Here is a 55,901-nt window from a genome sequence, read left to right on the forward strand (position 1 = left end):
CATGCAGTGGTTCTGGGACCAGTACACCACCGACGAGGCCGAGCGCGCCCAGATCACCGCCTCGCCGCTGCGCGCCACCACCGAGCAGCTCACCGGACTGCCCCCCGCCCTCGTCATCACCGGCGAGGCCGACGTGCTGCGCGACGAGGGCGAAGCGTACGCCAACAAGCTGCGCGAGGCCGGCGTGCCCGTCACCGCCGTCCGCTACCAGGGCATCATCCACGACTTCGTGATGCTCAACGCGCTGCGCGAGACCCACGCCGCCGACGCCGCCATCAACCAGGCCGTCGCCGTTCTCCACGCCGCGCTGCACACCCGCTGACGTGCCGGCCCGACCGGCGCGGACGAGGCGATCAACCCGGAAGCGGAGCGCTTCGGCGCGGAGCGGGCCGGAGCGACGGTCGTCGGGATCGACGGCGCCTCGCACGCCGTGGCTGTCTCGCGGCCCGAGGAAGCAGCCGATCTGATCCGCGGCGCGGTGCGCGCCACCACCTGATACCGCTGTCATCGGCAGCCGGCCCGAAGGCCGCGCGGATGTCCCCTCAAGGGGCCGCGCGGCCTTCGCGTGTGGTCGTCTCATGCCCGCTGCCGCAGGGTGACCACCGCGACCAGACCGCTCAGGAACACCCCGGCGGCCGACGTGCCGCCGACGTACGGTGCGAGAGGACCACCACATCCGTTCGCTCGTTCATGCTCACTGCCGTTCCTCTTCAGCCCGTCTGCCGGGCGTGGTTGCCTGCCGACGCCAGAAGGGCCTGAAGACGGCGGGAGCCCGCCGGTGCACGGAAGCCTGCCCGACAGTGAACGCCCGCCTCGGGCGCTGTCCGCCGTGCGCTGACAGGCATCGGCGCATGCGCTGCCGGGCAAGTCGGCGCCGTGGCGCCGTCTAGCGTCGTCGGGGTACACACAGCACGGCACCGCAGGAGGCGGATCATGACCACCAGCTCCCATCACGTGAGCGGCAGCCAGCCGTGGCTGCACCAGAAGGGCGAGGTGATCCAGGACTTCGGGACCGTCAAGCAGTTCCCGCTCGGCCTCTCGTACGAGGCCCGGATGTACTCCTGCCAGCGCCTCAACCGGGTCCTGGCGGACACACAGATCCTGTACGGCCTCTACAAGAAGCACCACTGGCTGATGCGCGGTGCGACCTTCTACCAACTCCACTTGGTGCTGGACAAGCACGCGGGTGAGCAGCTGGAACTCGTCGACACCCTCGCCGAGCGCGTGCAGTCACTCGGTGGCGTCGCCGTGGGCGACCCCCGGCACGTCGCGGAGATCACCTCGATCCCGAGGCCCCCGGACGGCGTGGAGGAGGTCCCCGCGATGCTGTCGCGGCTGCTGGAGGCCCACGAGACGATTCTCGTCGAGGCCCACGACGCCGCCGCGCGCACCGCCGAACTGGGTGACGACGGCACCAACGACCTCTTCGTCTCGCAAGTGATCAGGACCGGCGAGCTGCAGTCCTGGTTCCTGGCCGAACACCTGGTGGACACGCCCCTCGTCCGCTCCTGAACCCGCTGCGACGACGCCCGACCCGCTGTTCGTGCCCGCATACGATGCAGCGGTGACGGTCGTCTTCGCATCCGGCGAAGCGCTGGGTGAGCGGGAGCTGATGATGGATCTGCGACAGATGGAAGTCATCGTCGCGGTAGCCGACACCGGCGGTTTCACGGCGGCGGCGCGGCGCCTGCACGTGGTCCAGTCCGCGGTGTCCGGCACAGTCCGGTCCCTGGAACGCGAATTGGGCACCCCTCTCTTCGACCGCACCACGCACCGCGTCGCCCTGACCCCGGCGGGCGAAGCCTTCGTCCCCGCTGCCAGGGCCACCCTGCGCGCCGCCGAGCTGACCCGGGAAGCGGTCGACGCCGTCAAGGGCCAGCTACGCGGACGGATCACGGTCGGCACCATGCAAGGCGTATGGGCGGGGCTGCACCATGCCCTGGCCGCGCTGCGTGCGGAGCATCCGGGCGTGGTGGTGCAGCTGCGGCAGGCCGCGGTCGCCGACATCCGCCAAGCGTTGCGCGACGGCACCGTGGACCTGGCGGTCGTGGCACTGGACCGGCAACAGCAACGCGGACTGACCACCCGCCTGTTGTCCCGCGAGGACATGGTGCTCGTGGCCTCGCCCCGCAGGGTTCTGCTCGCGGTGAAGCCGGAGGACGAAGTCGACCTCGCCGACCTCACCCGACTGCCCATGGTCGACTTCTCACCGGGATGGGCCATCCGCTACGCGGTCGACCGGGCTTTCCGCGCCGCCGGCGTCGAACGCAGTACGACGTTCGAGGTGAACGACATCGTCGCGGCGGCCGAACTGGTCCGCAACGACCTGGGCGTGTGCATCATGCCCAGGTCGATCGCGGACCGGTTCGACGACCTGCGCCAGTACCCGTTCCGGCGGCACGCCCCGAACTGGAAGATCATGGTGGTACGGCCTCCCGGCGAGGCGCCCCCCGCAGTCGCCGCGCTGTTGAAGCACATCACCTGACGGGGTCCGGACGTGCAGCACCCGGGAGCGTGCGAGAGATACCGCCCGCCTCCGGCCGTAGGTGCCCCTCGACCCCGGCGCGCCGGGCATGGGCCGGGTTCACTCGGTTCCGGTCCTACGGCGGGCTACCGGGGTCGGCCCGGGCGGTGTTCACCGGACGTCGAGGTCGGCGAGACGCTTCCGGGCCTCGATGAGGCGGTTGGGGTCGGCTGCCGTGCCGAGGGACACGCACCGGGCGAAGGCATCACGAGCCTCGTCGCGGTGCCCGGCAGCCAGCAGAGCCTCACCAAGGTGGAACAGGGCGCGGCTCTCCAAGCCGATGTTGCCGCTGTCGCGCCCGAGGTCCACTGCGGCTCGCAGGTGGTCGGCGGCCTCAGCCCAGTTCTCGAGGCAGGTGTGAGACCGGCCGATGTTCATCTCCAGGTTCACGCGGGCGAAATCCCCGATATGCGGTTCGATGCGGTCGCCGGCCTGGTCGAGGAAGGCAAGCGCGCGCAGGTCCTCCGCGAGCGATTCCTCGTGCTGGCCGGCGAGGAGGAGGTTGTAGGCGGTACTGGTCATGGCTTGGAGGGTGCCGTGAAGGTCGCTGGAGGCTTCGAAGAACCTGGCTGACTCGCGGTTGTGATGTGCCGCCGCAGCGTGGTCGCCGAGCATGCTCAGGGCCCAGGCACTGTAGAAGTGGGCCCAGCCCTGCTGGGGGAGGTGATCGGCGCGCTGGGCGGCGGCGAGGGCCTGGGCGGAGCGGGCGAGGCTGTCGTGGTGGCGGCCTTCGCACAGCAGCAGGGCCCAGGCGTGGTAGTTGAGGTGGGTGGCTTCCAGGAGCGGGTCGCCGAGGGCCTGTGCGGAGTGGGCGGCGGTTCGGAAGACTTCGGGCCAGTGTCCCCAGAAGGTCCATTGGTCGGAGAACCAGTGCAGGGCTTCGGTGACTTCCACGACGGTGGTGTGGTCGCCCGCGGCGGCGGCCGCGCGCAGGGCGGCCAGCCAGTTGTCGCCTTCGGCCTGGAGCCACTGGCGGGCGTGCTCGGCCGTGGACAGGTCGACGGTGCCCTGCCAGGTGGCGGATGGGGCGCCGTGGTCGGGTTCGTACCAGCGGCCGGCCACGACGGCGGTCTCCAGCAGCCAGCGGTGCAGCGCCGCCCGGGCCGCCTCGGACTTCCCGGGGGGTTCTTCGGCGTGCAGCCGGCTGCGGGCGTACAGGCGCAGCAGGTCGTGCAGGCGGTAGCGGTCCTGGTCGGTGCCCAGCAGACCGGTCTCGACGAGTTCCTCGAGCGTGTCCTCGGCGTCGAACAGCGGCTGCTCGGTCAGCTGAGCGGCGCCGGCGGCGCTGACATCGGGGCCGTCGACCAGGGACAGCAGCCGGAACAGGCGTGCGGCGGTGGGAGTCAGCTGACGGTAGGACAGGTCGAAGGCCGCCGAGAGGCGGAGGTCGCCGGCGGTCAGCGTGTCCAGGCGGCGTTCTTCCAGCGCGAGGCGGTCGGCGAGGCGGCGCATCGTCCAGCCGGTGCGGGTGGCCAGCCAGTTGCCCGCCACGCGCAGGGCCAGCGGCAGATGCCCGCAGCGGTGGGCGACCTCGGCCAGCGCGCCAGGGTCCGCGTCCACGCGCTCCCGTCCTACCAGGGCGGTCAGGAAATCGGCAGCCTCGATGGGGGAGAGTTCGCCGATGGGCAGGCGGTGGACGCTCTCCAGGCCGGTGAGCATCCTTCGGCTGGTGATCAATATCATCCCCGCACCGGCCCCGTGCAGCAGCGGGCGAACCTGGGCCTCGTCCCGGGCGTTGTCCAGCACCAGAAGACAGCGCCGCTCAGCCAGCACCTTCCGGTACAGCTCCGGGTGACCCTGCGGGCCGGCCTTCGCAAGATCCCGGTCGGCCACGCCCAACGCCTTCAGCGCACGCAGCAGGAGCTCGGCCGCGTCCGGCGGAGTGTCGTCCAAGCCACGCAGATCCAGCATCAGCTGCCCGTCCGGGAAACGCCCGGCCAGTTCGCGGGCGGCCTGCAGCGTCATGGTGGTCTTGCCCGCTCCCGGCGGCCCGGACACCGCCGCGACCACCGGCAGCCCAGTGGTCTCCCTGTCAGCCAGTGCCGCCAGTTGTGTCAGCTCCGCTTCCCGGCCGACGAAGTCGTCGATGCCGCGCGGGAAGGCACGCACGCCGGCCGGACTGTGGCGAGGGCTGCGACCGGACCGGGCGGCGGCCAGCAGCCGCTCCCGCGCCGGCTCGCCCAGCCCCAGCCCGTCCGCCAACGCGGCGACCGTTCTCCGCTGGGGAGTCGCCCGCCGTCCCCGCTCGAGATCACCGATCCCCCGGACACTGACTCCCGACGCCTCCGCCAGGGCCTCGATCGTCAGCGATGCCTCCAACCGCAGCTGCCGTAGCAGCACCCCGAACCCTGCACCACCCGCGTCCGCCACCCTGTCACCTCACATCACCCTGTGTCAGATCCGCTCCGACATCGCGCCTGAACAGGGCCAAGTGCCCAGCGGCGAGAAAATCTTATGGCGGCCGGCCAGGGGCATCAGCCGCTGATCCAGAACCGGACGACTCCCTGCGCGCACACGCCGCCGCCCGGGCCGGTCACCCACGATGTGGGCGGGCGGGAGCCGGTATCGCGCCGGCAGGTGGACTGCTGGCTCAGACGCCGACGTCCCTCGCCTTCAGCACCGCTGGACATGTCCCGTGCCCCGTTCGCCCGCGCCCGCCTCATGCTCGCTCACGGCTCTTGGCTTCATCGGTGTCGCCGCGTGAGGGCGGGATCACCTCGCGCGGCCGGCTGAGGGAGAAGCAGGACGCGAACTGAGTGCCTTCACGGTGACCGGGCCCGTGGCATGGCGGGGTTGCCTGCCATGCCCGAGCGTGCACACCTCATGCCTCCGAGTGCCCTGTTGCCGGCTGTCGGGCACGCATTCCAGGCAGGACAGTGGTCACGGACCGATGATGGCGGGAGGCGTCGACATGTGAGCGAGAAGAGGAGCCCTCATGACCGATGAACCGATTCTGGTTCTCGCGGCCACCGGTGGACAGGGCGGTGCGGTGACGAAGGCGTTGGTCGGCCGCGGAGCCCGTGTCCGGGCTGTGGTCCGCGACCCCGGCCGGCCGGCGGCACGGAAGCTCGCCGAGGCCGGGGTCGATGTCGTGACGGGGTCGCTGGGTGACGCCGGCTCACTCACCCCGGCCATGACCGGGGTGAGGGCGGTCTTCGCCTACACGACTCCCTTCGAGGCCGGCCTCGAAGCCGAAGTCGCCCAGGGACGGTCGATCATCGCTGCCGCAACGCTGGCGCGCGTCCCGCATCTCGTGTTCAGTTCGGTGGCTGGAGCCGACCGGGCCAGCGGGGTGCCGCACTTCGAGAGCAAGGCACTGATCGAAGCGGAGTTGGCCTCGGCAGACGTCCCGCACACGGTGCTGGGACCCACGTACTTTTTCGACAACGCACTCGGCGGAGCCGAGCGCATCCTCGATGGTCTCCTGGATCTGCCGCTGCCGGGGGACCGCCCCTTGCAGCAGCTCGACCGCGCAGATCTCGGAGCGTTCGCCGCGAAAGTACTGCTCGATCCGAGCGAGTACGCCGGTCAGCGCATCGAACTCGCCAGTGACGCGCCCACTCCCGTGCAGATGGCCGCCGCACTCGGGGACGCCTTGGGACGGGAGGTCCGCCACGAGCGCGTTCCGCTCCCGGCGGTGACCAATCCTGACATGCACGCGATGTGGGCCTTCTTCAACAGGGAGGGATACCGCGTCGACATCCCAGCGCTCCACGGGGATCACCCCGAGATCGGCTGGACCCGGTACGCTGACTGGGCCGGCCGTGCCTGGACAGGCGCCCGCTGAGCCTGCGCCTGTGCGGTCTTCGGTCTGGGCAGAACAGGGGAGAGCGTGGCTGACCAGAAGCCCTTCGGGGCCGTTCTGCGGGGTCTGCGACAGCAGGGTCGCCTGACGATGGAGGAGTTGGCCGAGTCGTCGGGCGTCAGCGTCCGGGCCATCGGCGACATGGAGCGGGGACGCAGCCGGGTTCCTCAGCGCCGTACGGTCGTGGCGCTGGCGCAGGGGCTGCGTCTCGCGGAGCGGGAGCGGGAGGCGCTGTTTGCCGCGGCGCGGGCCGGGCGTGTGACGCGTGCGGTAGCGGTGGCCGGGAATACGGTGCCGCCGCGGTCGGTCGGGGACTTCACGGGGCGCGGTCCTGAACTTGCCCGGCTGCGGGATGCCGCACAACGGGCGGGGACCGGTGAGGGCACACGGGTGTCGGTCGTCTCGGGCCCTCCGGGGTGCGGTAAGACGACGCTTGCGCTGAAAGCGGTGGCGGATGTCGCGGAGATGTTCCCCGACGGGTGCTTCGTCGCGGACCTGCACGGCGTGGACGGCCCCGTGGACGCGGCCGAGCCGCTGCTGAAGCTGCTGAAAGCCCTGGGGGTGCCGGACCGCCGACTGGCGCGGGAGGACGCGGCTGGGCGTGCGGGGTTGCTGAGAGCGTTGCTGGGCGAGCGGCGGTGCCTGGTGGTGCTGGACAACGCGCGCGACGAGGGGCAAGTGCGTCCTTTGCTGCCGGCGGGCGGGCGGAGCTTGGTGCTGGTCACCAGTCGGAGGCCGTTGACGGGTCTGGAGGACGTCGACCGGCTGACGTTGTCGGAGATGGCGCAGGACGAAGCGGTCGCACTGTTGCGCCGCATCCTGGGCGCGGACCGGGCGGACGCGGAATCCGCGGCCGTGGGTCGGGTGGCGGAGCTGTGCGGACGTCTGCCATTGGCCCTGCGCGTCGCGGGGAACTGGCTGACGGTGCGGTCCGGCTGGCCTGTCGATCACCTGGTTCGTCGCCTGACCGACGAGGAGCGTCGCCTGGGCGCCCTGGTGGCCGGTGATGTGCGAGTGGAGGCGGCGTTCGAGCTGTCCTACCGGGAGCTGAGCAGCCAGGCCGCAAGGATGCTGCGGTTGCTGAGCCTGGTCCCGGGGCCGGACATGACCGCCGCGTACGGTGCAGCGCTGACCGGGACCGGGGTCTTCGAGGCCGAGGACGTGATGGAGGAATTGGCCGAGGCCGGACTGCTGCAGGCCGCCTTCACCGGCCGCTACCAACTGCACGACCTGTTGCGGCTGTTCGCCCGCGCCCGGCTGTCCCAGGAGGAGGACCCTGAGCGACGGGAAGCGGCCGAGGACCGACTGCGTGCCTGGCTGCTGGACACGGCTGTGATCGCCGGCCGCTGGTACAAGCCCCAGTACGGGGCGCCTCCGTCCTCCTGGCGAGGCCTGGTCGCCCTGGAGAACGCCGAGCAGGCCCGCTCCTGGCTCCAGAGCGAAGCCCCTGCCTGGCGCGCGGCGCTGCACAGCGCCGCACACAAGGGCGAGCACACCCGGGTCGTGGAAACCGCAGATGCCATGGAATGGTTCTGCAACCTGTGGGTCTTCTGGGGCCACTGGTCCGAGATCTACCAGCTCTCCAGCCAGGCCGCAGCCGCGCTCGACGACCCCGACCTGCAGACGTTCCACCTCAACATGCAGGCGTGGGCCCTGATCGAGTGCGACCACAGGTACCGCGAGGCCCTCGAACGGGCCGATGAAGGTCTGCAGTGCGCTCGCCGCGCCGGCAATGTTCCCCAGCAGGCCTCGGCCTTGTCGCACGCGGCAGTCGCGCACCGGAAACTCGGCGAGGCGCAGGCGGCGGCAGAGAAGGCCCTTGCCTCTGTTGACCTGTACGAAGAGGCCGACGACTGCGAGGGCTGGCTGGGCGCCCTGCTCACCTACGGTTCTTGTCTGCGCTTCCTCGGCCGTGCCGAGGAGTCCCTGGACCAGAGCAGGCGCATCATCGCCTTCCTCGACGCGCCGGATCGCCCGGTCAACGGGCACGTCGCCGATATGACTCGTGCTCACGCGACCTACGCACTCGGTCTTGACCACATCGCCCTCCAACAGTGGAGTGAGGCCGCCGCCAGTCACCGCGATGCTGTGGCCCAGTTCAGGCGCGTCGGCATGCCCTACATGGAGGGAGGCTCGCTCGTGAGTCTGGCTGAGGCCCTGGTCGGACTGGGAGAACGAGCGGAAGCCAGGTCCTGTCTCCGTCAGGCTCTCGACCTCGGTGACGCGGTCGACAGCGGCATCCTGCGGAAGGCACAGAAACTCCTGGACTCGCTCCCGGCCGAGTGAGCAACGCCCGCGGCAGGAGGCTCAGCCGCGATGCCGGTGCAGAGCGACGTGAACGGTGTCGAGAGCCTGGACGAGGGCGGCGCGCGCGGCATCGGTGTCGCACAGCGGATCGAGCACCATGAAGTCGTGGATGGTGCCGTGGTAGCGCATGGAGACCACCGCCACGCCGGCAGCACGGAGCTTTGCCGCATAGGCTTCGCCCTCGTCTCGTACCACGTCAGCCTCGCCGGTGACCACAAGGGCCGGGGGGAGGCCGGTGAGCTGCTCCACGGTCGCTCGCAGCGGTGATGCGGTGGCCGCGCTCCGCTGCCGCACGTCGGGCAGGTACTGGTCCCAGAACCAACGCATGGTCTCGCGGCCGACGAAGTACCCCTCAGCGAACTCCTGGTACGACGGGGTGTCGAAGTCGGCGTCGGTGACCGGGCACAGCAGCACCTGCTGCAGCAGTCTCACGTCACCGCGCTCCTTGGCGAGCAAGGTGAGCGCCGCTACCAGGTTGCCGCCGGCCGAGTCGCCCACGGCGGCCATCCGGCTCCCGTCCAGACCGATCTCCCCGCCCCGCTCGCAGATCCACCTCGCGACCGCGTAGCACTGCTCGACGGCGACCGGGTACTTCGCCTCCGGCGGGCGGTGGTACTCGACGTGGACGACGGCGGCGTCCGAGCCGAGGGCGAAGGCACGCAACAGGCGCTCGTGCGTGTGGGCATCGCCCAGGACCCAGCCCAACCCGTGCAGGAAGAGCACGACGGGGATGCTGCCGTCGCTGTCGGTGGGTCTGACCACCCGCACTCGTACGTGACCGGTCGGCCCTCCCGGCACCGTGAACCACTGTGCCGAAGTGGCTTGCTCGTCGAGAGGGTCGGAGACGCCCTGCCCCTGGAGACGGGCCAGGTCCAGTCTGGCCTGTTCCGGGTCCGGGGTGCGGGCCGAACGTGGGCAGGCGCACCTGTCCACGAACGCTCGGGTGGACGGGTCCAGGACCGTACGAGGGTGGGGGGGAGTGGCGAAGTCGGTCATACGGTCTCCAGCCGAGAAAGCCTAGCGGGATGAGGCGGAACGGTGGTGGGCGTACCGGGTGCCTGATCGGGAGAGGGGGAGTGGGGGTGCGGCTGCCGGTATCGGGTGGCGCCGACGCGGGCGCGGGGCAGGTGGTCAGCGCCCTGACGGCACCCTACTCGTAGGCTCCGGGCAGCCGGCCCCGGATGGCTCGGTCCTCGCGGACGGCGGCGTGTCGACCGGAAGTTGACCGCTGTGGCCCTGGGCGGTGTGTGCGCTGCGCCAGTCACGAGGGGAGACACCGTACGCGGCGCGGAAGGTACGGCTGAAGTGGGCGGGATTGACGAATCCCCACCGCCGGGCCACCGAGGACACGGTGGGGGCTGTCCTGGCACGGCGGGCCAGTTCCCGGCTGCACTCCTCCAGGCGCCTCTGCTGGATGAGTCGGGCGACTGTGATGCCCTCACCTTCGAACAATCGGTGCAGATACCGGATGGAGATGTGGAACGCCCGGGCGATGCTCTCCGGCGAGAGATCCGGGTCACCCAGGTTCCGGTCGACGTGTTTGCGGATCCGAAGCACGAATTGGCTGCGGGCGGTGTCCGGGGCGGTGTCGGCGGGATGGGCGCGTTCGGCGATCAACGTGGCGAACAGTTCCACGACGTTGCCGGCCAGCCGGTTGGCAACGGCCGCGGGGTAGCTGTCGGCCGTGGACGCGAGGGTGGCCAGGAACGGGAGCAGCACTGCGCCGACACCGTCCCGGGTGCCGATGGCATCGCCCGTCACCCGACGGATGTCGCTGTCCGCTACCCCCAGCGTGTGGCGGGGCAGTTGGAAGACATGCGCGGCGAATCGCTGCGGATAGTCGAAGGAATACGGTCGTGTGGTGTCGTACATCACCAGGTCTCCTTCGCCCACCTCCGCCCTTCGGCCGTCCTGGACAAAGGTGGCCGTGCCGGATATCTGGATTCCGACGGCCACCAGTGCTTCGGGCGATCGGGTGATCAGTGCTGGAGTGCGGCTGACTCGCTCTGCATCGGCTTCCAGGGTGGAGACCTGGAGGTATCCGAGGCGGTGGGTGGCGATCCGACCGTCGAACGGGCCGTCGTCCCGCGGGGCGACCGTCATCGGTACCAATGTCCTGCTCACCACGTCGTTCCAGTACGCGACCTTCTCCTGGTCCGGTACGGAAGCGGTAGTCAACACCATGCTCAAGTTGCTCTCCGCTCAGGAAATGTCTGGAGGTTGCGAGGGACGGGAACAGGTTGGGACGGCTGCGTCTCTCCGGAAGACGGCGGCCGGTACCCGGCAGGGCCGGATGTGTCCTCGTACGGGCAGCGGCCTCGCTGGAGCGCAACCGTGCCGCTTCGGCGAGGCCCGGTTCCTACCCGCAAGGAACAGCCAAGCAGCGGTCGGCTGACGATCCCAGGCAGAACCACAGGCAGAAAGTGCGCGAGCGGGCCTTCGACGTGGCGATGGTGATCAGACGGGTGGCAGGGGTGAAGCGGGCTCGGTGACGCTTCGGCGCCCTCACCACGTGGTGAGGGCGCCGAAGCGTAGCTGCAGGGGCCCGTGGCCCGCGGCCGGGAAGGCCGCGGTGGTGCTACTTCGCCAGGAAGGTCAGGAGGGCGGCGTTGACTTCCTCCGCGTGGGTCCACAGCAGGCCGTGCGGGGCGCCCTCGACCTCCACGTAGTCGGCGGACGGGAGGGCCTTGTGGAAGGGCCGCGCGGTCCCGTCGGCCGACAGGATCCGGTCGGCCGTGCCGTGGAGGATCAGGGCCGGCACGTCGATGGCGGGTATGTCGGCCCGGAAGTCCGTGTACCAGGTCGAGGGTGCGGCGGCGGCGGCGAAGGCGCCGCCGCTCGCGGCGACGTTCCAGCTGTTGCGGACCGCCTCCTCACTGATCCTGGTGCCCAGGTTTTCGTCCAGGTTGTAGAAGTCCTGGAAGAAGGCGGTGTAGTAGGCGAAGCGGTCCGCCTTCACGGCCGCGACCACGCCGTCGAAGAACTCCTGCGGAGCGACTCCCTCGGGGTTGTCCGCCGTCTTGAGCAGGCAGGGCTCCAGCGAGGCGAGGAAAGCGGCCTTTGCCACCCGGCCGGAGCCGTAGGTGGAGAGGTATCGGGCGACCTCCCCGGTACCCATCGAGAATCCGACCAGGACGGCGTCCCGCACGTCGAGGGTCTCCATGACGGTGTTCAGGTCGGCCGCGAACGTGTCGTAGTCGTACCCGGTCGTCGGCCGGCTCGACCGACCGAAGCCGCGGCGGTCGTAGGTGATCACCCGGTAGCCGGCGTCGAGCAGAGCGGAAGTCTGCCGCTCCCAGGAGTGGCCGTCCAGCGGGAAGCCATGGATGAGGACCACGGTCTGTCCTGACCCATGGTCCTCGTAGTAGAGGTCGATGGTGGTCGAGTTCTGCTGACCCACGGTGATGTACGGCAAGGTCTGTTCCTTTTGTCCAGCGAGCGCGAAGGAGTGGCCCGGATCGGGCACCACGCTAGGGCGCGCGGTCCGCACTCCTTTTGCCGTCGGACGCACCCCTCTTGCCCGGAAGTGCCCAGGCAGGCGGGATCGCGGATACACGCGAGGTGGCCGCGGGCGTGACTGGACGCATCACGACGGCGTCGGCGTCGCCCCGGCCGGCCGTCACCGAGAGCGTCACCATCGACCCTGAGCGACGGTGTCGCCTGCGCCCGGTGGTCAGGTGTTCTACGTGCGGGCGTAGTGGCGTTGCGCTTTCGCCCGGCACCGGCGGCGGGTGCCGTTCTCGGAGCCACGGGCAGTGCGTTTTCGCGGCGCCGGAGATCTTCTCCTTCGACGATGACGACTACCTCGTGTACGAGGCCGCCCCCCGCGACGCGCTGCTCGACCGGGCCGAGAAGGCCGCGGCCGTCTGCCCGGTCCGCGCTGTCACCCAGACGCAGGCCGTCGCATGAGAGGCCACGACCACCGCCAACTGGTGATCGTCGGAGCCTCGCTCGCCGGTCTGCGAGCGGCGCAGCCCCCGCGCGACCGTGGTTTCACCCGAGCCCTGACCATCGTGGGCGGCGAACCACGTCCGCCCTACGACCGGCCGCCGCTGTCCAAGCAGGTACTCACCTCCCCGGGCCGGCCGGCCGGGATCGAACTGTCCCTGCCCCAAGGGCTCGACGCCCGCTGGCGGCTCGGGCAGGCGGCGGTCGGCCTGGACGTCACGGCGCGGACCCTCACCCTGGCCGACGGCGCGCTGCTCCGGTACGACGGGCTCCTCATCGCCACCGGATCGGCCGCCCGCCCCACCCGCGCCCCCGGCCGGCGTGCTCACCCTGCGCACCTGGGACGACGCGCTCGGTGGGACGAGCCGGAACACGGACCTAGGCATGGTCGAGTTGGCCGGCGAGGCCGGTCAGATCGTCGGCGTGCAGGTCGAACCGGTCCGAGGGGGTGGGCGGGTCGCCGACGGGGCGGGCAATGTAGGCGGTGCGCAGGCCGAGGGCCTGTGCGCCGCGCAGGTCCCAGGCGTGGGCGGCGACCATCAGGAGCCGCTGCGGCGGTCGTCCGGAGACGGTGACGGCCAGCTGGTAGACCGCGGGGTCGGGCTTGTAGGTCCGGGCGTCTTCGGCGGACAGGGCCTGGTGCCAGCGCAGTCCGGCGTGGGCGTTGAGTTCCAGCAGCGCTGTCCGGCTCGCGTTGGAGAGTCCGATCAGCGGGAACCGTTCGGCGAGTCGGGCGAGCCCTGCCACCGTGTCGGGCCACGGCGGGAGCCTGCGGCCTGCCCGGGCCAGCGCGGCTACGGCGGTCGGGTCGTCGACCCCGGCGGCATCGGCGACGAGCCGGGCGGCTTCCAGGTCGAGGACGTCGCTGGTGAGGTAGGGCCGGACGCCGTCGAGGATGCGCCGTTGCTCGCGGTCGATGTGCTGCTGCCACAGCGACACCAGCTGCTCGACCCTGGGATCGCCGAGCGCTGGATCGAGTTCTCGAATGCCGGCGCGGATGCCTGCGGGTTCGTCGACGAGCGTGCCGAGCACGTCGAACACGATGGCGTCGATCTCTGGCTCTGACATGAGAGAGGTCTCCTGGGCGAAGCAGGGGCTCGGGAGTGACTGTCGGCCGAACGCGGCGGAAAGCCGGCCAGGCCCTGGCGCTCGGGGGCGGCGGTTGCGCGGGGGCTCATGTCGTCGCGTACGCGCAGGCCGGTGCCGCCGCCGGGGCCTGCCGCGGTGTGTGGGCGTGGGCAACAGGCCGGTCCCGGGGAGTCACGTCCACGTGTGCCTAGTCGGGGAGATTGCCGTCGCCACCCAGATTGGCGACCATGCGACGCAGAACGTTGATCGTGGTCACGAAGTCGGCCGAGTCAATGCCTTCGTGCACCTGCTGATGCACCCGCAAGTTGCGTTCCCTGGCCCGAAGGCGCCCGTTCTCTCCCGCCTCGGTCAACGCCCACGGCCAACTGCTCACGGAGGGCTCCGACCACCAGCCGGCACGTCACGCCGGTCCATGCTCCGATGGGCTGAGCAGCCAACTCCTCCTGCGAGTACTCCCTGAGCGTCACGCTCACGTGCCCCTCCTCGTGATCAACGGATGGTGAACACCGTAGAATCTCAAGTCGAGTTGAGGTCAAGGCGGTTCCCCTGGGGGGCGTCCCGCCGGCCCTGCTTGCGCCGTCAGCGGCGGGTGGCGCGCTCCCAGGCTTCACGGACTCCGATGGGAATCCGTCCTCGCGGCGGCACCGGGTAGCCGTGGGCGCGCGCCCAGGAGCGGATCGCTGCCGTGTCGACGGGCCGGGTGGCGGCGGGGCGTGCTGGTCCGGCGAGGGCGGGGCGTGAGGGCGTGAAGCGGGCCGGGGTGTCGAGGAGGCTCGGCGGGAACTGCGGAACGCGGGTCTGTCCGGTGAGGACGCCGGTGAGGAAGGCCGTGAGGGTTCCGTCGTAGGTGTACCAGCGGGGGCCGCGGGCTTCGTTGACCGCGATGCGCCAGCGGTCGGGATCGGTGGCGGGGTCGGTGATCCAGAAGAGGTACTCGCCGTTGTCGGTGGCCCCGCAGGCGAAGAGCGTGTCCGGATCGTGTGGGACGGGATGGGTGTGCTGGACGTGGTCCTTGCGCAGCTGGGTGCGGATCCGCCCGGGCATGGGGCCGGTGAGGTTGACGAACTCGGTCACGCCGTGGGGATGGAAGGGGCTGAGGTAGTCGTTGAAGGAGCCGGGTCCGTACCGGTCGGCGAGCTGCTTGTAGTCCCGCGGCAGCGGCATGCCGAGGCCGGCTTCGACCGTGCCCCAGCGGATGCCCAGGGCCTGCCCGGGCGGGGTGCACAGCTGGGTGAGGGCGGTGAGATCAGTCATGGGCTTCCTCGGGCGGTGTCGATCTCGAACGCTGTCACCGGCGCTGTGCCGGTGACCGGGTGTCTCTGTGACGCATGCTGCCTGACGTCCGGTCGGGCGCGAAGCACACGGGGCTGCGGACACGATGTGCACGGGAGTGCGACAGCGTATATAGTTGATCTTGTGAGGCGGGTCGCTGCGGCGACAGCCCGCTGTGCGTTGGTCGTCCAAGGAAAGACGCCCCGCTTCCTGCGGGGAAATGCAGGTGCAAGGCCTGCCCAGCGCTCCACCCGGTCCCGCCCCCGCAACCTGGGGGCGGGACTTCTTCACATCCAGGGTCAGGCGAGGATCGAGACCCCAGCAGCGCTGCACGGGGCGCTTCACGCGGCCTTGGCCAAGGCGGACCCTTCGCCGGGCGCGTGCCGGCCAGGTGTCGCGGAGCTGGTGACGGGCGCCGGGGAGTCGTGGCGCGGCCACAGGAGGAGGGCGCGCCGACCGCTCCCGCCCCGGCGAGGACCGCGACGACGGACCAGGCGAGGGTGAGGCCGGCGCGCAGGTGGAACGCACCGGTGAGGAGGTTGAGCGCGACGACGCCGACGGCGCCGACGGCGTCGGCGATCGCGGGGTCGGCCGAGGTGCCGGCGCGGGCTCGCTCGATCTCCGCGACCATGTCACCGACCTGGCCATGGCGGGAGACGAGGTCGGCGAGGAGATCGCGCGAGGCGCCGACCGCCGTGTCTGGATCCGCCCACGGCGTCGTGATCGAACAGCAACAATCCGGTGGGGAGTGTGCCGGACTTCGCAGGGCATACGAGGGGGGTAATCGGCGGTGCTTCGGAAGTGAGGCGGCTTCATGGTCCCTGCTGCGCAACATGAGGACCGGAAGGCCTCCAGCGACCCTCGGACAGCGGTCTCCGCCGTGTTCGAGGGCAGTGCCGAGATCGGTGAGGCCCGCCGTACGGCCCGCGACTTCCTCACCTCGGTGCAGGCCGAGTACGGACTGCCGGTGTCGGCCCGGGCCATGGGCATGGTGCAGCTCGTGGTGAGCGAGCTGGTGACCAATGCCCGCAAGTACGCCCCCGGTCCGTGTCTGCTGGACCTGGAAGTCAGCAGAGGGACCGTCCAGGTGAGCGTGTGGGACGGCAGCCCGACACTGCCGTCGGTGCTGGCAGCCGACCCGGGCCGGGTCGGTCAGCACGGTCTGGAGATCGTGATGGCGGTGTGCCAGACCTTCTGTGTCCGCCGGGAGCCGGTGGGCAAGCGGATCATCGCCACCGTCCAGCTCGCCGACGACCCCGGCGGCGACGTCGCCGGCCGCCAGGCCGTGTGAACGCGGGTCCCCTCCCTCGAGGCCGTCTTGACCGGCGGTGATGCTGCCGGTCGGGGCTGGTCGTCCATCAGCCTCGCCCCACACCGCAGGCGTCCATGTCGTCGACGGCGACCCTCTGGGCGACTACAGCGTCCTCACACGCCCACAGGGGCCCTCATGTCATCGGAGGCGGCACCGCCATCCGGCCTGGTGCCGACGGCCTGGACCGCTGTCGGCGCGCTCCTGCGGGGCGGGGACTGACCTCCTCCGTCCGGGCCGCGGCCCCGGCGGGCTTGCCCTTGACCCGCGGGTCAGGGATTAGCGTCGGTGCGCTGTTCCGCCCGGTGCCCGGCCGTTCACCCGGCCGGCCCGTACGCCCACGCCCAGGAGGCCGCCCATGACCACGGTTCTGCCCCGGACCAGCCGCGAGGTGCGGCTCGCCCGCGTTCCCGAGGCGCTGCCCGTGCCGACCGACTTCACCGTCGTCGAGACGGCGACGCCCGCTCCGGCACCGGGCCATGTCCTGGTCCGCAACCGCCACTTCCAGGTCTTCGGAGGTCTGCGCACCCTCGTCGGGGGAGGGGCCGAGGGAACGCCGGTGCCGGGACTGCGCCCCGGGGACGCCCTGTTCGGGCCGGCCGTCGGCGAGGTCGTCGTCGCGCCGCCGGACAGCTCCCTGAGCCCCGGCGACCTGGTGACGCACCTGATGGGCTGGCGCGAGTACGCCCTCGTGCCCCTGGCCGGATGCGCCCCTCTCGGGCCGGCGGCCGAGCCCGTCGCCCGCCTCTCCTCCGGTTCCGCCGCCTACGGGGCGCTGACCCGGCTCGCGGGCGTCCGCGAGGGGGACGTCGTCCTGGTCACCGGGGCCGCGGGCGGGGTGGGCTCGCTGGCCGGACAGATCGCCCGGCTGCTCGGCGCCGCCCGGGTCATCGGCACCACGGGCTCACCGGCCAAGGCGGCGCGCCTGACGTCCGAACTCGGCTACGACGCCGTGCTGACCGGCGGCTCGTGGCGCGCGGAGCAGGACACCGCACACCGTGCCTTCTCCCGGCAGCTCTCCGAGGCCGCGCCGGACGGCATCGACGTCCTGCTGGACAACGTCGGAGGTGTCCAGCTCACCGCGGCCGTGACGGCGGCCCGGCAGGGCGCCCGGTTCGCGCTGGTCGGCGCGCTGTCCGGGCAGCTCGACCCCCAGAGCCCCGGAGCGACCGCGCCGACGCGGATCGACACCTTCCGGCTCGTGGTCAAGGGGGTTTCCGTGCGCGGATACACCGGCGTCGACCACCCCGAGGTGGAGGCCGAATGGAACGACCGGTTCGACGGCTGGCTGCGGTCGGGCGAGATCCGGTTCCCGCTCACCCGGTTCGAGGGCATCGACCGGGCCCCGCGGGCGTTGCAGGAACTGACCGGGGGACAGACCTTCGGCACGGTCGTCGTCGACCTTCCGGGGCACGGTTGACGGCCGCCGGTACGACGAGCGGGAGGCACACGATGCGGATCGGCGACGCCGCGGCAGCCGTCGGCACGACACCGAGGGCACTGCGCTTCTACGAGCAGCGGGGACTGCTGCCGCCACCGCGCCGCACCAGGGCCGGTCAGCGCGACTACACGCCCGAGGACCTCGCCGTGCTGCGTGTCGTCCGGTACCTCCTCGGCCTCGGCCTCACCGTCGAGGACCTGGCCGGGATCGCCGACCGCCTTCCGCTGCTCGCGGGCCGGCCGCCCCGGCCCTGCGACCCGGACGCACCCGGCGAGCCGGCCGTCGTCGGCACGGCGGTGGTGCGGCGCCGCATCGCCGCGCTCGACTCGGAGATCGAGCGTCTCACCCGGCTGCGGGACGCGCTGCGGGCCGGACTCGACCCGGCCCCGGGCTCGTTCACGAAACCGCAACGCGCTTGTCGCACGGCACCGGGAATCGGCGGTCCCGGGTCCGGGTTGGCGCAGTCATGACTGTGGGAGTGGCTCTCAACGCGGCGGACGCCGACAACCAGATCGACGCAAGCGTGCGACTGGCCCGGGAGGCGGCGGCAGCCGGGCTCCGGTCGGCCTGGTTCGGCCAGACATTCGGCGCCGACTCGCCCCAGCTCGCGGCGATCGTCGGGCGCGAGGTACCGGCTCTCCAGGTGGGAACGTCCGCGATCCCCGTCTTCGGCCGGCACCCGCTCACGGTCGCCGGCCAGGCCCTCACGGCACAGGCGGCCACGCACGGCCGGTACCACCTCGGACTCGCCCTCGGCACCAGGCTGCTCACGGAACAGGGCTTCGGCATCCCCCACGAGCGGCCCGTCCGCCGGCTGCGCGAGTTCCTCACCGTAGTACGGCAGTTGACCGACACGGGCTCGGCCGACTTCCACGGCGAGCTGCTCAGCGCCACCACACCGGTACCCGCGCGCGTGCCGGGAGCGGAGTCCGGCGTGCCGCTGCTGGTCGCCGCGATGGGCCCCCAGGCGCTGAGGGCGAGCGGCGAACTCGCGGACGGGATCCTGCCCTACCTCGCCGGGCCCCGAGCCCTCGCCGAGCACATCGTTCCGGCCGTCACCGCGGCCGCCGCGGCAGCCGGCCGTCCCGCGCCCCGCATCGTGGCACTCGTACCCGGTGTGGTCACCGACGACGTGACCGCCGTGCGCGAGAAGGCCGCCGAACAGCTGGCCTTCTACGAGCAGTTCCCGTCCTACGCCCGGGCCATCGAGCTGTCCGGGGTCCGTCGGGCGGTCGACGTGGCCGTGATCGGCGACGAGCGGACGGTCGCCGCCGAGGTGGGTCGCTACCGGGACGCCGGAGCGACGGAGGTGGTGTTCACGTCCACGGAGCTCGCGGGCGACACCTACCGGCGACGCACCTGGGACCTGCTCGGGTCCCTCGCCGAAACCGGCGCCCGGACCGTCGCCTAGACCGGCGTCCGGACCGACGCCGACCGGACCGCGGCAGGTTCCAGGCGCACCACGATCCCCTTGGAGGTCGGCTGGTTGCTGATGTCGGCGACGCTGTCCAGCGGCACCAGGACGTTGGTCTCGGGGTAGTACGCGGCGGCGGAACCGCGCGCGGCCGGGTACGGGACGATCTCGAAGTCCTCGGCCCGGCGCTCGGTGCCGTCGGTCCACACGCCGACCAGGTCGACGTGCTGTCCCTCGGCCAGGCCCAGTGCGCTCAGGTCCGCCGGATTGACCAGCACCACGCGGCGGTTGCCGTGGATGCCCCGGTAGCGGTCGTTGGGCGTGTAGGGGACGGTGTTCCACTGATCGTGGGAGCGCAGCGTCTGCAACAGGAGGTGCCCCTCCGGAACGTCGGGCATCTCCCAGGCGTTGCGGGTGAACATCGCCTTGCCCGACGCGGTGGCGAAGACGCCCTCGTTCACCGGGTTCGGCAGCCGGATCCCGCCGGGGCGCAACACCCGCCGGTTGAAGTCGTGCAGTCCCGGCACGATGCGCGAGATCCGGTCACGGATCGTCCCGTAGTCCGCCTCGAACCGGCCCCAGGGGATGTCCGTCCGGTCGCCGAGGGTCCGACGGGCCAGCCGGCACAGAATGGCGACCTCGCTGAGCAGCACCTTGGAGGCCGGTTCCAGACGCCCGCGGGAGGTGTGCACCTCGCTCATCGAGTTCTCCACGGTGACGAACTGCTCACCGCCCGCCTGGATGTCACGCTCGGTACGGCCGAGCGTGGGCAGGATGAGCGCGGTCTCGCCGCAGACCGTGTGGGACCTGTTCAGCTTGGTGGAGATGTGGGCGGTCAGACGGCATCGGCGCATGGCGTCCTCGGTGACGGTGCTGTCCGGAGCCGCCCGCACGAAGTTCCCGGCCAGGGCGAGGAAGAACGTGACCCGGCCTTCGCGCATCGCCTTGATCGAGTTGACCGAGTCGAGTCCGTGAGCGCGCGGCGGGTCGAAACCGAACTCCTGCTGGAGCGCGTCCAGGAACGAGTCCGGCATCTGTTCCCAGATCCCCATGGTCCGGTCGCCCTGCACGTTGCTGTGCCCCCGCACGGGACAGGCGCCGGTACCCGCCCGGCCGAGGTTCCCGCGCAGCAGCAGGAAGTTCACGATCTCCCGGATGGTGGGGACGCCGTGCTTGTGCTGGGTGATTCCCATGGCCCAGCAGACGATGATCCGTTCGCTGCGCAGGACGTCGTCGCGGACCTTCTCGATCTTCTCGCGGCTCAGTCCCGTGGCCGCGACGATGTCCTGCCAGTCGACGGTGCGGGCGTGTTCGGCGAACTCCTGGAAGCCGCTCGTGCAGGACTGGAGGAAGTCGTGGTCCAGGACCTCGCCCGGCCGTGCGTCCTCGGCCTCCAGCAGCAGTCGGTTCAGCCCCTGGAAGAGGGCCAGGTCGCCACCGGGGCGGATGTGCAGGAACCGGTCGGCGATCTGGACACCGGAGCCGATCACCCCGCGTGCCTTCTGCGGGTTCTTGAACCTCAGCAGCCCGGCCTCGGGCAGCGGGTTCACGGCGATGATGCGGGCTCCGTTCAGCTTGGCCTGCTCCAGCGCCGACAGTTGCCGCGGGTGATTGGTGCCCGGGTTCTGCCCGACCAGGAAGATCAGGTCGGCCTCGTGGAGATCGTCCAGGCTGACGGTGCCCTTGCCGGTGCCGAGCGTCTCGTGCAGGGCGAAGCCGCTGGACTCGTGGCACATGTTGCTGCAGTCGGGCAGGTTGTTGGTGCCGTAGGCCCTGGCGAACAGCTGGAGGACGAACGCCGCCTCGTTGCCGGCCCGGCCGGAGGTGTAGAAGACGGCTTCGTCCGGGGAGTCGAGGGACGTCAGTTCCGCGGCGAGCAGTGCGAAGGCGTCGTTCCAGCTGATCGGCTCGTAGTGATCGGAACCGGGGCGCTTGACCACCGGTTCGGTGAGCCGTCCCTGCTGGTTCAGCCACATGTCCGAGCGCCGGCCCAGGTCGGAGACGGAGTGGCGGCGGAAGAAGTCGGGCGTGATGCGTCGCGTCGTCGCCTCGTCGTTGATGTGCTTGGCGCCGTTCTCGCAGTACTCGTTGCGGTGCCGGTGCCCGGGCGAGGGATCCGCCCAGGCGCACCCGGGGCAGTCGGTGCCGTCCACCTGATTCATGGTCAGCAGCGTCACCCCCGTCCGGAGCGGGGAGGTCTGCTCCAGGGAGTACTCGAGCGCGTGCACGACGGCGGGCACCCCGGCCGCCCACTTCTTGGGCGGGGTCACCGTGAGGGAGTCCTCCGGCTCTTCGCTCGGCGGCTTCTTCATGGGTGCGCCTCTCCTCTTCTCCTGCCGCTGGGCGATCAGCCGACGGGCCAGTTGGGCACCCGGCTCCTGGGCGGTTCCGGTTCCAGGGGACGGACGTGACCGTTGCGGATGACTCCGCGCCAGGCCCCGCACTCCTCCCCGAGTCCTTCGATGAACTCCTTGAAGTTCCCGAGCTCGTGCCGCACGACGCGGTCGGTCACCCCGGGGAGACGGGCCGGCAGACCCGTGAGACCGCGCGGCGCGAACTCCAGCCGCACGGTGACCGTCGCCCCGCCCGCCGCGGTGGGCCGGAAGGACACCCGGCCCCGGTGCGAGGGGCCCCGCCCGAGACTCCGCCAGGTCAGGTGGGAGTCGGGCACCTGTTCCAGGATCTCGGCCGCGAACTCGCGACGCACGGGCCCGGACCCGATGACCCACACGAGCACGGCGGGCCGGACCTGGTCGACCCGCCGCACCCATGACATGAACCGCGGAAAGGTCTTGAACTGGGTCCACTGGTTGTACGCGGTACGCACCGGTACCGAGACCTCGATCGTTTCCTCGACGCTGTGCATGGCCCACCTGCTCCGGACGCTGTCTCCCGGTCGCGGGGGAAGGCGGGAGGCCGATCCGCACGCCTGCCCGCCGTTCTGCCCGCTGTTCGTGTCCGACTGCCGCCGTCCTCAGGACTGTGGCCGCTTCCCGTGGTTGGCGGCGTGATTGCGGCGCGCCTTCTTCTTCCGACGTCGCTTCGAAGACATGTCACCCTCCTCCCCGTGCAGGTGGGGAGCGTTGCGAGCGCTGACCACCCCCACCGTTCCACATGGCACCGAGCGACGCGACTCGAGGCGATTTCGGGCACGAACCCGACTAAAATGTCCCGCAGACCGTGCCCCGGCTGCCTCCTGTACGCAGAGGAGCAGGAATGCCCAGCGAACCCGCACCCATCAGCGCCGACGCCCGAGCCGCCCTGGAACAAGAACGCGCCGACCTGCAGGCCGAACGCGGGAGAGTCGCGGCGACGCTGCGGGACTCCGACACGGAGGTGGGCGACCGCGCCGACGCGGCCGACGAGCTGCAACGCGCCGACGCGCTAGAGCGGCTGGACTCCCGCATCGCGGACATCACCACCCGCCTCACCCGGGCGGAGACCGCGGGCCCGCCCCCGACCGACGTGGTGGGCGTGGGCAGCTCGGTCACCGTGCGGTACGGCGACGGCACGGAGGAGACCCTCGAGATCGGCGAGCGCGCCGAGGCGTCGGACCAGGAACTGGTCACGGCCGACAGCCCCCTCGGGCGCGCCCTCCTCGGCCGCCGCCCCGGGGACACGGTCACCTACGACGCGCCGGGAGGGCGCACGACCGCCGCCGTCGTGTCCCTGGGCGGGGCGGCAGCCGGTCGGACACCACCGGCGGACGGTCGACAGGAAGGACCCCCGTGACCGGAGAGATCACCTGTCGCAGGGTGTACGAGGAGCCGTCGCCGCAGGACGGCAAGCGGGTGCTGGTGGACCGCCTGTGGCCGCGCGGGGTGAGCAAGGAGGCGGCACACCTGGACACGTGGCTGAAGGACGTCGCGCCCTCGACCGATCTGCGCCGCTGGTACCAGCACGACCCCCAACGGTTCGCCGAATTCCGCCGGCGCTATCTCGCCGAGCTGGACGACCCGGAGCACGAGCAGGCCGTCCGGGAACTGCGCGACCTGGCGGCCCGCGGCAGGGTCACGCTGCTGACGGCCACCAAGGACGCGGACCACAGCGAGGCCGCCGTGCTGGCCGAATGGCTGAACGACGGCAGGACCTCACCATGAGGCCTCACGCGTCGTCCTCGCCCGGCGGGTAGGTCAGGCGTCCGTCCCGGACGCGCGCGTGAGGGTTCAGGGCGGCGGGCTTCGTCGTCGTGGCCGACATGATGTGCGCGACCTCCACGCCGGCGACGATCAGGGCATCGGTGATCAGCCTGCGATGGCAGCGCCAGGGCACCGCCTCGCTGCACATGATCGCCGGCCGTCCCTGGGCGGCGAGGCCGACCAACTCGTCCAGCCCTTCCTTGAATTCGTCGCTCGCCATGTGGTCGGCGTAGTCCCGGAACGCCTTGACCCGCCATGCGCCGTTCTCGCTCGGCACGCCCTTGGGGGTGTGCCGTCGACCGCCCAGCTGGGGTATCCGCCGGTAGGCGATGTCGGGAGGGAGCGCGTCGACGATCGCGGACCGGTTCCACTGCGGGTACTTCCGTGACGAGGGGAAGGAGCGCACGTCCACGAGGTCGGTCACCTCGTTGTTCCGCAGTATCGTCAGCATCTCGTCGAAGTCGCGGGTCGAATGCCCCACCGTGCAGACACGGTTCGTCATGGAGTCGCCGGCTCGGAGCCGCCGCCCTTCCTGACCGTGCAGTGCAGCGAGTCGTCGCGTACGTCGGCGACGATGGTGTCACCGGGATCCGCCTCCCCGCCGAGCAGCAGGTCGGCGATGCGGTTGTCGAGTTCGGCCTGGATGGTGCGACGCAACGGGCGCGCGCCGAACTCCGGCTGGTGCCCGTGGGCGATCAGCAGCTTCTTGGCGGCCTCCGTGACCTCCAGCTTCAAACCCTGCGCGTGCACCCGGCGCTCGCTCTGGCCCAGCAGGTGATCGACGATCTCACCGAGGTCCTCCTCGGTGAGGCCGTGGAAGACGATGATGTCGTCGATGCGGTTGAGGAACTCCGGCAGGAACCTGGTCCGCAGTTCCCCCATCAGCTCGTCCTTGAGGTCGGACACGTCGCCCTTGTGGTCGAGGATCCGGTGGGCCCCGATGTTGGACGTCATGATGACGACACAGTGCCGGAAGTCGACGGTGCGGCCCTGGCCGTCGGTGAGGCGTCCGTCGTCGAGGATCTGCAGCAGCGTGTTGAACACGTCGGGGTGGGCCTTCTCCACCTCGTCGAACAGGACCACGCTGTAGGGCTGCCGGCGGACCTTCTCGGTGAGCTGACCCGCCTCCTCGTACCCGACGTAGCCGGGAGGGGCTCCGACGAAACGGGCGACCGTGTGCTTCTCCTGGAACTCGCTCATGTCGAACCGGATCATCCGGTCCTCCTCGCCGAACAGCAGCTCGGCGAGGGTCTTGGCCAGCTCCGTCTTGCCCACACCGGTGGGACCGAGGAAGAGGAAGGAGCCCACGGGGCGGTTCGGGTCGCCCATGCCGGCCCGGTTGCGGCGCACGGCCCGCGAGACGGCAGTGACCGCCTCGTCCTGGCCGACGATCCGGGAGTGCATCTCCTCCTCCAGCCGGAGCAGCCTCTCCTTCTCGCTCGCGGTGAGCTGGGAGACGGGGATGCCCGTGCGCCGGGAAATCACGTCCGCGATGTCGGCGGCGGTGACGGAGACGACGCCCTCGCGGCGCTCCTCGATGCCCGCGAGTTCGCCCTCCGCCTCGGCGATGTCCCGCTTCAGCCGCGCGGCCTTCTCGAAGTCCTGCGCGGCGACGGCCTGGTCCTGTTCCCGGCGCAGCTTCGCGATGCGGTCCTCGCGGCTGACGACCTCGGTGGAACGGTTGGCGCTGCGCAGGCGTACCCGCGCTCCCGCCTGGTCCATCACGTCGATCGCCTTGTCGGGCAGGAAGCGGTCGCTGACGTAACGGTCCGACAGGTCCGCCGCCGCTGCCAGCGCGCCGTCGGCGAACCGGACCTGGTGGTGGGCCTCGTACACGTCGCGGAGCCCCTCGAGGATCTGCACCGTCTCCTCGACCGTCGGCTCGGGCACCATCACCGGCTGGAAGCGGCGTTCGAGCGCGGCGTCCTTCTCGACGTACTTGCGGTACTCGTCGATGGTCGTCGCGCCCACCACGTGCAGCTCCCCGCGCGCGAGGGCCGGCTTGAGCATGTTGCCCGCGTCCATCGAGCCCTCGCCCGTGGCGCCCGCGCCGACGACGGTGTGCAGTTCGTCGATGAACAGGATGATGTTCCCGCCGGCCTGCTGGACGTCCTCGATGACCTTCTTCAGCCGCTCCTCGAACTGGCCCCGGTACTGGGCGCCCGCCACCATGCCGGACAAGTCGAGTGCGACGACCCGCTTGTCCTTCAGGGTGTCGGGAACCTCGCCGGCCACGATGCGCTGCGCCAGCCCCTCCACGATCGCGGTCTTGCCGACTCCGGGCTCCCCGATCAGCACGGGGTTGTTCTTGGAGCGCCGCGAGAGGATCTCGACGGTCTGCTCGATCTCCTCGGCCCGTCCGACGACGGGGTCCAGCTTCCCGGCCTTCGCCTCGTCCGTCAGGTCCCGCCCGTACTCGTCGAGGGCCGTCGTGGGCTCACCCCGCTCGGCGGGCTGCTGCCCTTCCGCGCGGGCCGCCCGCTCCGTGAGGCCCGCGAGCTTCTTCACGTCCTCGCCCCCCGCCCTCAGCAGCCGGGCGGCCCCCGTGTCGGCGCCGTCCAGCAGTGCGCCGAGGATGTGCTCGGGCCCGATGTAGGACACACCGGCCGCCTGGGAACGGGCGTAGGCGGTGGCGAGGGTGCGCTTGGCGGCCGGGGTGAGGCCCGGCTCCGAGGACGGCTCGCCCGACTCGCTCGGGAGGACCTCCGCGATCCGGGAGGCGAGCGCGTCCGGGTCCGCCCCGGCCTGGGCGAGCAGCCCGCGCGCGGGGTCGACCTTCGTGGCCGCCCACAGCAGGTGCTCGGTGTCGAGGTCGGACGTCCCGTCCTCCAGAGCCCGCCGAGCCGCCAGGTTGAGGAGCTCCTGCGAGGACTCGGTCAGCAGCCGCCCGATCGGCACCCGCTGCACCGCCGGGGGCGAGGACGTGGGCGACATGCCGAAGAACCGGTTCAACAGGTCACTGAACGGGTCGGACGAGCCGAAACCGAAGGACGACATCGACATGACAGCTCCTGGTGCAGTGACAGGGGTCCTTCAACCGAAGCGCGTCGCCGGGGGCCCCGCAACCCGGAGCGGACGCCTGGAGCGGGCCCCTGGAGCGGCCTCCCGCGGCGCGGGCCGAGTTGGCACCGCGGGGAACGGTCGGGTACACCCGTCAGGTGTTGTTTCGCCGGCGCCGCCGCCGTACTGCGCGCGGAGCACGCGGAGGCCCACGACGGCGTCCTGCGGCACCGCTTCGCAGGACCCGGCGTCCCACCCGCCGGCCGCGACATCCGGCCTCGCGGCCAGGAGTGCCGGGCCGGTGAGACCCTGCTTCCCGCCGGCACCACCGTGACCCCGGCGGTGCTGGGCCTGGCCGCCGCGGCCGGCTGCGACCACCTGTCGGTGCACCGCCCTCCGAGCGCCGAACTCCTCGTGCTGGGCGACGAGTTGCCGGCACACGGCGTCCCCAGGGGCGGACGGGTCCGTGACGCCCTCGGCCCCATGGTGCCGCCCTGGCTGGACTTCTGCGGCGCCCGGACCGTCAGGGTCCGCATGATCGGGGACGAATTCGGTCTGCTCCGGGAGGCCGTCCGCCGCTCACCCGCCGACGTCGTGGTCACCACCGGCAGCACCGCCGCCGGCCCGGTCGACTTCCTCCACGACGTCCTGAGCCGCGAGGGCGCCCTGCTGACGGTCGACTCCGTGGCCGTGCGACCGGGGCACCCGATGCTGCTCGCCGAGCTGCCGCCCGCCGCCGACGGCCGCGCCCGCCGGCTCGTGGGGCTCCCCGGCAATCCGCTCGCCGCCGCGGCCGGAGCGGTGACCCTGCTCCACCCGCTGCTGCGGCGCCTCGGCGGACACGCCGAACCGGAGCCCCTCCACCTGACTGTCGCGACCGGTCTGACAGGTCATCCGCGCGACACGCGTCTGCTGCCGGTGCTGCACACGGGCGAGGGAGCGGTGCCGCTCCCGTTCGACGGTCCGGCCATGCTGCGCGGACTGGCGCTCGCCGACGGCCTCGCGGTCGTCCCGCCCGGCGGTGCCCCGGCCGGCGCCCGCGTGAGGTTCCTGAGACTTCCGGGACGGTGAAGGCCGGCCGGACCCGGGTGGCGACGCGCGAACCTGGAAAGAGCAAGGAGTACGTGCCAGACATGCCGATCTTTCGCCACCTCCTCCCTCCCGCGTCACGCAACGGCCGGCGCCCTTGGGTGGCGGGTGCGCGGCGAGTCGTGTCACCACGCGGTGCGCTGACCCTGCACGAGGCGGACGGAGCTCTCCTGTTCGCCGTGCGAGCCGCGCTCGCCATGGGGTCCGTGGCCGTGCCGATCACGCTGGCGGGGCGCCCCGACCTCGCCGTCTACGCCATGCTGGGCTCCTTCACCACCACCTTCGGCCGCGATCTCCCGTACCGGCGCCGCGCCCCCGTCCTCGCGGTGGTGGCCGCCGCCATGACGGCGCTCGTCGCCTCGGGCGCAACCCTCGCCGTGTGGGTGGGGCAGGGTGCGGGAGGAGCCGGCGTCGCCGTGGTGGTCGCGGCGACCGCCCTGGTCGCGGGAGCGGCGAAGTTCGCCTGCGACGCCACGCGGCTGGGCGGGCTCGGCGCCGTGCTGCTGCTGTTCTCCTTCGCTGTCGCGGCCAACGACTCGACCACCGGTGCCGACGTCCTCCCCTACACCGCCCTCGCCGCGGCCGGAGCGGCCTGGGCCTGGCTGCTGGCCGTGTCGGGACGGCTCGTGCACCCCGACCGGCCGCAACGGGTCGCCGTGGCCACCGCCCTGCGCCGACTCGCCGATCTGCTGGACGCGGCCGGTGCCGGGGAACCGCCTCGGCAGACCCGGCACCGGGCGACCACCGCCGTCCTCCACGCGTACCACTGCCTCGGGGTCGCTCCGCTGGTGGGCGCAGGGAAGGCCGGACCGGGTCGCGAGGCGGCCTTCCGGCGCCTGACCGACCTGTCCCCGCCGCTGCGGAGCGCCGTTTTCTAATGCCGAACATTAATATGTGGGCATGGCGAGAACCTCCGGACCCGAGACCCGGGAGAAGCTGATCCGTGCGGCGGAGACGCTCTTCGCCGAGCAGGGCGTCCACGGCGCACAGTTGCGGGACGTCGTCGCAGTGGCCGGGCAGGGCAATCCGTCGGCCGTGCAGTACCACTTCGGCTCCCGCGCCGGGCTGCTGGACGCGGTCATGGCCGGCCGCCAGCAGCGCACCGAGCGGGTGCTCGCGCCGCTTCTGGAGGCCGCGCCGGACGAGGTGGGCGCGCTGGTCGGCGCACTGGTCACGGCGGAGGCCAGTGAGCTGCGCGGCGACCGGGGCCTGCGGTGTCTGCGGATCTCCGCGCAGCTCAGCCATGAGAGCGGCGTCCGCGCCCGCACGCCCCACCCCACGCTCGGCGGCACCGCCTACTGGCGTCTGATCGAGCGGATCGAGGCCTGCCTGGCCGCCGACGGCCTGCCCGAGCCGTTGCTCCTGGAGCGCCTCGACCTGGCCCTCACGGTGGTGGGCGCCGCCATGGCGGACCGCGCCCGGCAGTACCTGGACGGCACCGAACCGCTGACCGGCGAGGAACTGTTCCTCGCCGACCTGGTCGGCACCACCACCGCACTGCTGCGGGCCCCGCGGCCCTGATCTCCCGGACCCCCGACCGACCGCACGCCCCTGTGCGACCCCGCACGGCCCTGAAAGGACCTCTCATGAACGATCTCACCGGCAAGACCGTGCTGATCACCGGCGGCGCCCGCGGCCTCGGTGCCGAAGCGGCCCGCCAGGCGGTGGCCGCCGGCGCCAATGTGGTGATCACGGACGTGCTCGACGAGGACGGCAGGGCCACCGTCGAGGCCCTCGGCGACCGGGCCCGCTTCATCCGTCACGACGTGACCTCCGAGGAGGAGTGGGCGGCGGCCGTCGCCCACGCCGTCGCGGAGTTCGGTGGGCTGCACGGCCTGGTCAACAACGCCGGCATCTCCACCGGCACGCTCCTGGAGAACGAGTCCGTCGAGCATTTCCGTAAGGTCCTCGACGTCAACCTGACCGGTGTCTTCATCGGCATGCGGACCGCCATACCCGTGATGAAGGAGGCCGGCGGCGGCTCCATCGTCAACATCTCCTCCGCGGCGGGTCTCATGGGCCTGGCCCTGACGGCCGGCTACGGCGCCTCCAAGTGGGGCGTCCGCGGGCTCACGAAGATCGGCGCGGTGGAACTCGGCACGGCGGGGATCCGCGTCAACTCCGTCCACCCGGGCATGACCTACACGCCGATGACCGCGGCCGTGGGCATCGAGCGGGGCGAGGGCAAGTACCCCAACACCCCGATGGGCCGGGTCGGCGAGGCCGACGAGATCGCCGGCGCGGTGGTCTTCCTGCTCTCGGACGCCGCCTCGTACGTCACCGGTGCGGAGCTGGCGGTGGACGGCGGCTGGACCACCGGCCCGACGGTGAAATACGTCATGGGCCAGTAGGACGCCGCCTCACACGAGCTCGGGCCGCGGCTCAGCGGGGTTCGGTCCCGGCTCCGGTGCCGGCGCGGCCTTCGGGTCCCACTGCCGGGTCGTCCGCACATAGCCGTGGATCACCGAGGCCATCGCCAGGATCAGCAGCGGCCCGAACAGCCACGGATGCCCGGCCATCTCCCTCGGCAGGAAGCGGTACGACACCAGCAGCGCGGCGAAGACCGTCGCGCCGTGGGTGACCAGCAGGGTGGCCGACCGGTCCCAGCCGCGTGCCAGCGCGCGCATCGCCGCCTCCACGGTGAGCGCGAACACCACGCCGGCGACGAGGTCCGCGCCGTAGTGGTAGCCGAAGCCCAGCGTCGCGGTGAGGGTGGCGACCAGCCAGAACGTTCCCGCCCAGCGCATGGCCCGAGAACCCTTGCGGGTGTGGACGAAGAGCGTGGTGGCCCACGCCGTGTGCAGGCTGGGCATGCAGTTGCGCGGGGTGACCGCGTCGAACGGCATCGAGTGCGGGACGCCGACCGGCGGCAGCGTGCCCGGCCACAGCTCGGCCACCGCCCAGGAGCCGCCTTCGGCGCCGTAGGCGAAGATCGGTCCCACGACCGGGAAGAGCATGTACACGGCCGGACCCAGCAGGCCGATCATCAGGAAGGTGCGCACCAGGTGGTGCCGTGGAAAACGGCGCTCGACCGCCACATGGCGCAGCTGGTAGAGCCCGACGACGGCCGCCGCCAGCGGAAGCTGGCCGTAGACCAGGTGCAGGGCGTGGCCGCTGACCGGCTGGGCGGCCTCGACGACCCGGCCGACGAGCCACGACGGGTTGCCCAGCGCGTGATCCGCGGTCGCCACGTACTGGTCGAGCACCGTCGGCCGGGTCTTGGAGGTGATGAGCAGCCAGGTGTCGCCCGTCTTGTGACCGGCCACCAGCAGCAGACCCAGCCCGACGCCCTTCAGGAGCAGCAGGCGCTCCCGGCCGGTGCGGCGCGTGACCGCGACGACCGTCCAGCCCATGACCACCCACAGGGCGCCGTTGCCGAACTCCATGTCGGCGCCGACCGTCCACCGCACCAGCGCGAAGACGACGTCGACGGTGACCGCGACGGCGAACGAGACGAGCCGTTGCCGCCAGGTGAGCACCACCATCGTCAACGCCAGCCCGCCGTACAGCAGCGGCCCCGACGCCGGGGTGAAGATCACCTCGCGGGCCTGATGGGTGATCGGCCCCGGCAGGCCGTAGTGGCGCGCGGCGCATTCCAGCACCACGAGAAAGCCGAGGGTCGCCACACCCGCCGTGGCCCACAGCATCGTGCGTGGCCGGCGCCACGCGGCGGGTATTCGAGGGGGAGTGGTTCTGTTCGGCATGGTCTTCCGGTGAAGAGCCGACGATCAGGGAGATCGTCGTGAGCTCGAACATGCTAGCGGCAAGCTGTGGGCGTCCTGTCGAGGGGAGCGCCGGTGCGCGCGGCGCTCGCCGGTGAGGGGCAGCGTGCACTCCCGGACGATCTTCGGGCTGCCGTCGGAGGACCGGCCGTCGATCGCGCCGAAGCGGACGGCACCGGCGTCGGCGTGGACGATGTCGATGCCGCCGAACGCGTCGACGGCCTCCTCGGTCCAGGCCCGTACGGAGTCCTCGTCGGTGACGTCGAGGAGGCTCGGGCTGAGGGCGGTACCGCCCTCGCGGGCGATGAGCCGCTGGGTCTCGACGGCCTCCTCGTGCGGCAGGTCGCCGCCGACGACCAGCGCGCCCTCGGCGGCGAAGCGCAGGGCCGCCGCTCGGCCCTGGCCGCGGGCGGTGCCGGAGATCAGGGCCACCTTGCCCTCAGCCGCCTCATCCGCCGGCCCTCGTCCCGAGCAGGGCGTCGGAGACGGACTTGACACCGCCGTGCGCGGTGAGGCCGCCGTCGACGGGGATCTCCGCCCCGGTGATGAAGGACGAGTCGTCCGACAGCAGGAACACGACCAGCGGGGCGACCTCGTCGACGGTGCCGGTACGGCCGAGCGGGGTCTCCCGGACGTTGGCCTCACGGAACGCGGGCGCGGCCGAGGCGGTCATCGCGGTCTCGATGTAGCCCGGGTGGACGGTGTTCACGCGGATGCCACGCGGCCCGAGTTCGAGGGCGGCGGTCCTGGACAGGCCCCGCAGCCCCCACTTGCTCGCCGTGTAGGCCACCGGGTAGTGGGCCGTGAGCGCGGCGGAGGAGCCGACGTTGACGATCGAGGAGCCCGGCGGCATCAGCGGGCTCAGGTGCTGGATGCCGAGGAGCGGACCGGTGACGTTCACCGAGTGCACCCGCTCGAAGTCCGCCGCCCGCACGTCGCCGATCCGCGCCCGCCAGGTGACGCCCGCGTTGTTCACCAGGCCGTGGACCTCGCCGTACGCCTCCCTCAGCTCGGCGGCCAGCGCGGCCCACTCGGCCTCGCTGCCGACGTCGAGGCGGCGGCAGTCCCCCTCGGGCGTCACATCGGTGGCGATGACCTGGGCGCCCTCGCGGGTGAGGGCCTCGGCCTCGGCGGCGCCCTGGCCCCGGGCCGCGCCCGTGACGACCACCACCTTGCCGAGCAGCCTCTTGGGGTGCAGGTCCGGGTGCAGGTCCCTCACGGCCGCTCCCGGGTCCGGCGCCGGCCGGCCGGAAGCGGTAGGGGCGCCGCACCGGCCACGACGGTGTTGGTCACCGTGCCGATCCCCTCGACGGTGAGGCCGACGGTGTCGCCCGGCTTCAGCGGCGGCGGGGTCTGCTCACCGCGCAGGCCCCACAGTTCTGCCAGGCAGCCGCCGTTGCCGCAGGTGCCCGAGCCGAGCACGTCGCCCGGCACGACGCGGGTGCCGCGGGAGGCGTAGGCGGTCATCTCCTCGAAGGTCCAGCTCATGTGGGACAGCAGGTCCTCGCCGACCTTCTCGCCGTTGATCTCCGCGGTCAGGGACAGGCGCAGGAAGCCGTCGGCGTCCCGGTACGGCTCCAGTTCGTCGGCCGTGACCAGGTACGGGCCGAGGGTGGTGGCGGTGTCCTTGCCCTTGCACGGGCCGAGGCCGACCTTCATCTCCGCCGACTGGAGGTCCCGGGCGGACCAGTCGTTGAACACGGTGTAGCCGACGATGTGGTCGCGGGCCTGCCCGGGGGTGAGGTCACGGCCCTCGCGGCCGATGACGGCGCCCACTTCGAGCTCGAAGTCCAGCACGGCCGATCCGGGCGGCATCGGGATGTCGTCGTGGGGGCCGTAGATCGCGTGCGGGTTGGTGAAGTAGAAGGTCGGCGCCGCGTACCACTGCTCGGGCACGCCGGCCACGCCGTCGACGGATCGGCGAACGCCTTCGACGTGTTCCTCGAAGGTGACGAAGTCCCGTACGGACGCCGGCTGGAGCGGCGGCAGCAGCCGCACCTGGGAGACGTGCGGGCCCGGCGGGACGTCGAGCGCCTGCCGGCCGGCGGCGAGCAGACCGGGCAGGCCGTCCGTCTCGCCGAGCAGCGTGGACAGCGAGGAGACGCCCGGCAGCGGGAAGAGCGTGCCGTCCTCCTCCACGACGGCCACCCGGCGGCGGTGGCGTTGTTCGTAAGCGGCGAAACGCATGGTGTCGCTCCTGGCGGAGAGGAAAGGGGCGGAGAGTAAGGGGCGGGGAGCGAACCGGGGACGCGACGGCGGGAGTCAGGGCGTGGACACCACCGTCGCGTCCCCGGGGGCGCGGGATCAGACCGGCGGGGCCACGAACACACCGCGGTCGGGGTCGTTGAAGGACTCCTTCGCGACCAGCTCGTTCATGGGGTTGGCGGTGCCCCACTGGTCGGTGACCTCGGGCTGGGAGAAGTCGTAGACGTGGGGGTGCCAGGTGTCCTCGTCCAGGCACTCCAGCTCGGTGGTGTACTCGACGGTGTTGCCGTGCGGGTCGAGGAAGTACGTGAACGTGTTGTCCCCGGCCATGTGCCGGCCCGGACCCCAGATCTTCTTGAAGCCCGCCCGCATGACCCGGCCCGAGCCGCGCATGTACTCGTCGATGCCGCGCATCTCGAAGGAGACGTGGTGCAGGGCGGTGTGCGGGCCCTGGGCGATGGCCATCGAGTGGTGCTGGTTGCTGATCCGCATGAAGTGCATGACCTCGCCCATGTGCGGCGAGCTGAGCGTGTCCGAGAGCGCGAAGCCGAGGTGGCGCTCGTACCACGCGCGGGTGCGGTTCAGGTCCGGGGAGTTGAGCACGACGTGGGAGAGCTTGACCGGGATGGACTCCTTCTCCTCGATCCTGCGGTGCTGCCTGACCTCGACGTCGGCCGAGACCTCGATGGTGCGGCCGTCGACGTCGAAGAACCGGAAGCCGTAGCCGCCGCCGGGGGTGTCGACCGTGCCCGGCCGGGAGATCAGCTGGACGCCGCCGGCCAGCAGTCGCTCGGCGAGGGTGTCCACGTCGGCGGCGGACGCGGCACCGTAGGAGACCAGGTCGAGACGTTTCTCGTCGGCCTTGCGCAGCCGGACGACGTACTGCTCCGGGGAGCCCTCGGCGGCCAGGAAGGAGATGCCGGAGTCCTCGGCGACCTTGGTCAGGCCCCAGACACCGGAGTAGAAGTCGAGCTGCTTGTCGTAGTCGGGCACGGCGAGGTCGACGTGCCGCAGGTGGGTGAGCAGGCGTGCGCTCATGGGTGGTCCTCCTCAGGCGAGGGCGAGATGGAGCAGGGCGGCGGCGTTCCGGCCGCGGACGGCGTCGAGGTCGGCCCCGGACAGGCGCGCGGCGCGCAGGGCGCCGACCGGGTCCTCGGTGCCCATGTCGAAGGGGAAGTCGGACCCGAGGAGCACCCGGTCCGCCCCGGCGACCCGGACCAGCTCCCGCAGCACGTGCGGGTCGTGGACGAGGGAGTCGAAGTACAGCCGCTTGAGGTAGCTGCTGGGCAGGTGCGCGCAGCCGGCGCCCGCGTCCGGACGGGCCGACCAGGCGTGGTCGGAGCGGCCGATGTGCGTGGGCAGGTAACCGCCGCCGTGCGCCGCGACCAGCTTCAGCCCGGGGTGCCGGTCGAGCACCCCGGAGAAGATCAGGTGCGAGAGCGCGACGGCGTTCTCCGTGGGCTGGCCGACGGTGTTGGACAGGTACCACTGGTCCAGGCGCTCGTCGAGCGTGCAGCCGAAGGGGTGCAGGAAGACGATCGCGCCCGTCTCCTCGGCCCGTGCCCAGAAGGGCTCGTAGGCCGGGTCGGAGAGTTCCCGGCCCGGGGCGTGGCTGGAGATCTCCACTCCGGACAGGCCCTGCTCCAGGGCGTGCCCGAGGGCGTCCACGGCCGGGCCGGGGTGCTGCAGGGGCACCAGCCCGAGCCCGCGCAGCCGGTCCGGGGCGGCCGAACAGTGCGCCGCCGTCGCCTCGTTGGCCAGGCTGTACACCTTCTCGGCCGTCTCCTCGTCGGCCCAGTAGTGGTAGTGCGAGGGGGAGGGGCTGACCAGCTGCACGTCGACGCCCTGCGCGTCCATCGCGGCCAGGCGCACGGCGGGGTCGGTCAGCCTGGGGACGCGTTCGCGGACCATGGGGCCGCTGACGGCGAGGGCGGCGGGGCCGTTGCGCCGGGCGTCCAGCTCCCGCGCCTCGGCGTGGCCGGGCAGGCCCGCCACGAGCGCGTCGACCTCGGGCAGCAGGACGTGGGCGTGCACGTCCACGGTCGGGACGGTACTAGAGGTCACGGCAGCTCCCGGAGCATCGTCATGGTGCGGCCCATCAGCCCGGGCACGTCGGCGTCGCGCACTCCGTCCAGCTGCCACCGGCCGATCTGCACCGACGCCTCGACGACGGGCCGGACACGTGTGACGCGCCGCTCGTAGTACGCCTGGAACAGCGCGTCGTCCCAGGTCTCGGTGGCGGTCAGCATCTGCGCGAGCACCCAGGCGTCCTCCAGGGACAGGGCGGCGCCCTGGGCCAGGGTGGGCGGGCAGCAGTGGGCGGCGTCGCCGACGAGGACGACCCGGCCGCGGTGCCAGGAGCCCTCCACCAGCATCCGGTCGAACCAGGTGTAGTTGACCTTCGCGGGATCGGTGATGTGCGCGGTGATCTCCGGCCAGTGGCCGCCGTAGGCGGAGGCCAGGCGCCGCATCTCGTCGGCGTACGACCCGGCGGGTATCGAGGCGCGGTCCCGGTTGGCCTCGACGACGTACGCGTACAGGGTCGTCTCGCTGGTCGGGCAGTAGCCGGCGATGTAGGCCGGGCCGCCGTAGGCGAGGTCGGTGCGGGTCACGCCGGCCGGGCGCGGGGCCGCGATGCGCCAGATGGCCATGCCGGTCGGTTCGGGCTTCGCCGTGATGCCGATCGCGGCGCGGGTGCGGGAGCCGAGGCCGTCGGCGGCGACCACGAGATCGTAGCGGCGCTCGGTGCCGTCGCTGAGGCGTACGGAGACACCGTCGGCGTCCTGGTCCAGGATCTCGGCGGTGGTGCCGAGGCGGACGGTGGCGCCGCTCGCCCGTACGGCCTCGATCAGGATCCGCTGGAGCCGGGGGCGCTGCATGCCGACGGTGGCGGGCAGGTCGTCGCCGCCGGTGCGCAGGTCGTCCTGGACGTGCAGGACCGTGCCGTCGGGGGCGGTGATGCCGACCGAGCCGAAGCCGAAGCCGGACGCCTCCACCTGCTCCCAGACACCGAGTTCGCGCAGCACGCGCAGGGCGTTGCCCTGGAGGGTGATGCCGGAGCCGGCGGTGGCGTTCCAGTCGTCCTTGGCCTCGATCAGGTCCACGGCGAGACCGGCGCGGCGCAGCAGAATCGTCACGGCGTTGCCGGCCGCGCCGCCGCCGACGACGAGGACCGTGCGGGGCTGGGTCATGAAGAACTCCTTCGTTCCTCGGTCTACTTGACCGCGATCGGGTTGACGGGTGAGCCGACCGCGCCGGTGATGGGCAGGGGCGCCGCGGTGAGCCAGAACGCGTACTCCCCGTCGGCCGCGCAGTCCTCGGCGAGGGCGTCCAGGTCCCACATCTCGCCGATCAGCAGCCCGATGTGCGGGATGGCGACCTGGTGCAGCGGCTGGAAGGCGTGCTCGAACTCGTTCGGGCGGACCTCGAAGCCCCAGGTGTCGGTGGCGATCGCGGCGATCTCGGTGCCGTGCAGCCAGCCGGCCGTGGTGAACGACAGGCCGGGCGCGGGGCCGCCCGCGTAGTCGCCCCAGCCGTCGCGGCGCACCCGGGACAGCTGCCCGGTGCGCACGAGCACGATGTCGCCGCGCCCCACGGTCACGCCCTGGGCCTCCGCGGTGGCGGTGAGGTGCTCCTCGGTGATGGCGAAGCCGTCGGGCAGTTCGCCGTTCTGACCGACCGCGCGGCCGACGTCCAGCAGCACACCGCGTCCGGCGACGTGCGGGGCCATGTGCTCGATGCCGGTGACCAGGTCGCCGTCGGAGGTGACGACCTTCTCCGCCGGGCGCCCGTTCCACGCCCTGCCGTGGTCGAAGATGTGGCCGAGCCCGTCCCACTGGGTGGAGCACTGCAACGGCATGGCGATGACGTCGTCGGCGCCGCCGATGCCGTGCGGGAAGCCCTGGTTGCCGAGCGCGGCGTCGGTCCCGGTGTCGAGCATGGTGTGCACCGGGTTGGTGCGCCGGCGCCAGCCCTTCTGCGGGCCGTTCATGTCGAACCGCTGGGAGAGGGAGAAGCTGACACCCCGCCGGACGAGCGTGGCGGCCTCACGACGCCCCGCCTCGTCGAGGAAGTTGAGCGTGCCGAGGACGTCGTCCTCGCCCCAGCGGCCCCAGTTGGAGTACGCCTTCGTGGCGCGCGCTATCGAGCCCTCGGGGTCGGTGCGGTCCAGTGTCACCGGGCGGCCTCCGCCACACAGCGGGTGCGCTGGACACCGAGTCCGGTGACCGAGCCCTCCATGACGTCGCCGTCGCGCAGCAGCCGGCCCCAGTGCATGCCGTTGCCGGCCGGGGAGCCGGTGAGCACCAGGTCGCCGGGCAGCAGCCGGGCGGTCTGCGACGCGTAGGACACCATCCGCGCCACGTCGAAGATCATGTCCTTGGTCGACTCGTCCTGCATGGTCTCGCCGTTCAGCTTCAGCGTCAGCCGCAGGTCGCCGGTGTCAGCGACCGATCCGGCGGGCACGATCCAGGGACCGAGCGGCGTGAAGCCGGGGGCGTTCTTGCTGCGCAGCCAGTCGGTGCCGATCTGCGGCATGTCCCGGCGGAAGACCGTGGCACGGTCGGTCAGGTCATTGGCGATCGTGTAACCGGCGACATGGCCGAGGGCTTCCTCGACGGACACCCGGTGGGCGGGCCGGCCGATGACCGCCGCCAGCTCCAGTTCCCAGTCGGGCTTCTCGGCCCACGCCGGGAGTACGACGTCGTCGTAGGGGCCGGTGATCGCGCTCGGCAGGCCGATGAAGACGTAGGGCAGGTCCTCGGCCGCCCGCCGGTCCATGATCTCGGCCGCCTCGGCGCGCCGCTCCTCCTCCGGCCGCTCGTCACCCGGGGCCCGGTGCGCGACGTGCAGGTCGATCACGTGCTGCCGGTAGTTGGCCCCCGACTGGAAGACCTGCCGCGGCTCCACCGGCGCGTGCACGCGGAGGTCCGCCAGCGGCACGCGGGAGAGGCCGCCGTCGGCGGCGAGCGTCCGCAGCCGCGGCAGGGCCGTCTCCCAGTTCTCCAACAGGTGCCGGACGGTGAGCCGTTCGTCGCCGAAGGCGGCGCGCAGGTCGAGGACCTCGGAGCCGGGAGTGACGAGGGCGGGAAAGGCCGGCCCGTCCGGGGCCGAGAGGGTGGCGAGGGCGAAAGGACCGGCGAAGAGCGCGGACACGGGTTCGGGTTTCACGGACATGTCCTCCTGATGACGATGGGACTAATCTGGACCCGCCACCCGTGATCAGGGAAATCGATTCCGTGGATGATGAACATCCACCGTGTCAATGAGCGCTGGTCGGGGCCGTACAGCAAGAGGAAGACCCGTGAATCTGAGCCGTCTGGACCTGAACCTCGTCGTCGCCCTGCGCGCTCTGCTGGAGGAACGCAACGTCACGCGCGCAGGTCAGCGCGTCGGCCTCAGCCAGCCCGCGATGAGCGCGGCCCTGGCCCGGCTGCGCCGCCACTTCGACGACGACCTGCTCGCCCGCGTCGGCGGGCACTACGAGCTCACCGCCCTCGGACAGGTCCTGCTCGACCGCACCTCCACCGCGTACGCCGTGCTCGAACGCCTCTTCGCCAGCCAGGCCGACTTCGACCCGGCCAGGGAGAGCCGCGAGTTCAAGCTGGTCGCGTCCGACTACGCCGTCGCCGTCTTCGGCACCGAACTCGCCCGGGTCGTGCACGAGGAGGCCCCCGGCATCCGGCTGCGCTTCGCCCAGACCCCGCCCACCGTGGTCGACGACACCGCCACGCTGCTGAGCGCCACCGACGGACTGCTCATGCCGCACGGCGTCATCAGCGACTTCCCGGCCACCGACCTCTACCAGGACCGCTGGGTGTTCCTCGTCGCCGACGACCACCCGAGCGTCGAGGAGCGTCTCACCCGGCAGGACCTGGCCCGGCTGCCCTGGGTCACCTACCAGCGGACCTACGACGCCCCGGCCGTGCGCCAGCTCGGCATGCTCGGCGTCGAACCCCGGGTGGAGGTCTCCGTCGACAGCTTCCAGCTGCTGCCGCTGCTGGTGGCCGGCACCCGGCGCATCGCCCTGGTGCAGGCACGCCTCGCACGCCTGCTCGCGCCGATCGCCGCCGTCCGGGTGCTGGAACCGCCGTACGAGGCCGTGCCGTTGCAGGAGGCGATGTGGTGGCACCCGGTGCACACCCACGACGCGGCCCACATCTGGCTGCGGGATACCGCCGCGCGCGTCGGCAGGCGCATGACCGTCGCACACGAGGCGGGCGGCCGGCCCTGAACGGGAGGCATCCACGCGACGGATCGGCCGGCCGGGCCGCCGGAGATCAGTCAGCCACCGGGGCGGATGAGGAGCAGGGCGATGTCGTCGCCCGGGGTGGGCGAGTGCCGGATCAGGGTGTCCGCCATGGCGTCGAGGTCGGTCGGGTCCGCGTGTTCGAGGAGCCCGGCGAGGGCGGCGGTCGCGTCGTCGAAGTCCACACCGGGAGCCTCGACGAGCCCGTCGGTGTAGAGGGCGAGCACGGACCCGTGCGGCAGTGGTACGTCCAGGGCCGGGTAGACGGCGTCCGGCTCGATGCCCAGCAGCAGGCCGGGGGGCACCCGGAGGAGTTCGGTGCGCCCGTCGGCATGGCGCAGCAGCGGCGGCGGGTGGCCGGCGGTGGCCACGCACGCGCGGCGGCCGGCCAGGTCGAGGTGGACGTAGACGCAGCTGGTGAACAGGCCGGGGTCGAGGTCGGTGAGCAGGCGGTTGGTGCGCGCCAGGACGTCGGCGGGGGACGCTCCCACGGTGGCGTGGGCGTGCACGGCGGTGCGGACCTGCCCCATGAGGGCCGCGGCGTCCACGTTGTGTCCCTGGACGTCGCCGATGGCGGCGCCGGCCGTGTGCGCGTCCAGGCGGATGAGGTCGTAGAAGTCGCCGCCGATGCCCAGGCCCCGGGCGGCCGGCAGATAGCGGGCGGCGATCCTCAGCCCGGGGACCTGCGGCAGCGTGTGCGGCAGGAGGGCGGACTGCAGCCGGTGGGCGAGGTGGTCCTTGGCGTCGTAGAGACGGGCCCGGTCCAGGGCCTGCCCGACCAGACCGGCCAGCGAGGTGAGCACGGCGCGCTCGCCGGGCGGGAAGGTCCGGGGACGGTCGTAGGCGAGGAGGACCGAGCCGATGGGGTGGCCGGACGCGATCAGAGGCAGGAACGCCCACGACGCCATGCCGTCCTCGTGCACGGTGGAGGGATAGGCCCGCTCGAGGTCGGCGAAGGTCGGGAAGAAGCTCGGCACGCCGGTGGTCAGGACCTCGCTGCCGGGGATCTGCGAGTTCAGCGGGACGGCGTCGAAACGGCCGACGACCTCGGCGGAGTAGCCCCGGTGACCCAGGATCTTCAGACGGCCGTCCTCGGCCGTCATCAGCGCCATCGCCTGCGCGCCCAGAGCGGGCAGCAGCTGGTCCGCGGTCTGCTCGACCACGTCCTGGACGCCGACGGCCTCGGTGAGGGTGGAGGCCAGGTGCATCAGGTGGTAGAGCACGGTGGCCCGGCTGGGACCGGCGGTCGGGACGGACGGGTACGCGGGCGCGTCCTCCGCGGGGTCGCTGCGCGTGATGCGCACGCTGACGCCGGACGAGTCCGGGTACAGCTCGAAGGACAGCCACACGTCCGGCGGACGCAGCACCGTGAAGGCCTGTGGCCGCCGGCTGACCACGGCGGCGCGGTAGCGGTCCTCGACCTGGGGGACGTCCATCCACGGCAGCGATTCCCAGGGCAGCGTGCCGAGCAGCTCGGCCGCCTCGCGCCCGACGAGGCCGGCGGCGGCCGGGGTCATGAAGGTGATGCGGCCGTTCGTGTCCAGCGCGCAGGACCCCCCGGGCAGACGGTCGACGAACGCCGAGACGGCCGTCGCCTCGTCGGGCGGGACGAGGCGGCCGGCCGGCGGCGGCAGCGTCCGCGGCCGGTCGGCGGGCAGCACCGGTTCGCCGCGGTCCACCGCTCGTTGCAGGAGGCCGCCCAGCCTGCGGCAGCCGCTCTCCAGCGCGTCGCGCTCACTCCGGCTCAGCCGGTCCGGACGGCCCGCGGGCCACATCAGCACCAGCCCGCCCCGGAGCGCGGTGTCCGAGACGACCGGGGCGGCCGCCAGCGCGAACTCGTAGGGCAGGACGAGCGCGGGCCGCGGGTACCGGCGTGCCATCTCCTCCTGACCACCGACCCACACCAGGCGCCGCTCGCGCACGGCGTCCGCGACCGGCATGGGGTCGGTGAGCGCGACACGCCGCCAGGGAGCCGCGATCTCCTGCGGCACCCCCGCCACCCGGACCAGCCACAACGCGTCACCGCCCGGCGGTATCACGTACAGCAGCCCGCCGAACGCCCCGCACTCCCGCACCACGGCGGCCATCTCGGCGTCCATCAGCCGCCCGCCCCGGCCCGCGGCCGGGCCGGCCCCGCCGCACCGGTCCGAGGCCGTCGCCTCCGGGTCCCCGGACCGCTCACCCCGGCCCGTCGGCCGGACCGAACATCACCCATACGCGGACACTACGCCCTGCCCGCCGCCCCGGCATCCGGTCGCCGGAGCGGGCCCGGGCAGGTGAGTGGCGGCACCGGGGTCTGCCCGTTCGTGGCATCGGGTTCATGATCGGGTGGGACGGCGTCGTCGTCCCCGACGCCCCGGACCCAGGAGGAGCCATGCCGGTCAGCGCAGTCCCCGACATGATGCGGGCCGCCTGCATCGACGCCGTCGGCCCGGCCGACGCCATCCGGTACGGGACGCTCCCCGTGCCGCCCGTCGGACCCACGGACGTGCTCGTCCGCGTAGAGGCCGTGGCCGTCGACCCGGTGGACACCTTCGTACGGTCCGGGGCCTACGCCACCCCGCTCCCGTTCCCCTTCGTCGTCGGGCGTGACCTCGTCGGCGAGGTCGCCCGGACAGGGACCGGCGCGGTGGGCTTCACGCCCGGGCAGCGGGTGTGGTGCAACAGCCTGGGACACGCCGGCCGGCAGGGAGCCTGTGCCGAGTACGCGACGGTCGCCGCCGAACGGCTCTACGCGGCGCCGCCCGGCATCGCCGGGGAGCACCTCGTCGCGGCCGCCCATCCGGCGGCGTCGGCCTGGCTCGCGCTGTTCCGGCATGGGCGGCTGAGGTCCGGCGAGACCGTGTACGTCGGCGGCGGGGCCGGCAACGTGGGCGGCGCCGCCGTCGCACTGGCCGCCCGGGCCGGCGCCCGGGTGATCGCGACGGCGCGTGCCGAGGACGCCGCGGCGGTCCGCGCCCTGGGCGCCACCGAGGTCCTCGACTACCGGGCACCCGGACTCGGCGAGCACCTGCGCCGGGCCGCGCCCCGCGGGTACGACCTGCACCTCGACACCTCCGGGCACGGTGTGCTGGCCGACTCGGTCGACCTGCTGGCGCACGGCGGGCGCCTGGTCGCCATGGTGGGACTGGGCGGTGGTCCCTCGGCTCTGCCGCTGGGCCGCCTGTACACCAAGGACGCGAGCATCGTGGGATTCGCCATCAGCAACGCCACGACCGCCGACCTCGCCGAGGCGGCCGAGGGGGTAGTGAGCGTCCTGCGCGACACCCCGTGGCGCCCGCGCATCGCCGACCGCCTGCCGCTGTCGATGACGGCGGAGGCGCACCGGAGGCTGGAGGCCGGCACGGTGAGCGGCCGGCTGATCCTCGTACCGGCCGGCCGGGAGAACGCGTGAGGCCGGCGGTCCGTCCCGGCGGCCCGCGAGGTGCCTGCTGCCGGGCGCACAGGCCCCCACGACACAGGTGGGGCGGGCGGCACCCCGGTGCCGCCCGCCCCTGCCCCCGCCCGACGCCGTCGGACCGGGCCGGGCCGGCGGCCCGTCACGCGGAGGCGACGACCGAGTCGTCCGTCGGGCGGGCACCCGGGAGCTGGTGGCGGGCGGCCACCAGGGCGGACTCGATGTCCCGGGTCCCGGTGGCGACGCACAGGGTGTAGGAGACGTCCTCCAGCCGCTGACGGGCCTCGGGCGTGCCGTGCTCGGCGTGCAGGGCCTGCAGGGAGGCGTACTGCTCGAGCAGGTCGGTCAGAACGGCGGGGTGGGCCATGAGCATCGGACTACTCCCTTGTGCGAGGGTCGGACGGGCTGGTCGGACGTCGGTCGACACCGGGCAGGGAGGGGGTCTTCCGCCGACGCGACGGTGCCGTGCGCGGTCGCTCCTGCTGATCATCGCGTCTGCTTCCTCCCGCCTCGACCGGGTCGAACAGTCGCGGAAGGGCTCCGGAAGGCGCTTCGGAGAGCGACCGATGGCCGCCGCCGCGACGGGCCTGTGATCCCAAGCACCTGGCACGCCGAATGCCCCGCGGCACGGGGCTCAAACCGTCACCGCCGAAAGCGGTCCGCCGGTCTCACTTCCCGAGCGGCTGGGTGAAGCGCAGCAGGTTGCCGGTGGGGTCGCGGAACGCGCAGTCGCGGACGCCGTAGGGCTGGTCCATGGGTTCCTGCAGCACCTCGCCGCCCGCGGCACTGATGCGCTCGAAGGTGGCGTCGCAGTCGTCCGTGGCGAAGATGACGCCGCGCAGCAGGCCCTTGGCCATCAGCTCGGCCATGGCCTGCTTGTCCGCCGGCGAGACATTGGGGTCGGCGGCGGGCGGTTCCAGGACGATGTTCACGTCCGGCTGCGTGGGCGACCCGACGGTCACCCAGCGCATTCCCTCGAAGCCGACGTCGTCGCGGACCTCGAGGCCGAGCACGTCGCGGTAGAAGGCGATCGCCCTGTCGTGGTCGTCGACGGCGATGAAGCACTGGGAGAGCTTGATGTCCATACCGCTCACGCTACGGCCGTGCCGCGGGACCCGCTTCTCTCTTTCTGACCGGCCGGGTGTGGATCTTGGCCATACAGGCGGGGACGGCGGCGCCGGGGCCGTGGTCCCGGGTCCGGTAGACGCTCGGGCTCTCGCCGACCAGCTCCGTGAAACGCGAGCTGAACGATCCCAGCGACGTACAGCCGACCTCGAAGCAGACCTCCGTCACCGTCAGGTCGCCGCGCCGCAGCAGCGCCTTGGCCCGCTCGATGCGGCGGGTCATCAGATAGCTGTAGGGCGTCTCGCCGAACGCGGCGCGGAAGCTGCGGGAGAAGTGCCCCGGCGACATCAGGGCGTCACGCGCGAGGGCCGGGACGTCCAGCGGTTCGGCGTAGTCGCGGTCCATCCGGTCGCGGGCCCGCCGCAGCCGGACGAGGTCGTCGAGTGGCGGCCGTCCCATGCGGCGAGTTTCCCACAGCCCCGACGGGCCGAGCCACCTCCGAGCCGTCGAAGCACCGGCCGGCGGCCGGCCGGACCGGTCAGGAATGGAGAAGCACCCGTCTGTCGACCGTGCCTAGCCTGGCCGGCATGGACATCACCCTTCACTGGACCTTCCTCCCGCACCACGACCCGGAGGCCTCCCTCGCCTTCTACCGCGACACCCTCGGCTTCGAGGTACGCAACGACGTAGGGGAGGGCGCCATGCGCTGGATCACGGTCGGCCCCGCCGGACGGCCCGAGACGTCCCTCGTCCTGGAGCCGCCCGCCACCGCCCCCGGCATCACCGACGACGAGCGCCGCACCATCACCGAGATGATGGCCAAGGGCACCTACGCCCGCATCACCCTGGCCACCGACGACCTCGACGCCACCTTCGCGCGGCTGCGGTCGGGCGGCGCCGAGGTCGTCCAGGAACCGGCCGAGCAGCCGTACGGCCTGCGCGACTGCGCCGTTCGCGACCCCGCCGGCAACCTGGTCCGCGTCAACGAACGCCGCTGAGCCGTTCGGCACCGGCGGCGCGGTACGACCGGAGATACTGCTCGCAGACCGAGCCAGGGGATGCCGGCGGAGGCCGCGCAGCCGGCCCCGCCCGACAGAGGGAGACACGATGAGCGAGGCCACGCGGCCCGACACCCGCCCGACCGTGCCGCACGCCGCCGACGGCCACGACCTGATCCGCGTGCACGGAGCGCGGGAGAACAACCTCAAGGACGTCAGCATCGAGATCCCGAAGCGCCGTCTGACGGTGTTCACCGGGGTTTCCGGGTCGGGCAAGAGCTCCCTGGTGTTCGACACGATCGCCGCCGAGTCGCAACGGCTGATCAACGAGACCTACAGCGCCTTCGTGCAGGGCTTCATGCCGACCCTGGCCCGGCCCGAGGTCGACGTCCTCGACGGCCTGACGACCGCGATCAGCGTCGACCAGCAGCGCATGGGCGGCGACCCCCGCTCCACCGTCGGCACCGCCACCGACGCCAACGCGATGCTGCGCATCCTGTTCAGCCGGCTCGGCGAACCGCACATCGGCCCGCCCAGCGCGTACTCCTTCAACACCGCCTCGGTCCGGGCGAGCGGCGCGATCACCGTCGAGCGCGGTAACAAGAAGGCCGTGAAGGCCACCTACCAGCGCACCGGCGGCATGTGCACCCGGTGCGAGGGCCGGGGCACGGTCTCCGACATCGACCTCACCCAGCTCTACGACGACTCCAAGTCGCTGAGCGAGGGCGCGTTCACCATCCCCGGCTGGAAGTCGGACAGCCAGTGGACCGTGCAGGTCTACGCCCAGTCCGGCTTCGTCGACCCGGACAAGCCGATCCGCGACTACACAGAGAAGGAACTGCACGCCTTCCTGTACGGCGAGCCGGTCAAGGTCAAGGTCAACGGCGTCAACCTCACCTACGAGGGCCTGATCCCCAAGATCCAGAAGTCGTTCCTGTCCAAGGACAAGGAGGCGATGCAGCCGCACATCCGGGCCTTCGTGGAGCGGGCCGTCACCTTCACCACCTGCCCCGAGTGCGACGGCACGCGGCTCAGCGAGGGCGCCCGCAACTCGCGGATCGGGAAGGTCAGCATCGCCGACGCCTGCGCGATGGAGATCCGCGACCTGGCCGAGTGGGTGCGCTCCCTCGACGAGCCGTCGGTGGCACCCCTGCTCACCGCGCTGCGGCACACCCTCGACTCGTTCGTGGAGATCGGGCTGGGCTACCTCTCCCTGGACCGGCCGGCCGGCACCCTGTCGGGCGGCGAGGCGCAGCGCGTCAAGATGATCCGCCACCTCGGCTCCTCGCTCACCGACGTCACCTACGTCTTCGACGAGCCCACGATCGGCCTGCACCCCCACGACATCCAGCGGATGAACGACCTGCTGCTGCGGCTGCGGGACAAGGGCAACACGGTCCTCGTCGTGGAGCACAAGCCGGAGACCATCGCCATCGCCGACCACGTCGTCGACCTCGGCCCCGGCGCCGGCACGGCCGGCGGCACCGTCTGCTTCGAGGGCACCGTCGAGGGACTGCGGGCCAGCGACACGATCACCGGACGCCACCTCGACGACCGGGCCGGTCTCAAGGAGAGCGTGCGCAAGCCGGCCGGCGCGCTGGAGATCCGCGGCGCGACCACGCACAACCTGCGGGGCGTCGACGTCGACATCCCGCTCGGGGTGCTCTGCGTGGTCACCGGCGTGGCGGGCTCCGGCAAGAGCTCCCTGATCCACGGATCGGTCCCCGCCGGGGCGGACGTCGTCTCGGTCGACCAGAGTCCGATCAAGGGCTCGCGGCGGAGCAACCCGGCGACCTACACCGGACTGCTCGACCCCGTCCGCAAGGCGTTCGCGAAGGCCAACGCCGTCAAGCCCGCCCTGTTCAGCGCCAACTCCGAGGGCGCCTGCCCCACCTGCAACGGAGCCGGCGTCGTCTACACCGACCTGGCGATGATGGCAGGAGTGGCGACTCCCTGCGAGGACTGCGAGGGCAAGCGGTTCCAGGCGTCGGTGCTGGAGTACCACCTCGGCGGCCGGGACATCAGCGAGGTGCTCGCCATGCCGGTGACCGAGGCGGAGGAGTTCTTCGGCGCCGGTGAGGCGCGCACGCCCGCCGCGCACCGGATCCTCGAACGGCTCGCCGACGTCGGCCTCGGCTACCTCACGCTCGGCCAGCCGCTCACCACCCTGTCCGGCGGCGAGCGGCAGCGGCTCAAGCTGGCCACCCACATGGCCGACAAGGGCGGCATCTACGTACTGGACGAGCCGACCACCGGCCTCCACCTCGCCGACGTCGAGCAACTGCTCGGCCTGCTCGACCGGCTCGTCGACTCCGGCAAGTCCGTCATCGTCGTCGAGCACCACCAGGCGGTCATGGCCCACGCCGACTGGATCATCGACCTCGGCCCGGGGGCCGGCCACGACGGAGGCCGGATCGTCTTCGAGGGCACCCCGGCCGACCTCGTCGCCGCCCGCTCCACCCTCACCGGCGAGCACCTCGCGGCCTACGTCGGGGCCTGACCGGGCCGTGCCCGGACGCCTTCCCGTCCGGGCACGCCCGAGTGGTGGCGCGGCGGTGCGCGGTCCACGCTGGTCGGGGGCCGCGGAGCGGGTCCCGGTGGCCCTCCTGCCGGGCGACGCCGTCGGGACCGAGGAAGCAGGGAGTACCGGTATGGCCGCACAGCACGGCAAGGGCAAGAAGCCGAAGAAGGGCGACAAGGTCGCCTGGAGCAGTCACGGCAGCGAGACCGAGGGCACGGTGGAAAAGGAGATCACCGAACGGACCGAGGCCGCGGGCCGCACGGTCGACGCCTCACCGGACGACCCGCAGTATCAGGTCCGCAGCGACAAGTCCGGCAGGTCCGCGGTGCACAAGCCGTCCGCCCTCAGGAAGAAGTGAACGGGCGTGGACGACGGACAGCGGAAGGAAACCCGCGACGACTTCCGCGAGCTGGTGAACATGACCCCGGCCGAACTGGAGAAGTGGCTCGCCACCGACGCCTCCCGCGACGCCGGACAGCACGAGGACGGCGGAGAGTCCACCGGGCACGCCTCCGGCCGCCGCATCGTGGACATCCTGCGGACGAGGAAGAGCGACCTCACGGACGACGACTACGCGCACATGCGCAAGGTCGTCGGTTACGTCCGCCGGCACCTGGCCCAGCGCCCCTCGGGGGACGTCGATGACACCCGCTGGCGGCACTCGCTGATGAACTGGGGCCACGACCCGCTGGCCTGACGCCCTGCCACCGCACCGGAGGGACACCCCATGACAGACATGCACCGGCGTCCCGAGGGCGTCGGCGACGAGACGGTGGAGGCCCTCGGGTCCCTGTCCAAGGCGCTGGAGACCATCGAACGCGCCCGCGGGCACCTGTACTCCTTCCACCAGCTCACCGGCACCGCCGATCTGGAACTGGACCGCGCCGTGGAACTGCTGCGCGCGGCCGGCCACCCGGAGTGGGCGCAGCGCGTCGAGACGGAGATCCTCGGGCGCAACGTCATCCCCGGCCACTGGACCTTCCAGATCGTCGAGGCGTACGACCAGACGTACTACCGCGCGTTCAAGGACCTGGAGAACCAGGTGGTGGGGGAGCTGGCCGGGGGCCGGGGCCATCTGTACGAGGCGGAGATGAAGGAAGCCCGCCGCACCCGGAACCACGCCGACCACACCGCCCGCCCCGACAGCCCCGGCACCCGCTCGCCGAACGCCCCCTTCACGTGACGACCGGGCGCCCGCTCAGTCGCGTCCGCGCGCCCGCCGGAAACGGGCCAGGCCCTCGGCCAGGTCCACGACGGGGTCGGGATACGCGTCGCAGGCGGCGCGCGCGGGGCCGCTCAGCTTCCAGGGCTCGTGCACGGCCGCCCCGTCGATCCCGGCCAGTTCGGGCACCCAGCGGCGCACGTACGCGCCGTCCGGGTCGAACCGCCGGGCCTGGGCGACGGGGCTGAGGACGCGGTGGGGGCGGGTGTCGGTACCGGTGCCCGCCATCCACTGCCAGTTGAGCTGGTTGTTGGCCACGTCGCCGTCCACGAGCAGATCCAGGAAGTGCCGGGCGCCCACGCGCCAGTCCACATAGAGCGTCTTGCTCAGGAAGGACGCGGTCAGCAGACGGCCGCGGTTGTGCATCCAGCCCTCGTGGCGCAGCTGACGCATGGCCGCGTCGACGAGCGGATAGCCGGTACGGCCCTCCTTCCACGCGTCCACGTCCCGCCGGGCCCCGGCGCCGGTGCGCCAGTGGTCGTTCCGGGTCCGGTAGTCGTGGGCGGCGGCGTGCGGACGGGCGGCCAGGACCTGGCGGTGGAAGTCGCGCCAGGCCAGCTGCCGCACGAACGCCTCCGCGCCCGGGCCTTCGGCGCGGCGTGCCCGGTGGACGAGTTCCACCGGGGAGAGCGTGCCGAAGTGCAGGTCGGGGGAGAGGCGGGAGGTGGCGTCGCCGGCCAGGTCGTCCTGGTGGTCGGCGTAGCCGGTCACGGGGCCGCGCAGCCAGGCCGTCAGCCGCGTGCGTGCCGCGCTCTCACCCCCCGAGGGCAGTCCGGGTGACAGGCGGCCGGGATCCGGGCGCGACGGCAGCGGCTGTGACCCGACGCCGTCCGGGACGCGGATGCGGCGCGGGGCCGCCAGGGGCTCCCGTACGCGCTGTTCGGACCAGCGCCGCAGGTACGGCGTGAAGACGGCGAAGTGGTCGGATGCCGCAGGAGTGACGCAGCCGGGGGCCAGGACGGTGGTCACGGCATCGTGGACGTGCAGCCGGCACCCCTGGGCCTGGAGGGCGCCCCGCAGGCGCTCCTCGCGGCGGTGGGCGTAGGCGCTCACGTCGGCCGCCATGTGCACCTCGTCGGCCTGCGCCTCCCGCACCACCGTGCACACCTCGTCCACCACGTCACCGGAGCGCACGACCAGCCGCCCGCCCCGCTCACGCAGCCGCGCGTCCAGATCCCTCAGGCAGTCGGCGAGGAAGGCCAGCCGGTTGGGCACCGCGAACCCCGCGGCGTCGACGCCCCGGTCCCGGACGAACAGCGGCACCACGTCACCGCCCCGGCCGAGGGCGGCGCGCAGCGGCGGGTGGTCGTGCAGGCGCAGGTCGGCGGTGAACAGGACGACCCGAACGGCCATGGTGCTCCTTCGCGGTGGGGGTGCGGCAGGCGCCGTGGGGCGCCTCGCGGGGCCTCAGACGGCCGGCGTCCGGTGGGACGGACCGGGCCGGGGCGTGCGGGCGGCGGCCCGGGCGATGTTGCGGGCCATGCCGCCGAACACCAGGGCGTGGAAGGGTGACACGCTCCACCAGTAGGCGTGGCCCGCCAGCCCGTGCGGATGGAACAGGGCCCGCTGGCGGTACCGCGTCCGGCCGGCGCCGTCGGTCTCGGCGTACATCTCCAGCCAGGCGAGGCCCGGCAGCCGCATCTCGGCGCGCAGCCGCAGCAGCCGGCCGGGGACGATCTCCTCCACCCGCCAGAAGTCCAGCGAGTCGCCCGCCCGCAACCGGGCGGCGTCGCGCCGGCCGCGACGCAGGCCCACCCCGCCGACCAGCCGGTCCAGCCGGCCGCGTACCGCCCAGGCGAGCGGGAAGGAGTACCAGCCGTTGTCGCCGCCGATGCCCTCGATCACCCGCCACAGCGCTTCGGGCGGGGCGTCGACGCTCAGCGCGCGCTGGTCGGTGTAGAGGCTGCCGCCCGCCCAGTCGGGGTCGGTGGGCAGCGGATCGCTGGGCGCGCCGGGGAGGGACGCGGACGACCAGCGGGTGGTGACGCGTGCCTCCCGCACCCGGCGCAGCGCCAGCCGGAGGGCGTCGTCGAAACCGAGGGGATACCCGGGTGGTGCCGGCACGTACCGCTCGATGTCGTTGTCCCGGCACACCACCTCGTGGCGCAGCGACTCGGTGAGCGGACGCGCGATCGACGCCGGCACCGGGGTGACCAGCCCGACCCAGTGACTGGACAGGCTGGGCGTGAGCACCGGCACGGACAGGATCAGCCGTCGCGGCAGCTCGGCCACCTCGGCGTAGCGGAGCATCATGTCCCGGTAGGTGAGGACGTCGGGGCCGCCGACGTCGAAGGCGCGGCTGACGTCGTCCGGCATGTGCGCGCTGCCGACGAGGGCGCGCAGCACGTCCCGGACGGCGACCGGCTGGATGCGGGTGTGGACCCAGCTCGGCGTGACCATCACCGGCAGCCGCTCCGTGAGGTAGCGCAGCATCTCGAAGGAGGCCGAGCCCGAGCCGATGATGACGGCGGCCCGCAGGACGGTCGTGGGCACACCGGAGGCCAGGAGGATGCGGCCCACTTCCGCCCGCGACCTCAGATGCGGAGACAGCTCGCCCTCCGGTACGCCGGGCGGGGTGAGGCCGCCGAGGTAGACGATGCGGCGCACCCCCGCCGCCCTCGCCTGCTCGGCGAAGGTGCGGGCCGCCCGCCGGTCGGTCGCCTCGAAGTCCCCCCCGGTGCCCAGCGCGTGCACCAGGTAGTAGGCGACGTCGACGTCCTCCAGCGCCCGGCCCACCGAGTCCGCGTCCAGGACGTCGCCCCGCGCCACCTCCACGTCCCGCGCCCAGGGATGGTCGCGCAGCTTGCCCGGGGAACGCGCCAGACACCGCACCGCGTGCCCGGCGGCGAGGAGTTCCGGCACGAGCCGGCCGCCGATGTACCCCGTCGCGCCGGTGACCAGGCAGCGGCCGCGCGCCGCGCCGTCACCGTCCGCGCCGCCGCGTCCTTCGTTTCCCTCGCTCATGGTGTTCCGTCTCTCGTGGGGCAGCCGTCGTGCTGACCCCTTCCCCGAACGGACCGTGATGGGCGCGCCGTGGGCGGATGTGACCCTTCTATACGCTGATCGCGTGGCGACAGCGAACCAGCGCGGACGGCGCGCGCACGAGCGGGAGACCCCGGCCGGGGCCGAGGCGGGCGACCTCCACGTCCTCGCCGCGGGACTGCGGCGGATGAACGGTGAGATCAACCGTCTCGTGCACGGCTTCGCCGCAGCCCACGGGCTGCACGCCACCGACGTGCAGGCGCTCGCGGCGATCCTGGACGCCGAGGAGCCGATGACGCCGGGACGGCTGCGCGAACACCTCGGACTGACTTCGGGCGCGGTCACGGCCTGCGTGGACCGCCTGGAACGCGCGGGGCATGTGCGCCGGGTCAGGGAGAGTGCCGACCGCCGGGTCGTCCATCTGCACTACGTGCCCGACGCCCGCGCGGCGGCACGGACGTACTTCCGGCCGCTGGCCCAGGCCGCGGCCGCGACCCGGGACCGCTTCGACGACGAGGAACTGGCGGTGGTGGCGCGGTTCGTGGCGGCCATGAACGAGGAACTGCGGCTCGTCCGGTCCGCCGACGAGCGCTGACCTCCGCCGTTCGCGCGCAGGGGTGACGGCCGTCCGCATCGGGCGGCGGGTCGCGGGCACCAGTGGGGTACCGACATGGCACCACAGGTATATAACTCGATAATTGAGATTGTTTATGATCGAGTCACTTCACCGGCATCCCGCGCCGCCGACACCCCGCACCCGGAAGACCTGGAGACAGCAGACCGATGCCCCGCACCTCACGAGCCCGGTGGCTCGTCCCCGTCGTCCTCCTCCTGGTCTGGCTCGGCATCGGCGGGGCGCTCGGCCCGTACGCGGGGAAACTGGGCGATGTCGCCACCAACGACCAGGCCGCCTTCCTGCCCCGCAGCGCCGAGTCCACCCGGGTCATCGACGCCCGCAAGGCCTTCCAGCAGGACGAGACGCTGCCGGTGATCGTCGTGTGGACCGCCGACGGCGGCGGTGCCGTCACCGGCCACCGGGCGGAGGCCGGCCGAGCGGTCGCGGGCCTCGAGGGCGAGCCCGGGACCGTCGGTCCCGCGACGCCCGCGCTGCCCTCCGAGGACGGCGAGGCCCTGCAGGCCGTCGTCCAGGTCGAGCCCGGTCTCGGCGAACGCCTGCCCGAGGTCCTCGGGCACATCCGCGAGGCCGCCGAGCAGGTCCCGGGCACCCGGGCGCAGCTGGCCGGCCCGGCGGCCTCGCAGGCCGACCTCTCCGACGCCTTCTCGGGCATCGACGGGCTGCTCCTCGGTGTCGCCCTGATCACGGTGCTGGTCATCCTGCTGCTCGTCTACCGCAGCGTCCTGCTGCCCCTGGTCATCATCCTCGGCGCCGTCTTCGCCCTGGGGCTGGCCTGCGCGATCGTCTACGCGCTCGCCGACCGCGACATCGTGCGTGTCGACGGGCAGGTCCAGGGCATCCTCTCCATCCTCGTCATCGGCGCGGCGACCGACTACGCGCTCCTGCTCACCGCCCGCTTCCGCGAGGAACTGCCCCGGCACCCGGACCGCTTCGGTGCCGCGCGGGCCGCGCTGCGCGAGTCCTGGGGAGCCGTCGTCGCCAGCGCGGCGACCGTCGCCCTGGGGCTGCTGGCCCTGCTGCTCAGCGACCTGACCAACAACCGGGCGCTCGGACCGGTCGGCGCCATCGGCATCGTCTGCGCCGTCCTGAGCACCCTCACGTTCCTGCCCGCCGTGCTGGTCCTGCTCGGCCGCGCCGCCTACTGGCCCGCCAAGCCCGTCCGGGCCGAGGACCCGGAGGCCGGACACCGCCTGTGGCACCGCGTCGCCGGGCTGGTGGACCGGGCGCCGCGCCGCATCTGGGCGGTCTGCCTCGCCGGACTGCTCGCCTGCGCCGCCTTCTGGCCGACCCTCGACTCGAAGGGCGTGCCGCTGGACGAGATCTTCGTCGACGACGCCCCGTCGGTCGCCGCCCAGGAGACCCTGGCCCGGCACTTCCCGGGCGGCTCCGGCAACCCCGCCGTGATCATCGCGGCAGCGGACCGGACCGCCCCCGTCCTCGCGGCGGCCCGGAAGACGCGCGGCGTCGCCTCCGCCGCCCCGGTGACCGCGTCGGGCCGGCCCGGCGACGGCGCCCCGAAGGTGGTCGACGGACGGGTACGGATCGACGCGACCCTGCGGGCGCCGGCGGACAGCGACGCGGCCAAGGACACGGTGGCGCGCCTGCGGACCGCGGTGCACGCCGTGCCGGGCGCGGACGCCCTCGTCGGCGGCTACACCGCCCAGCAGTACGACACCCAGCGCACCGCCGAGCACGACCGGACGCTCATCGTGCCCGTGGTGCTCGCCATCATCCTGGTCATCCTGACCGGCCTGCTGCGCTCCCTGCTGCTGCCGGTGCTGCTGGTCGCGACCGTGGCGCTGAACTTCCTGGCCACCCTGGGCGTCTCCGCCCTGGTCTTCCGTCACGTGTTCGGCTTCAGCGGCACGGACGCCTCCGTCCCGCTGTACGGGTTCGTGTTCCTGGTCGCCCTGGGCGTGGACTACAACATCTTCCTCATGTCCCGGGTGCGGCAGGAATCGCTGCGCCACGGGGTGCGGGAGGGCATCCTGCGCGGCCTCACCGCCACGGGCGGCGTGATCACCTCGGCCGGCGTGGTGCTCGCCGCCACCTTCGCCGCGCTCGGCGTGATCCCACTGGCCTTCCTCGTGCAGATCGCCTTCATCGTCGCCTTCGGCGTCCTGCTGGACACGCTGGTGGTGCGCTCGCTGCTCGTCCCGGCCCTCGCCCGCGACATCGGCGCCGCCGTGTGGTGGCCGGGCCGCCTCGGCCGCCGGGCCCCCGGCGACGCGGAGGGACCTGACGGCCGCCCCGAGATCGGACCGGGGCCACGGTGACGCGGCCCCGGTGCGGCTCACCCGGCCAGGCCGTCACCCGCCCCCGGGGCGTCCCGGTGGGGCCGCACCGTGCCGAGGAAGCGACGCACGTCGATCTCGATGACGACCCGTGCCGGGTTCGGCCGCGGCTGCCGGTAGCGGGCCGCGTACCGGGTCTCCGCGTCCCGGACCGCGTCGGCGTCGTCCCGTACCGTCGCGACGCCCTCCAGCGTGGACCAGCGGCGGCCGTCCACCTGACTCACGGCGACGGCGGCCTTGCCGGCCCGCACGACGTTGCGCACCTTGGCGGTATCCCGGCTCGTGATGACGCGCGCGGTGCGCGTCGCATGGTCGTACGTCACACCGACCGGCACCAGGTGCGGGCTGCCGTCGGCGCGCGGCGTCGACAGGAAGCACACCCGGCGCTCCTGCCAGAACGTGACGAACTCCGCGTCCGCGTCGTCCTGTTGCCCGGTGTCCATGACGTCTCCTCGGTACGGCGGCCGCGTCGGCCGTCGGTGATCACCCGTTCGCCTCCTCACCCTACGACGCGCACGTGGACGTGAGGGCCCGTCACCCGGGTGACGGAAAACGGCGGCGGGATCCCGCCAGTCGGTGACACGGACCCGCCGGAGGGGGAAACCGTGTCCGGAAGGTCCGCGCGCACCCGCCGACGGGACGGAGAACAGGCGATGGCCACCACGACAGGCGAGACCCGACCGGCCACGACGGCGCCGGACAGCATCCGGCTGCCCGGCATCCTCCTCGGGGTGGGCCTCGGCGGCTTCGTCGACGGCATCCTGCTCCACCAGCTCCTGCAGTGGCACCACATGCTCACCAGCACCGACCACGACCGCATCGGAGTGAAGTACTACGACCCGGACACCGTCTCCGGTCTGGAGATGAACACCGTGTGGGACGGCGTCTTCCACACCGTGTGCTGGCTCTCCGTGCTGCTCGGCCTGGCCCTGCTGTACTCACGGGTCACCCACAACCGGCGGGCGGTGTGGGCCTCGCGGGTGCTGTGGGGCTGGATCCTGGCGGGCTGGGGTCTGTTCAACCTGGTCGAAGGACTCCTGGACCACCAGATTCTGGGCATTCATCACGTCCACGGCGGCCCCCACCAGGCCTGGTGGGACGCGGGGTTCCTGGTCCTGGGCGCGCTGCTCCTGCTCGCCGGCCACCTGCTCCGGCGCGGGAGCCGGCCCGTCGATCCCAGCGCTCCCCGAGGCGCCGGGCGGGCTGGGGGCCGTGCCTGATGGGCCCGACGGGCGACGCGCACTCCCCGCACCACCACGGTCCGGGCGGTGACG

53 protein-coding genes and 3 pseudogenes (1 of these 56 running past the window's edge) are annotated in these 55,901 nt (G+C 72.4%); 29 read left to right on the top strand and 27 right to left on the bottom strand.

Annotated features, from left to right (window positions below):
• From IEZ05_RS34375 to IEZ05_RS34385, 4 genes and pseudogenes are all read left to right on the top strand, one after another.
• Positions 1-322, top strand: a 322-nt coding sequence (locus tag IEZ05_RS34375) for an alpha/beta hydrolase fold domain-containing protein (RefSeq protein ID WP_189234244.1), incomplete at its 5' end; no start/stop codon positions are given.
• A gap of 15 nt (positions 323-337) precedes the next feature.
• Positions 338-496: pseudogene (locus tag IEZ05_RS36660) on the top strand (alpha/beta hydrolase); the annotation flags it as partial.
• A gap of 437 nt (positions 497-933) precedes the next feature.
• Positions 934-1,512 (top strand): Dps family protein, encoded by a 579-nt coding sequence (locus tag IEZ05_RS34380; RefSeq protein WP_115506902.1) that lies wholly within the window; start codon positions 934-936, stop codon positions 1,510-1,512.
• Positions 1,513-1,564: 52 nt separating this feature from the next.
• Positions 1,565-2,485 carry a LysR family transcriptional regulator gene (locus tag IEZ05_RS34385; RefSeq protein WP_229869982.1) on the top strand — a complete coding sequence of 307 codons (921 nt, stop codon included), beginning with the start codon at positions 1,565-1,567 and terminating at the stop codon, positions 2,483-2,485.
• A gap of 150 nt (positions 2,486-2,635) precedes the next feature.
• On the opposite strand, the gene IEZ05_RS34390 is transcribed toward IEZ05_RS34385, so the two are convergent.
• The gene (locus IEZ05_RS34390; RefSeq protein WP_229869983.1) at positions 2,636-4,864 is read right to left on the bottom strand and encodes an ATP-binding protein; all 2,229 of its coding nucleotides are present in this window, start codon (positions 4,862-4,864) and stop codon (positions 2,636-2,638) included.
• Positions 4,865-5,459: 595 nt separating this feature from the next.
• Between IEZ05_RS34390 and IEZ05_RS34395 the strand changes: the two genes are divergently transcribed.
• Both IEZ05_RS34395 and IEZ05_RS34400 read left to right on the top strand, forming a co-directional pair.
• Complete coding sequence (locus IEZ05_RS34395; RefSeq protein WP_189234246.1) at positions 5,460-6,311, top strand: NmrA/HSCARG family protein; 852 nt, start codon at positions 5,460-5,462, stop codon at positions 6,309-6,311.
• A gap of 45 nt (positions 6,312-6,356) precedes the next feature.
• Positions 6,357-8,615, top strand: coding sequence for an ATP-binding protein (locus IEZ05_RS34400; protein ID WP_189234247.1), 2,259 nt, complete (start codon positions 6,357-6,359; stop codon positions 8,613-8,615).
• Positions 8,616-8,636: 21 nt separating this feature from the next.
• On the opposite strand, the gene IEZ05_RS34405 is transcribed toward IEZ05_RS34400, so the two are convergent.
• The 3 genes from IEZ05_RS34405 to IEZ05_RS34415 form a co-directional block, all read right to left on the bottom strand.
• Positions 8,637-9,398, bottom strand: a complete 762-nt coding sequence (locus IEZ05_RS34405; RefSeq protein WP_308426987.1) for an alpha/beta hydrolase — start codon at positions 9,396-9,398, stop codon at positions 8,637-8,639.
• Positions 9,399-9,767: 369 nt separating this feature from the next.
• A complete protein-coding gene (locus tag IEZ05_RS34410) occupies positions 9,768-10,826 on the bottom strand; it encodes an AraC-like ligand-binding domain-containing protein (protein WP_189234249.1) in 1,059 nt (352 codons plus the stop codon).
• 388 nt (positions 10,827-11,214) lie between these two features.
• Positions 11,215-12,051 (bottom strand): alpha/beta fold hydrolase, encoded by an 837-nt coding sequence (locus IEZ05_RS34415; RefSeq protein ID WP_189234250.1) that lies wholly within the window; start codon positions 12,049-12,051, stop codon positions 11,215-11,217.
• A 326-nt stretch (positions 12,052-12,377) separates the two neighbouring features.
• On the opposite strand from IEZ05_RS34415, the pseudogene IEZ05_RS34420 reads away from it, so the two are divergent.
• Both IEZ05_RS34420 and IEZ05_RS34425 read left to right on the top strand, forming a co-directional pair.
• Positions 12,378-12,545 (top strand): annotated as a pseudogene (locus IEZ05_RS34420) (ferredoxin); the annotation flags it as partial.
• Positions 12,542-12,907, top strand: a pseudogene (locus IEZ05_RS34425) (FAD-dependent oxidoreductase); the annotation flags it as partial. The pseudogenes IEZ05_RS34420 and IEZ05_RS34425, both read left to right, overlap by 4 nt.
• A 55-nt stretch (positions 12,908-12,962) precedes the next feature.
• Here IEZ05_RS34425 and IEZ05_RS34430 read toward each other — a convergent pair.
• From IEZ05_RS34430 to IEZ05_RS34440, 3 genes are all read right to left on the bottom strand, one after another.
• The gene (locus IEZ05_RS34430; protein ID WP_189234251.1) at positions 12,963-13,652 is read right to left on the bottom strand and encodes a haloacid dehalogenase type II; all 690 of its coding nucleotides are present in this window, start codon (positions 13,650-13,652) and stop codon (positions 12,963-12,965) included.
• A gap of 208 nt (positions 13,653-13,860) precedes the next feature.
• Complete coding sequence (locus IEZ05_RS34435; RefSeq protein WP_229869984.1) at positions 13,861-14,046, bottom strand: hypothetical protein; 186 nt, start codon at positions 14,044-14,046, stop codon at positions 13,861-13,863.
• Positions 14,047-14,252: 206 nt separating this feature from the next.
• Positions 14,253-14,927 carry an Lsr2 family DNA-binding protein gene (locus tag IEZ05_RS34440; RefSeq protein ID WP_229869985.1) on the bottom strand — a complete coding sequence of 225 codons (675 nt, stop codon included), beginning with the start codon at positions 14,925-14,927 and terminating at the stop codon, positions 14,253-14,255.
• Positions 14,928-15,759: 832 nt separating this feature from the next.
• Between IEZ05_RS34440 and IEZ05_RS34445 the strand changes: the two genes are divergently transcribed.
• The 4 genes from IEZ05_RS34445 to IEZ05_RS34460 all read left to right on the top strand — a co-directional run bounded on the left by IEZ05_RS34445 (position 15,760) and on the right by IEZ05_RS34460 (position 19,106).
• On the top strand, positions 15,760-16,236 hold the full coding sequence (locus IEZ05_RS34445) for an ATP-binding protein (RefSeq protein ID WP_189234252.1): 477 nt from the start codon (positions 15,760-15,762) through the stop codon (positions 16,234-16,236).
• 376 nt (positions 16,237-16,612) lie between these two features.
• On the top strand, positions 16,613-17,674 hold the full coding sequence (locus tag IEZ05_RS34450; protein ID WP_189234253.1) for an MDR family NADP-dependent oxidoreductase: 1,062 nt from the start codon (positions 16,613-16,615) through the stop codon (positions 17,672-17,674).
• Positions 17,675-17,706: 32 nt separating this feature from the next.
• Entirely contained in the window at positions 17,707-18,165 is a 459-nt protein-coding gene (locus IEZ05_RS34455; RefSeq protein WP_189234254.1) for a helix-turn-helix domain-containing protein, read from the top strand.
• Positions 18,162-19,106 carry a TIGR03564 family F420-dependent LLM class oxidoreductase gene (locus tag IEZ05_RS34460; protein ID WP_189234255.1) on the top strand — a complete coding sequence of 315 codons (945 nt, stop codon included), beginning with the start codon at positions 18,162-18,164 and terminating at the stop codon, positions 19,104-19,106. Before IEZ05_RS34455 ends, IEZ05_RS34460 begins: the two co-directional genes overlap by 4 nt.
• Here IEZ05_RS34460 and IEZ05_RS34465 read toward each other — a convergent pair.
• Positions 19,103-21,421 (bottom strand): FdhF/YdeP family oxidoreductase, encoded by a 2,319-nt coding sequence (locus IEZ05_RS34465; RefSeq protein WP_189234256.1) that lies wholly within the window; start codon positions 21,419-21,421, stop codon positions 19,103-19,105. The two genes, IEZ05_RS34460 and IEZ05_RS34465, sit on opposite strands and share 4 nt — an antisense overlap.
• Before the next feature lie 35 nt (positions 21,422-21,456).
• The gene (locus IEZ05_RS34470) at positions 21,457-21,975 is read right to left on the bottom strand and encodes an SRPBCC family protein (RefSeq protein WP_189234257.1); all 519 of its coding nucleotides are present in this window, start codon (positions 21,973-21,975) and stop codon (positions 21,457-21,459) included.
• Positions 21,976-22,325: 350 nt separating this feature from the next.
• Here IEZ05_RS34470 and IEZ05_RS34475 point away from each other — a divergent pair, with 350 nt between their 5' ends.
• Both IEZ05_RS34475 and IEZ05_RS34480 read left to right on the top strand, forming a co-directional pair.
• The gene (locus IEZ05_RS34475) at positions 22,326-22,841 is read left to right on the top strand and encodes a GreA/GreB family elongation factor (RefSeq protein ID WP_189234258.1); all 516 of its coding nucleotides are present in this window, start codon (positions 22,326-22,328) and stop codon (positions 22,839-22,841) included.
• A complete protein-coding gene (locus tag IEZ05_RS34480; protein ID WP_189234259.1) occupies positions 22,838-23,209 on the top strand; it encodes a DUF488 domain-containing protein in 372 nt (123 codons plus the stop codon). Before IEZ05_RS34475 ends, IEZ05_RS34480 begins: the two co-directional genes overlap by 4 nt.
• A 4-nt stretch (positions 23,210-23,213) precedes the next feature.
• On the opposite strand, the gene IEZ05_RS34485 is transcribed toward IEZ05_RS34480, so the two are convergent.
• Together IEZ05_RS34485 and IEZ05_RS36665 are read right to left on the bottom strand one after the other, a co-directional pair.
• Complete coding sequence (locus IEZ05_RS34485; RefSeq protein ID WP_189234260.1) at positions 23,214-23,750, bottom strand: DUF488 domain-containing protein; 537 nt, start codon at positions 23,748-23,750, stop codon at positions 23,214-23,216.
• Positions 23,747-26,251 carry an ATP-dependent Clp protease ATP-binding subunit gene (locus tag IEZ05_RS36665; protein ID WP_229869986.1) on the bottom strand — a complete coding sequence of 835 codons (2,505 nt, stop codon included), beginning with the start codon at positions 26,249-26,251 and terminating at the stop codon, positions 23,747-23,749. Before IEZ05_RS36665 ends, IEZ05_RS34485 begins: the two co-directional genes overlap by 4 nt.
• Here IEZ05_RS36665 and IEZ05_RS36900 point away from each other — a divergent pair.
• From IEZ05_RS36900 to IEZ05_RS34505, 4 genes are all read left to right on the top strand, one after another.
• A complete protein-coding gene (locus IEZ05_RS36900; RefSeq protein WP_268255249.1) occupies positions 26,150-27,319 on the top strand; it encodes a molybdopterin-binding protein in 1,170 nt (389 codons plus the stop codon). The two genes, IEZ05_RS36665 and IEZ05_RS36900, sit on opposite strands and share 102 nt — an antisense overlap.
• Before the next feature lie 140 nt (positions 27,320-27,459).
• Entirely contained in the window at positions 27,460-28,215 is a 756-nt protein-coding gene (locus IEZ05_RS34495; RefSeq protein ID WP_373298909.1) for a hypothetical protein, read from the top strand.
• 22 nt (positions 28,216-28,237) lie between these two features.
• Positions 28,238-28,858 (top strand): TetR/AcrR family transcriptional regulator, encoded by a 621-nt coding sequence (locus IEZ05_RS34500; RefSeq protein ID WP_189234262.1) that lies wholly within the window; start codon positions 28,238-28,240, stop codon positions 28,856-28,858.
• 65 nt (positions 28,859-28,923) lie between these two features.
• Positions 28,924-29,688 (top strand): glucose 1-dehydrogenase, encoded by a 765-nt coding sequence (locus IEZ05_RS34505; RefSeq protein WP_189234263.1) that lies wholly within the window; start codon positions 28,924-28,926, stop codon positions 29,686-29,688.
• Between the two features lie 9 nt (positions 29,689-29,697).
• Here the strand turns inward: IEZ05_RS34505 and IEZ05_RS34510 are convergent, their stop codons facing one another.
• The 9 genes from IEZ05_RS34510 to IEZ05_RS34550 form a co-directional block, all read right to left on the bottom strand.
• Positions 29,698-30,984 carry a phosphatase PAP2 family protein gene (locus IEZ05_RS34510; protein WP_189234313.1) on the bottom strand — a complete coding sequence of 429 codons (1,287 nt, stop codon included), beginning with the start codon at positions 30,982-30,984 and terminating at the stop codon, positions 29,698-29,700.
• Between the two features lie 81 nt (positions 30,985-31,065).
• On the bottom strand, positions 31,066-31,491 hold the full coding sequence (locus IEZ05_RS34515; protein ID WP_229869988.1) for an SDR family oxidoreductase: 426 nt from the start codon (positions 31,489-31,491) through the stop codon (positions 31,066-31,068).
• Positions 31,492-31,507: 16 nt separating this feature from the next.
• Positions 31,508-32,278, bottom strand: coding sequence for an SDR family NAD(P)-dependent oxidoreductase (locus IEZ05_RS34520; protein WP_229869989.1), 771 nt, complete (start codon positions 32,276-32,278; stop codon positions 31,508-31,510).
• Positions 32,275-33,246 (bottom strand): fumarylacetoacetate hydrolase family protein, encoded by a 972-nt coding sequence (locus IEZ05_RS34525; protein ID WP_189234264.1) that lies wholly within the window; start codon positions 33,244-33,246, stop codon positions 32,275-32,277. The genes IEZ05_RS34520 and IEZ05_RS34525 overlap by 4 nt, the downstream gene beginning before the upstream one ends.
• 117 nt (positions 33,247-33,363) lie before the next feature.
• The gene (locus IEZ05_RS34530; RefSeq protein ID WP_189234265.1) at positions 33,364-34,302 is read right to left on the bottom strand and encodes a VOC family protein; all 939 of its coding nucleotides are present in this window, start codon (positions 34,300-34,302) and stop codon (positions 33,364-33,366) included.
• A gap of 12 nt (positions 34,303-34,314) precedes the next feature.
• On the bottom strand, positions 34,315-35,328 hold the full coding sequence (locus tag IEZ05_RS34535) for an amidohydrolase family protein (protein WP_189234266.1): 1,014 nt from the start codon (positions 35,326-35,328) through the stop codon (positions 34,315-34,317).
• Positions 35,325-36,455 (bottom strand): FAD-dependent oxidoreductase, encoded by a 1,131-nt coding sequence (locus IEZ05_RS34540; RefSeq protein WP_189234267.1) that lies wholly within the window; start codon positions 36,453-36,455, stop codon positions 35,325-35,327. The genes IEZ05_RS34535 and IEZ05_RS34540 overlap by 4 nt, the downstream gene beginning before the upstream one ends.
• A 23-nt stretch (positions 36,456-36,478) precedes the next feature.
• A complete protein-coding gene (locus IEZ05_RS34545) occupies positions 36,479-37,441 on the bottom strand; it encodes a cyclase family protein (protein WP_189234268.1) in 963 nt (320 codons plus the stop codon).
• Positions 37,438-38,439 carry a fumarylacetoacetate hydrolase family protein gene (locus IEZ05_RS34550; protein ID WP_189234269.1) on the bottom strand — a complete coding sequence of 334 codons (1,002 nt, stop codon included), beginning with the start codon at positions 38,437-38,439 and terminating at the stop codon, positions 37,438-37,440. The genes IEZ05_RS34545 and IEZ05_RS34550 overlap by 4 nt, the downstream gene beginning before the upstream one ends.
• Before the next feature lie 127 nt (positions 38,440-38,566).
• On the opposite strand from IEZ05_RS34550, the gene IEZ05_RS34555 reads away from it, so the two are divergent.
• Positions 38,567-39,496, top strand: a complete 930-nt coding sequence (locus tag IEZ05_RS34555) for a LysR family transcriptional regulator (protein WP_189234270.1) — start codon at positions 38,567-38,569, stop codon at positions 39,494-39,496.
• Positions 39,497-39,546: 50 nt separating this feature from the next.
• Here the strand turns inward: IEZ05_RS34555 and IEZ05_RS34560 are convergent, their stop codons facing one another.
• Positions 39,547-41,610 (bottom strand): SpoIIE family protein phosphatase, encoded by a 2,064-nt coding sequence (locus tag IEZ05_RS34560; RefSeq protein ID WP_189234271.1) that lies wholly within the window; start codon positions 41,608-41,610, stop codon positions 39,547-39,549.
• Between the two features lie 302 nt (positions 41,611-41,912).
• On the opposite strand from IEZ05_RS34560, the gene IEZ05_RS34565 reads away from it, so the two are divergent.
• Positions 41,913-42,905, top strand: coding sequence for an NADPH:quinone reductase (locus IEZ05_RS34565; RefSeq protein ID WP_189234315.1), 993 nt, complete (start codon positions 41,913-41,915; stop codon positions 42,903-42,905).
• A gap of 145 nt (positions 42,906-43,050) precedes the next feature.
• On the opposite strand, the gene IEZ05_RS34570 is transcribed toward IEZ05_RS34565, so the two are convergent.
• The 3 genes from IEZ05_RS34570 to IEZ05_RS34580 all read right to left on the bottom strand — a co-directional run bounded on the left by IEZ05_RS34570 (position 43,051) and on the right by IEZ05_RS34580 (position 44,432).
• Positions 43,051-43,281, bottom strand: a complete 231-nt coding sequence (locus IEZ05_RS34570) for a DUF5133 domain-containing protein (protein WP_189234272.1) — start codon at positions 43,279-43,281, stop codon at positions 43,051-43,053.
• A gap of 295 nt (positions 43,282-43,576) precedes the next feature.
• Entirely contained in the window at positions 43,577-43,993 is a 417-nt protein-coding gene (locus IEZ05_RS34575; RefSeq protein WP_189234273.1) for a VOC family protein, read from the bottom strand.
• Positions 43,994-44,003: 10 nt separating this feature from the next.
• Positions 44,004-44,432, bottom strand: a complete 429-nt coding sequence (locus tag IEZ05_RS34580; RefSeq protein WP_189234274.1) for a helix-turn-helix transcriptional regulator — start codon at positions 44,430-44,432, stop codon at positions 44,004-44,006.
• Between the two features lie 128 nt (positions 44,433-44,560).
• Here IEZ05_RS34580 and IEZ05_RS34585 point away from each other — a divergent pair, with 128 nt between their 5' ends.
• From IEZ05_RS34585 to IEZ05_RS34605, 5 genes are all read left to right on the top strand, one after another.
• Positions 44,561-44,971, top strand: a complete 411-nt coding sequence (locus IEZ05_RS34585; protein WP_189234275.1) for a VOC family protein — start codon at positions 44,561-44,563, stop codon at positions 44,969-44,971.
• Between the two features lie 109 nt (positions 44,972-45,080).
• Positions 45,081-47,471 (top strand): ATP-binding cassette domain-containing protein, encoded by a 2,391-nt coding sequence (locus IEZ05_RS34590; RefSeq protein ID WP_189234276.1) that lies wholly within the window; start codon positions 45,081-45,083, stop codon positions 47,469-47,471.
• 151 nt (positions 47,472-47,622) lie between these two features.
• Entirely contained in the window at positions 47,623-47,850 is a 228-nt protein-coding gene (locus IEZ05_RS34595; RefSeq protein WP_189234277.1) for a hypervirulence associated TUDOR domain-containing protein, read from the top strand.
• Between the two features lie 6 nt (positions 47,851-47,856).
• Positions 47,857-48,189, top strand: coding sequence for a DUF3140 domain-containing protein (locus IEZ05_RS34600; RefSeq protein WP_189234278.1), 333 nt, complete (start codon positions 47,857-47,859; stop codon positions 48,187-48,189).
• A 30-nt stretch (positions 48,190-48,219) separates the two neighbouring features.
• Positions 48,220-48,675 carry a hypothetical protein gene (locus tag IEZ05_RS34605; RefSeq protein WP_189234279.1) on the top strand — a complete coding sequence of 152 codons (456 nt, stop codon included), beginning with the start codon at positions 48,220-48,222 and terminating at the stop codon, positions 48,673-48,675.
• Positions 48,676-48,690: 15 nt separating this feature from the next.
• Here IEZ05_RS34605 and IEZ05_RS34610 read toward each other — a convergent pair whose 3' ends face one another.
• Positions 48,691-50,067 (bottom strand): cryptochrome/photolyase family protein, encoded by a 1,377-nt coding sequence (locus IEZ05_RS34610; protein ID WP_189234280.1) that lies wholly within the window; start codon positions 50,065-50,067, stop codon positions 48,691-48,693.
• A 54-nt stretch (positions 50,068-50,121) separates the two neighbouring features.
• On the bottom strand, positions 50,122-51,678 hold the full coding sequence (locus tag IEZ05_RS34615) for an SDR family oxidoreductase (protein ID WP_189234281.1): 1,557 nt from the start codon (positions 51,676-51,678) through the stop codon (positions 50,122-50,124).
• Between the two features lie 103 nt (positions 51,679-51,781).
• Between IEZ05_RS34615 and IEZ05_RS34620 the strand changes: the two genes are divergently transcribed.
• Positions 51,782-52,291 carry a MarR family winged helix-turn-helix transcriptional regulator gene (locus IEZ05_RS34620; protein WP_189234282.1) on the top strand — a complete coding sequence of 170 codons (510 nt, stop codon included), beginning with the start codon at positions 51,782-51,784 and terminating at the stop codon, positions 52,289-52,291.
• 188 nt (positions 52,292-52,479) lie between these two features.
• Positions 52,480-54,609, top strand: coding sequence for an MMPL family transporter (locus tag IEZ05_RS34625; protein ID WP_189234283.1), 2,130 nt, complete (start codon positions 52,480-52,482; stop codon positions 54,607-54,609).
• Positions 54,610-54,626: 17 nt separating this feature from the next.
• On the opposite strand, the gene IEZ05_RS34630 is transcribed toward IEZ05_RS34625, so the two are convergent.
• Positions 54,627-55,070, bottom strand: coding sequence for a PPOX class F420-dependent oxidoreductase (locus IEZ05_RS34630; protein ID WP_189234284.1), 444 nt, complete (start codon positions 55,068-55,070; stop codon positions 54,627-54,629).
• 210 nt (positions 55,071-55,280) lie between these two features.
• On the opposite strand from IEZ05_RS34630, the gene IEZ05_RS34635 reads away from it, so the two are divergent.
• Both IEZ05_RS34635 and IEZ05_RS34640 read left to right on the top strand, forming a co-directional pair.
• Positions 55,281-55,847 (top strand): DUF2243 domain-containing protein, encoded by a 567-nt coding sequence (locus IEZ05_RS34635; protein WP_189234285.1) that lies wholly within the window; start codon positions 55,281-55,283, stop codon positions 55,845-55,847.
• Positions 55,847-55,901 carry the 5' portion of a cytochrome c oxidase assembly protein gene (locus tag IEZ05_RS34640; protein ID WP_189234286.1) on the top strand. Its footprint extends 818 nt past the window's final position, so the window shows 55 of its 873 coding nt (coding positions 1-55); it begins with the start codon at positions 55,847-55,849; its stop codon lies beyond the right edge, outside the window. The genes IEZ05_RS34635 and IEZ05_RS34640 overlap by 1 nt, the downstream gene beginning before the upstream one ends.

The organism is Streptomyces flaveolus (assembly GCF_014648815.1).
In the GTDB taxonomy this organism is placed as follows: Bacteria; Actinomycetota; Actinomycetes; order Streptomycetales; family Streptomycetaceae; genus Streptomyces; species Streptomyces flaveolus.

Bases quoted from the DNA above. Each gene is read 5' to 3' on its own strand.
- IEZ05_RS34380 (WP_115506902.1), top strand. From the start codon at position 934: ATGACCACCAGCTCCCATCACGTGAGCGGCAGCCAGCCGTGGCTGCAC.
- IEZ05_RS34635 (WP_189234285.1), top strand. From the start codon at position 55,281: ATGGCCACCACGACAGGCGAGACCCGACCGGCCACGACGGCGCCGGAC.
- IEZ05_RS34530 (WP_189234265.1), bottom strand. From the start codon at position 34,302: ATGAGCGCACGCCTGCTCACCCACCTGCGGCACGTCGACCTCGCCGTG.
- IEZ05_RS34430 (WP_189234251.1), bottom strand. From the start codon at position 13,652: ATGTCAGAGCCAGAGATCGACGCCATCGTGTTCGACGTGCTCGGCACG.
- IEZ05_RS34585 (WP_189234275.1), top strand. From the start codon at position 44,561: ATGGACATCACCCTTCACTGGACCTTCCTCCCGCACCACGACCCGGAG.
- IEZ05_RS34470 (WP_189234257.1), bottom strand. From the start codon at position 21,975: ATGCACAGCGTCGAGGAAACGATCGAGGTCTCGGTACCGGTGCGTACC.
- IEZ05_RS34450 (WP_189234253.1), top strand. From the start codon at position 16,613: ATGACCACGGTTCTGCCCCGGACCAGCCGCGAGGTGCGGCTCGCCCGC.
- IEZ05_RS34465 (WP_189234256.1), bottom strand. From the start codon at position 21,421: ATGAAGAAGCCGCCGAGCGAAGAGCCGGAGGACTCCCTCACGGTGACC.
- IEZ05_RS34590 (WP_189234276.1), top strand. From the start codon at position 45,081: ATGAGCGAGGCCACGCGGCCCGACACCCGCCCGACCGTGCCGCACGCC.
- IEZ05_RS34395 (WP_189234246.1), top strand. From the start codon at position 5,460: ATGACCGATGAACCGATTCTGGTTCTCGCGGCCACCGGTGGACAGGGC.
- IEZ05_RS34580 (WP_189234274.1), bottom strand. From the start codon at position 44,432: ATGGGACGGCCGCCACTCGACGACCTCGTCCGGCTGCGGCGGGCCCGC.
- IEZ05_RS34505 (WP_189234263.1), top strand. From the start codon at position 28,924: ATGAACGATCTCACCGGCAAGACCGTGCTGATCACCGGCGGCGCCCGC.
- IEZ05_RS34455 (WP_189234254.1), top strand. From the start codon at position 17,707: ATGCGGATCGGCGACGCCGCGGCAGCCGTCGGCACGACACCGAGGGCA.
- IEZ05_RS34525 (WP_189234264.1), bottom strand. From the start codon at position 33,246: ATGCGTTTCGCCGCTTACGAACAACGCCACCGCCGCCGGGTGGCCGTC.
- IEZ05_RS36665 (WP_229869986.1), bottom strand. From the start codon at position 26,251: ATGTCGATGTCGTCCTTCGGTTTCGGCTCGTCCGACCCGTTCAGTGAC.
- IEZ05_RS34615 (WP_189234281.1), bottom strand. From the start codon at position 51,678: ATGAGCGAGGGAAACGAAGGACGCGGCGGCGCGGACGGTGACGGCGCG.
- IEZ05_RS34630 (WP_189234284.1), bottom strand. From the start codon at position 55,070: ATGGACACCGGGCAACAGGACGACGCGGACGCGGAGTTCGTCACGTTC.
- IEZ05_RS34610 (WP_189234280.1), bottom strand. From the start codon at position 50,067: ATGGCCGTTCGGGTCGTCCTGTTCACCGCCGACCTGCGCCTGCACGAC.
- IEZ05_RS34440 (WP_229869985.1), bottom strand. From the start codon at position 14,927: ATGACTGATCTCACCGCCCTCACCCAGCTGTGCACCCCGCCCGGGCAG.
- IEZ05_RS34625 (WP_189234283.1), top strand. From the start codon at position 52,480: ATGCCCCGCACCTCACGAGCCCGGTGGCTCGTCCCCGTCGTCCTCCTC.
- IEZ05_RS34605 (WP_189234279.1), top strand. From the start codon at position 48,220: ATGACAGACATGCACCGGCGTCCCGAGGGCGTCGGCGACGAGACGGTG.
- IEZ05_RS34565 (WP_189234315.1), top strand. From the start codon at position 41,913: ATGCGGGCCGCCTGCATCGACGCCGTCGGCCCGGCCGACGCCATCCGG.
- IEZ05_RS34460 (WP_189234255.1), top strand. From the start codon at position 18,162: ATGACTGTGGGAGTGGCTCTCAACGCGGCGGACGCCGACAACCAGATC.
- IEZ05_RS34500 (WP_189234262.1), top strand. From the start codon at position 28,238: ATGGCGAGAACCTCCGGACCCGAGACCCGGGAGAAGCTGATCCGTGCG.
- IEZ05_RS34595 (WP_189234277.1), top strand. From the start codon at position 47,623: ATGGCCGCACAGCACGGCAAGGGCAAGAAGCCGAAGAAGGGCGACAAG.
- IEZ05_RS34575 (WP_189234273.1), bottom strand. From the start codon at position 43,993: ATGGACATCAAGCTCTCCCAGTGCTTCATCGCCGTCGACGACCACGAC.
- IEZ05_RS34560 (WP_189234271.1), bottom strand. From the start codon at position 41,610: ATGGACGCCGAGATGGCCGCCGTGGTGCGGGAGTGCGGGGCGTTCGGC.
- IEZ05_RS34475 (WP_189234258.1), top strand. From the start codon at position 22,326: ATGCCCAGCGAACCCGCACCCATCAGCGCCGACGCCCGAGCCGCCCTG.
- IEZ05_RS34540 (WP_189234267.1), bottom strand. From the start codon at position 36,455: ATGACCCAGCCCCGCACGGTCCTCGTCGTCGGCGGCGGCGCGGCCGGC.
- IEZ05_RS34485 (WP_189234260.1), bottom strand. From the start codon at position 23,750: ATGACGAACCGTGTCTGCACGGTGGGGCATTCGACCCGCGACTTCGAC.
- IEZ05_RS34550 (WP_189234269.1), bottom strand. From the start codon at position 38,439: ATGTCCGTGAAACCCGAACCCGTGTCCGCGCTCTTCGCCGGTCCTTTC.
- IEZ05_RS34445 (WP_189234252.1), top strand. From the start codon at position 15,760: ATGGTCCCTGCTGCGCAACATGAGGACCGGAAGGCCTCCAGCGACCCT.
- IEZ05_RS34570 (WP_189234272.1), bottom strand. From the start codon at position 43,281: ATGCTCATGGCCCACCCCGCCGTTCTGACCGACCTGCTCGAGCAGTAC.
- IEZ05_RS34510 (WP_189234313.1), bottom strand. From the start codon at position 30,984: ATGCTGTGGGCCACGGCGGGTGTGGCGACCCTCGGCTTTCTCGTGGTG.